This is a genomic window from Planctomycetota bacterium (genome assembly GCA_018242585.1).
Classification (GTDB): Bacteria; Planctomycetota; Planctomycetia; order Pirellulales; family PNKZ01; genus JAFEBQ01.
In genome coordinates this window covers 57,672-115,342 of record JAFEBQ010000020.1, presented here as the reverse complement: position 1 = coordinate 115,342, position 57,671 = coordinate 57,672, and the positions used below count along the sequence as shown (strand labels likewise).

The 57,671-nt window shown below is 62.9% G+C and carries 46 protein-coding genes (2 of these 46 cut by a window edge); 16 read left to right on the top strand and 30 right to left on the bottom strand.

The window, feature by feature from the left end; all coding sequences use genetic code 11:
• The 6 genes from JSS27_10940 to JSS27_10915 form a co-directional block, all read right to left on the bottom strand.
• On the bottom strand, positions 1–118 hold the 5' portion of the coding sequence (locus tag JSS27_10940; protein ID MBS0209463.1) for a hypothetical protein. It extends 1,586 nt beyond the left edge of the window; the window shows 118 of its 1,704 coding nt (coding positions 1–118); the start codon lies at positions 116–118; its stop codon lies off the left edge, out of view.
• A gap of 305 nt (positions 119–423) precedes the next feature.
• A complete protein-coding gene (locus JSS27_10935) occupies positions 424–1,482 on the bottom strand; it encodes a sulfate/molybdate ABC transporter ATP-binding protein (protein ID MBS0209462.1) in 1,059 nt (352 codons plus the stop codon).
• A complete protein-coding gene (gene cysW / locus JSS27_10930; GenBank protein ID MBS0209461.1) occupies positions 1,479–2,393 on the bottom strand; it encodes a sulfate ABC transporter permease subunit CysW in 915 nt (304 codons plus the stop codon). The genes JSS27_10935 and cysW overlap by 4 nt, the downstream gene beginning before the upstream one ends.
• Positions 2,383–3,198, bottom strand: a complete 816-nt coding sequence (gene cysT, locus JSS27_10925) for a sulfate ABC transporter permease subunit CysT (GenBank protein MBS0209460.1) — start codon at positions 3,196–3,198, stop codon at positions 2,383–2,385. Before cysT ends, cysW begins: the two co-directional genes overlap by 11 nt.
• 101 nt (positions 3,199–3,299) lie before the next feature.
• Complete coding sequence (locus tag JSS27_10920) at positions 3,300–4,370, bottom strand: sulfate ABC transporter substrate-binding protein (GenBank protein MBS0209459.1); 1,071 nt, start codon at positions 4,368–4,370, stop codon at positions 3,300–3,302.
• A 614-nt stretch (positions 4,371–4,984) separates the two neighbouring features.
• Complete coding sequence (locus JSS27_10915) at positions 4,985–8,044, bottom strand: vitamin B12-dependent ribonucleotide reductase (protein MBS0209458.1); 3,060 nt, start codon at positions 8,042–8,044, stop codon at positions 4,985–4,987.
• Between the two features lie 650 nt (positions 8,045–8,694).
• Between JSS27_10915 and JSS27_10910 the strand changes: the two genes are divergently transcribed.
• Positions 8,695–10,893, top strand: a complete 2,199-nt coding sequence (locus JSS27_10910) for an acetylxylan esterase (GenBank protein ID MBS0209457.1) — start codon at positions 8,695–8,697, stop codon at positions 10,891–10,893.
• 192 nt (positions 10,894–11,085) lie between these two features.
• On the opposite strand, the gene JSS27_10905 is transcribed toward JSS27_10910, so the two are convergent.
• The 8 genes from JSS27_10905 to JSS27_10870 form a co-directional block, all read right to left on the bottom strand.
• Positions 11,086–12,228: a sulfotransferase gene (locus JSS27_10905; protein MBS0209456.1), complete on the bottom strand. Its 1,143-nt coding sequence runs from the start codon at positions 12,226–12,228 to the stop codon at positions 11,086–11,088.
• Positions 12,229–12,371: 143 nt separating this feature from the next.
• Positions 12,372–12,893, bottom strand: a complete 522-nt coding sequence (locus tag JSS27_10900) for a thioredoxin family protein (protein ID MBS0209455.1) — start codon at positions 12,891–12,893, stop codon at positions 12,372–12,374.
• Positions 12,894–13,227: 334 nt separating this feature from the next.
• Complete coding sequence (gene mqnE, locus JSS27_10895) at positions 13,228–14,358, bottom strand: aminofutalosine synthase MqnE (GenBank protein ID MBS0209454.1); 1,131 nt, start codon at positions 14,356–14,358, stop codon at positions 13,228–13,230.
• Positions 14,359–14,547: 189 nt separating this feature from the next.
• The gene (locus JSS27_10890; protein MBS0209453.1) at positions 14,548–15,567 is read right to left on the bottom strand and encodes a UbiA family prenyltransferase; all 1,020 of its coding nucleotides are present in this window, start codon (positions 15,565–15,567) and stop codon (positions 14,548–14,550) included.
• A gap of 106 nt (positions 15,568–15,673) precedes the next feature.
• The gene (locus JSS27_10885; protein MBS0209452.1) at positions 15,674–16,357 is read right to left on the bottom strand and encodes a UbiX family flavin prenyltransferase; all 684 of its coding nucleotides are present in this window, start codon (positions 16,355–16,357) and stop codon (positions 15,674–15,676) included.
• A complete protein-coding gene (gene ubiE / locus JSS27_10880) occupies positions 16,354–17,079 on the bottom strand; it encodes a bifunctional demethylmenaquinone methyltransferase/2-methoxy-6-polyprenyl-1,4-benzoquinol methylase UbiE (protein ID MBS0209451.1) in 726 nt (241 codons plus the stop codon). The genes JSS27_10885 and ubiE overlap by 4 nt, the downstream gene beginning before the upstream one ends.
• Before the next feature lie 345 nt (positions 17,080–17,424).
• Positions 17,425–18,459 carry a hypothetical protein gene (locus JSS27_10875; GenBank protein MBS0209450.1) on the bottom strand — a complete coding sequence of 345 codons (1,035 nt, stop codon included), beginning with the start codon at positions 18,457–18,459 and terminating at the stop codon, positions 17,425–17,427.
• A 194-nt stretch (positions 18,460–18,653) separates the two neighbouring features.
• A complete protein-coding gene (locus tag JSS27_10870; protein MBS0209449.1) occupies positions 18,654–19,475 on the bottom strand; it encodes a sugar phosphate isomerase/epimerase in 822 nt (273 codons plus the stop codon).
• A gap of 110 nt (positions 19,476–19,585) precedes the next feature.
• Here JSS27_10870 and JSS27_10865 point away from each other — a divergent pair, with 110 nt between their 5' ends.
• Together JSS27_10865 and JSS27_10860 are read left to right on the top strand one after the other, a co-directional pair.
• Positions 19,586–20,965 carry an MFS transporter gene (locus JSS27_10865; protein ID MBS0209448.1) on the top strand — a complete coding sequence of 460 codons (1,380 nt, stop codon included), beginning with the start codon at positions 19,586–19,588 and terminating at the stop codon, positions 20,963–20,965.
• Between the two features lie 46 nt (positions 20,966–21,011).
• Positions 21,012–22,403: a PhoPQ-activated pathogenicity protein gene (locus tag JSS27_10860; GenBank protein MBS0209447.1), complete on the top strand. Its 1,392-nt coding sequence runs from the start codon at positions 21,012–21,014 to the stop codon at positions 22,401–22,403.
• Positions 22,404–22,539: 136 nt separating this feature from the next.
• Here JSS27_10860 and JSS27_10855 read toward each other — a convergent pair whose 3' ends face one another.
• The 3 genes from JSS27_10855 to JSS27_10845 all read right to left on the bottom strand — a co-directional run bounded on the left by JSS27_10855 (position 22,540) and on the right by JSS27_10845 (position 25,413).
• Positions 22,540–23,922 carry a carbon-nitrogen hydrolase family protein gene (locus JSS27_10855; protein MBS0209446.1) on the bottom strand — a complete coding sequence of 461 codons (1,383 nt, stop codon included), beginning with the start codon at positions 23,920–23,922 and terminating at the stop codon, positions 22,540–22,542.
• A gap of 106 nt (positions 23,923–24,028) precedes the next feature.
• Entirely contained in the window at positions 24,029–24,454 is a 426-nt protein-coding gene (locus JSS27_10850) for an Rrf2 family transcriptional regulator (GenBank protein MBS0209445.1), read from the bottom strand.
• Positions 24,455–24,570: 116 nt separating this feature from the next.
• Positions 24,571–25,413, bottom strand: a complete 843-nt coding sequence (locus JSS27_10845) for a phosphoadenylyl-sulfate reductase (GenBank protein MBS0209444.1) — start codon at positions 25,411–25,413, stop codon at positions 24,571–24,573.
• A 407-nt stretch (positions 25,414–25,820) separates the two neighbouring features.
• Here JSS27_10845 and JSS27_10840 point away from each other — a divergent pair, with 407 nt between their 5' ends.
• The 3 genes from JSS27_10840 to JSS27_10830 all read left to right on the top strand — a co-directional run bounded on the left by JSS27_10840 (position 25,821) and on the right by JSS27_10830 (position 29,111).
• Positions 25,821–27,044 (top strand): hypothetical protein, encoded by a 1,224-nt coding sequence (locus JSS27_10840; GenBank protein ID MBS0209443.1) that lies wholly within the window; start codon positions 25,821–25,823, stop codon positions 27,042–27,044.
• Between the two features lie 215 nt (positions 27,045–27,259).
• Entirely contained in the window at positions 27,260–28,753 is a 1,494-nt protein-coding gene (locus tag JSS27_10835) for a rhamnulokinase (GenBank protein ID MBS0209442.1), read from the top strand.
• A gap of 28 nt (positions 28,754–28,781) precedes the next feature.
• Entirely contained in the window at positions 28,782–29,111 is a 330-nt protein-coding gene (locus JSS27_10830; GenBank protein ID MBS0209441.1) for a TfoX/Sxy family protein, read from the top strand.
• A gap of 112 nt (positions 29,112–29,223) precedes the next feature.
• On the opposite strand, the gene JSS27_10825 is transcribed toward JSS27_10830, so the two are convergent.
• Genes JSS27_10825 through JSS27_10815 form a run of 3 tightly spaced genes read right to left on the bottom strand, consistent with a single transcriptional unit; the run spans position 29,224 to position 32,070 of the window.
• A complete protein-coding gene (locus tag JSS27_10825) occupies positions 29,224–29,424 on the bottom strand; it encodes a DUF542 domain-containing protein (GenBank protein ID MBS0209440.1) in 201 nt (66 codons plus the stop codon).
• On the bottom strand, positions 29,421–31,649 hold the full coding sequence (locus JSS27_10820) for a nitric-oxide reductase large subunit (protein ID MBS0209439.1): 2,229 nt from the start codon (positions 31,647–31,649) through the stop codon (positions 29,421–29,423). Before JSS27_10820 ends, JSS27_10825 begins: the two co-directional genes overlap by 4 nt.
• 13 nt (positions 31,650–31,662) lie before the next feature.
• Entirely contained in the window at positions 31,663–32,070 is a 408-nt protein-coding gene (locus tag JSS27_10815) for a MerR family transcriptional regulator (GenBank protein ID MBS0209438.1), read from the bottom strand.
• Between the two features lie 382 nt (positions 32,071–32,452).
• Between JSS27_10815 and JSS27_10810 the strand changes: the two genes are divergently transcribed.
• Both JSS27_10810 and JSS27_10805 read left to right on the top strand, forming a co-directional pair.
• Positions 32,453–33,481, top strand: coding sequence for a Gfo/Idh/MocA family oxidoreductase (locus JSS27_10810; GenBank protein ID MBS0209437.1), 1,029 nt, complete (start codon positions 32,453–32,455; stop codon positions 33,479–33,481).
• A gap of 27 nt (positions 33,482–33,508) precedes the next feature.
• Entirely contained in the window at positions 33,509–34,519 is a 1,011-nt protein-coding gene (locus JSS27_10805; GenBank protein ID MBS0209436.1) for a YhdH/YhfP family quinone oxidoreductase, read from the top strand.
• Positions 34,520–34,769: 250 nt separating this feature from the next.
• Here JSS27_10805 and JSS27_10800 read toward each other — a convergent pair whose 3' ends face one another.
• Entirely contained in the window at positions 34,770–37,727 is a 2,958-nt protein-coding gene (locus tag JSS27_10800) for a helix-hairpin-helix domain-containing protein (protein MBS0209435.1), read from the bottom strand.
• Positions 37,728–38,327: 600 nt separating this feature from the next.
• On the opposite strand from JSS27_10800, the gene JSS27_10795 reads away from it, so the two are divergent.
• Positions 38,328–38,516: a hypothetical protein gene (locus JSS27_10795; GenBank protein MBS0209434.1), complete on the top strand. Its 189-nt coding sequence runs from the start codon at positions 38,328–38,330 to the stop codon at positions 38,514–38,516.
• Positions 38,517–38,732: 216 nt separating this feature from the next.
• Here JSS27_10795 and JSS27_10790 read toward each other — a convergent pair whose 3' ends face one another.
• Genes JSS27_10790 through JSS27_10780 form a run of 3 tightly spaced genes read right to left on the bottom strand, consistent with a single transcriptional unit; the run spans position 38,733 to position 40,390 of the window.
• Positions 38,733–39,593 carry a thiazole synthase gene (locus JSS27_10790; protein ID MBS0209433.1) on the bottom strand — a complete coding sequence of 287 codons (861 nt, stop codon included), beginning with the start codon at positions 39,591–39,593 and terminating at the stop codon, positions 38,733–38,735.
• Between the two features lie 57 nt (positions 39,594–39,650).
• Entirely contained in the window at positions 39,651–39,851 is a 201-nt protein-coding gene (gene thiS / locus JSS27_10785) for a sulfur carrier protein ThiS (GenBank protein MBS0209432.1), read from the bottom strand.
• A gap of 17 nt (positions 39,852–39,868) precedes the next feature.
• Entirely contained in the window at positions 39,869–40,390 is a 522-nt protein-coding gene (locus tag JSS27_10780) for a hypothetical protein (protein MBS0209431.1), read from the bottom strand.
• 404 nt (positions 40,391–40,794) lie between these two features.
• Between JSS27_10780 and JSS27_10775 the strand changes: the two genes are divergently transcribed.
• Positions 40,795–41,955, top strand: a complete 1,161-nt coding sequence (locus tag JSS27_10775; GenBank protein MBS0209430.1) for a Gfo/Idh/MocA family oxidoreductase — start codon at positions 40,795–40,797, stop codon at positions 41,953–41,955.
• Between the two features lie 236 nt (positions 41,956–42,191).
• Here the strand turns inward: JSS27_10775 and JSS27_10770 are convergent, their stop codons facing one another.
• Entirely contained in the window at positions 42,192–42,893 is a 702-nt protein-coding gene (locus tag JSS27_10770; GenBank protein ID MBS0209429.1) for a zinc metallopeptidase, read from the bottom strand.
• Between the two features lie 350 nt (positions 42,894–43,243).
• Between JSS27_10770 and JSS27_10765 the strand changes: the two genes are divergently transcribed.
• Together JSS27_10765 and JSS27_10760 are read left to right on the top strand one after the other, a co-directional pair.
• Positions 43,244–44,392, top strand: coding sequence for an ADP-ribosylation factor-directed GTPase activating protein isoform b (locus tag JSS27_10765; protein ID MBS0209428.1), 1,149 nt, complete (start codon positions 43,244–43,246; stop codon positions 44,390–44,392).
• 260 nt (positions 44,393–44,652) lie between these two features.
• Positions 44,653–46,056, top strand: coding sequence for a neutral/alkaline non-lysosomal ceramidase N-terminal domain-containing protein (locus tag JSS27_10760; protein ID MBS0209427.1), 1,404 nt, complete (start codon positions 44,653–44,655; stop codon positions 46,054–46,056).
• 82 nt (positions 46,057–46,138) lie between these two features.
• Here the strand turns inward: JSS27_10760 and JSS27_10755 are convergent, their stop codons facing one another.
• The gene (locus JSS27_10755; protein MBS0209426.1) at positions 46,139–46,771 is read right to left on the bottom strand and encodes a hypothetical protein; all 633 of its coding nucleotides are present in this window, start codon (positions 46,769–46,771) and stop codon (positions 46,139–46,141) included.
• A 105-nt stretch (positions 46,772–46,876) separates the two neighbouring features.
• The gene (locus JSS27_10750; protein MBS0209425.1) at positions 46,877–50,404 is read right to left on the bottom strand and encodes an MFS transporter; all 3,528 of its coding nucleotides are present in this window, start codon (positions 50,402–50,404) and stop codon (positions 46,877–46,879) included.
• A gap of 253 nt (positions 50,405–50,657) precedes the next feature.
• Here JSS27_10750 and JSS27_10745 point away from each other — a divergent pair, with 253 nt between their 5' ends.
• Positions 50,658–51,122: a hypothetical protein gene (locus JSS27_10745; GenBank protein ID MBS0209424.1), complete on the top strand. Its 465-nt coding sequence runs from the start codon at positions 50,658–50,660 to the stop codon at positions 51,120–51,122.
• A gap of 279 nt (positions 51,123–51,401) precedes the next feature.
• Here the strand turns inward: JSS27_10745 and JSS27_10740 are convergent, their stop codons facing one another.
• Together JSS27_10740 and JSS27_10735 are read right to left on the bottom strand one after the other, a co-directional pair.
• The gene (locus JSS27_10740) at positions 51,402–52,565 is read right to left on the bottom strand and encodes a protein kinase (protein ID MBS0209423.1); all 1,164 of its coding nucleotides are present in this window, start codon (positions 52,563–52,565) and stop codon (positions 51,402–51,404) included.
• Between the two features lie 529 nt (positions 52,566–53,094).
• A complete protein-coding gene (locus JSS27_10735) occupies positions 53,095–53,784 on the bottom strand; it encodes an RNA pseudouridine synthase (GenBank protein MBS0209422.1) in 690 nt (229 codons plus the stop codon).
• A 161-nt stretch (positions 53,785–53,945) separates the two neighbouring features.
• On the opposite strand from JSS27_10735, the gene maf reads away from it, so the two are divergent.
• Complete coding sequence (gene maf / locus JSS27_10730; protein MBS0209421.1) at positions 53,946–54,554, top strand: septum formation protein Maf; 609 nt, start codon at positions 53,946–53,948, stop codon at positions 54,552–54,554.
• A gap of 251 nt (positions 54,555–54,805) precedes the next feature.
• On the opposite strand, the gene JSS27_10725 is transcribed toward maf, so the two are convergent.
• Positions 54,806–55,603, bottom strand: coding sequence for an inositol monophosphatase (locus JSS27_10725; protein ID MBS0209420.1), 798 nt, complete (start codon positions 55,601–55,603; stop codon positions 54,806–54,808).
• 303 nt (positions 55,604–55,906) lie between these two features.
• On the opposite strand from JSS27_10725, the gene JSS27_10720 reads away from it, so the two are divergent.
• Together JSS27_10720 and JSS27_10715 are read left to right on the top strand one after the other, a co-directional pair.
• A complete protein-coding gene (locus tag JSS27_10720) occupies positions 55,907–56,980 on the top strand; it encodes a mannose-1-phosphate guanylyltransferase (GenBank protein ID MBS0209419.1) in 1,074 nt (357 codons plus the stop codon).
• A gap of 147 nt (positions 56,981–57,127) precedes the next feature.
• A protein-coding gene (locus JSS27_10715) for a hypothetical protein (GenBank protein ID MBS0209418.1) crosses the window boundary here: on the top strand, positions 57,128–57,671 show its 5' portion. The gene runs 110 nt beyond the window's last position; only the first 544 of its 654 coding nucleotides appear in the window; it begins with the start codon at positions 57,128–57,130; its stop codon lies off the right edge, out of view.

The window sequence follows — 57,671 nt, the reverse complement described above, 5'->3', positions numbered from 1 at the left end:
TGAGAGCCTGCGTTTGGGCTTGGCTCGTAGCGGCCGGCGAAAACGCCGCGAAAAGAAATATGAACAGAAGACCTCGGCTTCGTAGCCGTCGGTGGAAAGTACTCAGGCTTCGTCTCACAGCGATCCTATCGCCGCGAGGGCACTGGCCTTCCATTGCCGTTTCCTCCAGTTATTGAAAGTGATTGCCGGACCGTCGGAAAGAGTCCCCCTGCTGTGTCGTGGTGTCGGGGATGATCCATCGATGGAATCGACATTTTCCGCATCAGAAGCGGTGGAAAAATCGCTGCAAATGCGCGAAAAGTTAAAATCGATCCAATCCGAATTTGCATACGTAAGTTTTTCCGCCGCATCGCTTTAAAGCGGCGTCGAGAATCGTGACGAGGTGTGTTCCGTCAAGCATTGAAACGCCGAATGCCGGCAGCGCTAGATGCTGTACTCCGGCAAGAAAACCCGCACGCGTCGCGGGGCGACGAACACGGTTTCCCCTTCTTGCAGGTTCAGCTCGGCGTAACGATCCGGCGTGAGCTCGACATGGATCGCCGAGCCGAAGTCGAGCGAGGTGCCGTAGATCTTCGCCACCGAACCGGTCGGATTCACGCGCTCGACGGTGATCCGGATCGCCTGTTCGCTCACGGCATAGCGCTCGATGTCGAGCTCGTGCGGACGAACATAAACTTTCGCGTCGCGCGATTCGCCGTGCGGGTAGTCGGGATACTCGACTTCCATTCCGCCCCACGACGCCTTGCCGTTCTGGACGCGGCCGCTGAAGACATTCACGTTCCCCAGGAAGTCCATCACGAACGGATTGGCCGGCTGCTCGAACACTTGCTGCGGCGTGCCGACTTGCTCGATCGTGCCGTGGTTCATCACCACCACGCGGTCGGCGACCTCGAACGCCTCTTCCTGGTCGTGGGTGACAAAGACCGTGGTCATGCCGATTTCGTCGTGCAGCCGGCGGAGCCACTGGCGCAGTTCTTGCCGCACCTTGGCGTCGAGCGCGCCGAACGGCTCGTCCAACAGCAGCACCGATGGCTGGATGGCCAAGGCCCGGGCCAGCGCCACGCGCTGGCGCTGGCCGCCGGAAAGCTGTGACGGGACGCGCTGCTCGAAACCTGCTAGGCGGATCAGGTGCAACAAAGTCTCGACGCGGCGACGGATTTCGGCTTTGGCGATCTTGCGCACGCGCAGGCCGAAGGCGATGTTCTCGAACACCGTCATGTGCCGGAACAGGGCGTAGTGCTGGAACACGAACCCCACGTTCCGGTCGCGCGCCGACCGACGGGTGACGTCTTGGTCTTGATAGAGCACGGTCCCCGCGTCGGCCGTCTCGAGCCCGGCGATGATCCGCAGCAAGGTCGTCTTACCCGAGCCCGACGGTCCCAGCAGCGCGGTCAGCGACCCGTGCGGGATTTCCAGGCTCACGTTGTCCAAGGCCGTGAATTTGCTGAAGCGCTTGGTGAGTTGTGTGACGCGGATACTCATGCTTCGCTCTCGATTCCTTTCAGGCTGGCCGACTCGGCCAGTTCGCGACGTGTCTGACGTTCGAGTCCCAACTTGATCACCAGCGTGACCAACGCCAGCAGCGTCAGCACCGACGCCACGGCGAACGAGCCGGGATTGTTGTATTCCTGGAACAGCTTCTCGACCCGCAGGGGCATGGTGTCGGTTCGGCCGGCGATGTGTCCCGAGACGACGTACACCGCGCCAAACTCACCCATCGCCCGGGCGTTGCACAGAATCAGCCCGTACAGCAGCCCCCAGCGAATGTTGGGCAACGTAACCATGCGGAACAGTTGCCAGGCGTTGGCCCCCAGGCTGACCGCGGCCACTTCTTCCTCATCGCCGATCGCTTCCATCACCGGGATCAACTCGCGCGCCACGAACGGCAAGGTGACGAACATAGTGGCCAAGATCAGGCCCGGCAGCGCGAAGACGACCTTGATGTCATGCTCGCGCAGCCACGCGCCCAGGTAACCTTGCAGGCCAAAGATCAACAACAGCATCAGCCCCGCCACGACCGGCGAGACCGAGAAGGGCAAGTCGATGAGCGCCGTCAGGAATGTCCGGCCGGGGAAGCGAAACCGGGCGATGGCCCAAGCCGCCGCCACGCCAAACACCGTGTTGGCCACCACCGCCACCGGAGCGACGATCAGCGTCAGCAGGATGGCGTGCCGGGTATCGCGAGCTTGCTGGCTGCTGCCGAACAGATTGTCGGCGTACGTGTGCCAGCCGTCGCTGAGTGCCTGGTAAAAGACGTGAACAACCGGAACGACGATCAGCACGCCGACGACGCCGAGCGCGAGCGCGATCAGCGCGTAACGCACCCACCAGGGGTCGTTACGCGCGGCCGAGCCGCGCCCGCCGGTGTACGCCAGGCTTTTGCTAGGTTGCATGGCCAAGGCTCCAGCGTTCCAGCAGGTTGATGATCACCAGCATCGTGAACGACGCGGCCAGTAGCACCACGGCGATGGCCGTGGCTTCGCTGTAGGCGAACTCTTCCAAGCGGGCGACGATCAGCACCGAGGCGATCTCGGTCTTGAACGGCATGTTCCCCGAGACGAACACCACCGAGCCGTACTCGCCCAGCGCGCGAGCGAACGACAGGGCAAAGCCGGTGACCGCGGCCGGCATGATGTGGGGCAGGATCACCTTGAAGAAAGTGTGCCAGCGATTGGCCCCCAACAGGTGGGCCGCCTCTTCGGCGTCGGGATCGAGCGTCTCGAGCACCGGCTGCAACGCCCGGACCACGAACGGCAGGCCCAGAAACGTCAGCACCAACACCACGGCGAACCGCGAGTAGGCGCCGTGGACGCCCAGCGGCACGAGGAAGCGGCCCAGCCAGCCGTTCTCGACATACAGGCTCGAATAAACCAGGCCCGCTACGGCCGTCGGCAGGGCGAAGGGCAAATCGATCAGCGAGTCGACCAGACTTTTGCCCCAGAAGTCGTAGCGGACCAAGACCCAGGCCACCAGCACGCCAAACAGCGTGCTGGCCAAAGCCGAGGCCAGCGACGCGCCGAACGTGAAGGCGTACGCGGCGCGCACGCGCTCGGTCCACACCGCCCCCCAAAACTGCGACGACGTCAGCGTGGCCGCACGAAAGACGCACGCCAACAGCGGCAGCACGACCAGCACGCCGAGGTAGCCGAGCGTCGCGCCCAGGCTAAGACGGAATCCAGGTAGTACGTGATGAGCCATGATCGTGAGTCCAATGCGACAGTGACTGGGGCGTGGCAGTTAAGGGGGCGCTTGGCGGTCAGTGGAGTCGCGTCGGTCGGTGGTGTTACGCCGGGCGGCGGTTACTTCTTGGCGTAAATCTGGTCGAAGGCTGCCCCTTCGGCGAAGAACTTCTTGTTGATCTCGTCCCACGATCCCCCCAGCGAGTTGATCGGGAACAGCTTGATTGTCGGGAAGTCGGCCGCGTGGCGCGAAGCGACCGATTCGCTGATCGGCCGGTAGAAGTTCTTGGCGATGATCTCTTGGCCTTCGTCGGTGTAGGTGAACTTCAGGTACGCCTCGGCGGCGGCGCGAGTCCCCTTCTTGTCGACGTTCTTGTCGACGACGGCCACCGACGGCTCGGCGCGGACGCTGACCGGCGGATAGACGATTTCGAGTTCACCTTTCGATTCCTTGATCTCCAGATAGGCTTCGTTTTCCCAGGTTAGATGGACGTCGCCGATTTTCTTCTGGGCAAAGGTGACCGTGGCACCGCGAGCTGCCGAGTCGAGGACCGGCGTGTGCTCATAAAGCTGACGCACCAGCTTCAGCGAGTCTTCTTCGCTGCCGCCGCGCGACGTGACCGAACCCCAGGCGGCCAGGAAGCTGAGCTTGCCGTTGCCCGAGGTCTTGGGGCTGGGGGTGATGACTTGCACGCCGTCGCGGGTCAGGTCGGTCCAATCCTTGATCTGCTTCGGGTTCCCCTTGCGGACGACGAAGACGATGGTCGAGTAATACGGCGACGAGTGATTCGGCAGCCGTTCTTCCCAGCCCGAGCTGATCAGGCCCGTTTTGCGGATCGCGTCGGTGTCGGACCAAAGGGCCAGCGTCACCACGTCGGCTTCCAGGCCGTCGGCCACGGCTCGGGCCTGGCTGCCCGAGCCGCCGTGCGATTGGGCGATGTCGACCGCGACGTTGTCGCTCTTCTGATAGCTGGCGATGAAGGCCGCGTTCAGGTCGCGCCACAATTCGCGCGTGGGGTCGTACGAGGCGTTAAGCAGCTCGACCTTCTTGGCGGCCACGGCTGGCTTGGCTTCGCCGCCGGCGACGGCAGGCGAGTTGGCGCTCGACGACGAGTTGCAGCCCGCCAGGGTTCCTACCCCCAGGGCGACGGCAGCCACGGCGAGCCAGGACCAAAGACGATGGTAAATCATGGCAACAACTCCCAATTGCGGTTGAAGGGCGAATCGCCCGACGGGCGAACACTCGGAATGGGACAAGTTTATTATGTTTACCATTATCGTCAACTATATAATGTATCGTTAGATTTTGGTATCAGTTGTGGCGGTGTAATGCTGTTAATACGTCCTAAGTCATTATTTAAGTTTATATTACGTTGTTTATCGATGCGTCGGTTGAGCGATCGCAAGTCATGGAGGATCGAAAATGCCGCAGAGAAAACGAGTAAATATTTACTAAAATAGTCGTCAATCGGCAGTACGCATGGACGGCTACTGTCAGTCAGCACGTTTAGTCGCCATTCCATAGGAATGCGCGCACGCCGTTGGCGTAGCGGCTAAACGGGAGGGGCGCGACGAAGAACTTCACGCTACGACGTTAACGTCAAGCGAGCGGCGGGAAGGAAGACGCGCAAAGAAAAAGGGCGGGTCGCCTCGGCCACGTGGCGACCCGCCCGACTTGAGGAACAAGAGAATGTAACCACAAAACGATGAACGACCGAAATCAGAACTGCAACGACGCCGATTGATTCAATCCCGCGGCGCCGCGAATCCTCATTTAGCGTTTATCGTTTCCACTTCATCGTTTCCTACGAGCATCCCATCGAGTTGCCACAGTTGTGGCACAGGTAGCAATTGCCGGCCCGCACGGTGATCGAGCCGCAACCGTCACACACCGGCGCGTCGACCTGGAAGCTGGCAAACTGCTCGGTTCGGTTGGCCGTGTTCGCGTTCGGGGTGAACGTGAACTTCGGCGCAACGCCGGCCCGTTCGAGCAGCGACGCCGTCGGAGCCGCCTTGGCCGAGGCCTTGGCATGTCCCTTCGAGGCAGCGCCACTGGTGCCAGTGCCATTAGCGTGCGAACCATGACCGTTCGCGCCGCTCGCGTGCCCGTTGGCTCCTTGCCCACTGGTCAGCCCGCCGGCCTTCTTGGCGACGGGCTTGCTCTGGGTTTCCGAGTCCTCCTCGGTCGAGGGCGCCGCCTTGGCGGCCGGCGATTCGGCCACGACACCCGTGTTGGCTTCGCGGTAGCCGGGCAGGAACTCGATGCCCATCCAGCGGAAGATGTAATCGACAATACTCTTGGCGATTCGGATGTCCGGGTTCTTGGTATGGCCCATCGGCTCGAAGCGGGTGTGCGAGAATTTGCCCACGTACACCTCGAGCGGCACGCCATACTGCAAGCTCATCGACACCGCGGTGCCAAAGCAGTCCATCAGGCCGCCGATCGTGCTCCCCTCCTTGGCCATCGTGACGAACATCTCGCCCGGGCGGCCATCCTCGTAGAGACCGACCGTGATGTACCCTTCGTGGCCCGCCACGTTGAACTTGTGGGTGACCGACTTGCGGGTGTCGGGCAATCGTTCGCGTCGCGGCGCGGCCTTGAGCTTGCCGGCCGCCTTATCCCCTTCGGTCGAAGTGTTGAGCGGCTGGCTCTCCTTCGAACCGTCGCGGTAAACGGCGATCGCCTTCAGGCCCAAACGCCAACCTTCGAGGTAAGCGCTGGCAATGTCGTCGGGCGTGGTGTCCCGCGGCATGTTGACCGTCTTGCTGATGGCGCCGGACAGGAACGGTTGGGCCGCGGCCATCATGTGGACGTGCGCCCGCCAGGCAATGCTCCGCTTGCCATTGCGCGGCTGGAAGGCACAGTCAAACACCGGCAGGTGCTCGTCCCGCAGGTCCGGAGCGCCTTCGACGGTGTCGTTTTCGTTGATGTAGCCGACGATCGACTGAACCTGCGGCTCGTCGTAGCCCAAGTTCTTGAGCGCCAGCGGGACCGTGTTGTTGACGATCTTCAGCATGCCGCCGCCGGCCAACTGCTTGTACTTGACCAGGGCGATGTCCGGCTCGATGCCGGTCGTGTCGCAATCCATCAGGAAGCTGATCGTCCCGGTCGGGGCGAGCACCGTGGCCTGGGCATTGCGGAAGCCATGACGCGCGCCCGAACCGAGAACCTCGTCCCACACGTTGCGGGCCGCGTCCTTCAGATAGCTGGGGCAGGCGTCGTTGATCTGGTCGACCGCGTCGCGATGCATCTGCATGACGTGCAGCATCGGCTCGCGATTTTCCTCGAAGCCGTCGAACGTCCCGACGGCGCTGGCCAGTTCCGAACTGGTCAGGTTAGCCGCCCCGTGCAACAGCGCGGTCATCGCGCCGCACAGTCCGTACGCTGAATCCGAGTCGTAGGCCAGGCCGCTCGACATGATCAAGCTGCCCAGGTTCGAGTAGCCCAGCCCCAGCGGACGGAAGCGGTGGCTGTTGCCGGCGATCCTCTTTGTCGGATAGCTGGCGTGATCGACCAGGATTTCCTGGGCGATGAAGAAGATGCGGCAAGCGGCCTGGAACCGCTCGACGTCGAACGTGCCGTCTTCGTGGCGGAACTTCATCAGGTTGATGCTCGCCAGATTGCAGGCCGTGTCGTCCAGGAACATGTATTCCGAGCACGGATTGCTGGCGTTGATCCGGCCCGAGTTCGGGCAGGTGTGCCAGTTGTTGATCGTCGTGTCGTACTGCACGCCCGGATCGCCGCAGCCCCAAGCGCACTCGGCCATCTTGGCCAGCACGTCGCGGGCCGGGAACGTCGGGCCTTCGCGATTGGCGTCGGTGACCCAACGTGTGGTCCAAGGCTTGTCCTCGACGACGGCTTGCATGAACTCGTCCGTCACGCGAACCGACAGGTTCGCGTTCTGATACATGATCGAACTGTACGCTTCGCCGTTGAAGTTCGAGTCGTAGCCGTTCTGAATCAGAATCCTGGCCTTGCGCTCTTCCTTGGACTTGCATTCGATGAAGTCCATGATGTCCGGGTGCCAGACCTTGAGCGACTGCATCTTGGCGGCGCGGCGCGTCTTGCCACCGCTCTTGACCACCGCGGCAATCTGATCGTACACGCGCATGAACGACAGCGGGCCCGACGGCTTGCCACCGCCCGACAGCTTCTCGCGATGCGAACGCAGGGTCGACAAGTCGGTCCCCGTGCCCGAGCCGAACTTGAACAACATGGCCTCGCTGCGGGCGAGCTCCATGATGTCTTCCATGTCGTCGCGCACCGCTTGGATAAAGCAGGCCGAGCCTTGCGGGTACTCGTACGGGTTCTCGGGCTGGGTCACCGTGGCGGTTTCGTTGTCCCAGTGCCAGTTGCACTGGGCGCCCTTGATGCCGTACTGGTGATACAGGCCGACGTTGAACCAGACCGGCGAGTTGAACGCGCCGTGCTGGTGCAAGCAGAGCCACGACAGCTCGCGATAAAACGTCTCGCCGTCGGCGCGGCCGTGGAAGTAGCCGTCGGCAATGCCCCAGTCGGCAATGGTGCGGGCCACGCGGTGGATCAACTGCTTGACGCTGTATTCGCGTTCGGGCGTGTTGACCTCGCCATAGAAATACTTGCTGCAGACCACGTTGGTGGCCAGTTGGCTCCACGTCGTGGGAACCTCGCAGTTGTTCTGCTCGAACAGCACTTCGCCGCTTTCGCCCTTGATGGCGGCCGAGCGGACTTCCCATTCGACCGTGCCGTAGACGTCCTCGACATCGGGCGAACAGAAGATTGGATCAATCAACAGACCCTTGTTGAAACGACGAGCAGGTTTGCGGCGAGTGTTCTCAGCCACGGCGGCGTTACCTTTGGCAGTAGTGGAGCCCAAGTTCGACATGGGTTTCCTTCCCCCGATTCAAGAAATGGAAATGAATGCACACCGGCCCAAAACGTCACGTGAACGCACGTACACTTATCGACAAGCATACCGTAGGTAGATCACAGATTCCATTCCGTAACACACGAGACCAGCAGCAGCCCTATCCAGTTGAGCGACGTAAGATGGCCGCTGGTCGAGCAATACGAACGGCACCTATATATTGTAGTGGGCGGTGGCGCTAGCTACAACATACGGCGTAAGGGGGTGATCTTACCGCGATTTCAGCAGGCGTCAACAAGATTGGCCCAAGCCACTTATTTGTATTGAGTTACAGCTACATTCGGCCTACCGCACAAACAGGGGGTGCGCGATAGCGCTATCAGTAAGTGCTTAGATGACAGCCACTTAATGCGATAGCGCCAGCGCCTTGCCGCTCGTCGACAATTTGGTCGTACTCGAAAAAATTTTGGCGTGGGAAGTTGGTCGATGAAACACCGCGAAAAGCCGCAATTCGTGCGATGTGCTAGCGATAAAAAGCGAAATGCTAGCGGCAAAAGTGGATGCGGTGTCGGTCGGACTTTATGCTCATGCCTCGAGGTGGCATCGTCCGGCTTGGTGTTTTTGCGTCTTCCCCGTTCCTGCTCTCCCGTGCCTTGCGAGGATATTCCGTGTCGAACACTTGGCATCGCGCTGTTTGCGGCGTTTTCGTCGTTTCGGTTGTCGGTCTGATGGCGTCGCGTGTCGCTGCCGAGTCGGGGCGCGTGTTGCCCGCCGGAAAACTGCCGGCGGATCGTCGGCTCGAACCGCTTAAAACGCTGGACGGTTACTTTCCGTTCGAGGTGCCCAAGTCGGTCGCCGAGTGGCAGGATCGCGCCGACGTTGTCCGACGCCAGGTTCTCGTCTCGCAAGGCCTCTGGCCCATGCCTACGCGCACTCCGGCCCGCGCCGTCGTTCACGGCCGCGTAGCGGAGGACGGCTATACCGTCGAGCGCGTCTATCTGCAAAGCTATCCTGGTCACTTCGTCACCGGCAGCTTGTATCGCCCGGCGAAAGGTGAAGGACCGTTCCCGGCCGTGCTCTGTCCGCACGGACACTGGCCCAACGGTCGATTTATGGACGTCGAGCGGGCCAAGGTCGAGAAAGACGTCGAGGCCGGCGCCGAGAAGTATGTTGATAACGGCCGCAACGTGCTGCAGTCGCGCTCGAAGCAATTGGCGCGAATGGGCTGCATTGTGTTCCTGTACGACATGGTCGGCTATGCCGACAGTCAGCAGATCACCCACCGCCCCGGCGTGCGCGCGGCGATGAGCACCGAGACCAATTGGGGCTACTTCAGTCCCCAGGCGGAATTGCGCATGCAGAACATGATGGGGCTGCAGACGTACAACTCGCTTTGTGCCCTCGATTGGATCTGCTCGCTGCCCGAAGTCGACACCGATCGAATCGGCGTGACCGGCGCCAGTGGCGGCGGCACCCAGACGTTTATCCTCTGTGCGATCGACTCGCGCATTACGGTCGCGCATCCAGCCGTGATGGTCTCGACCGCCATGCAAGGGGGCTGCACCTGCGAGAACGCGCCTCACTTGCGTGTCGGGTCGGGCAATATCGAACTGGCCGCGCTGTTCGCCCCCAAGCCGCTCAGCATGACCGCGGCCAATGATTGGACCAAGGAGATCGCGACCAAGGGGCTGCCCGAGTTGCAGCAGCTCTACGGCCTGCTCGGCGCGCGCGAGAACGTCCAGGGGGTGCCCTACTTGCAGTTTCCGCACAACTACAACGCGCCAAGCCGACTGGTGATGTACGGCTGGTTCAACAAGCACCTGCGGTTGGGACAGTCCGAGCCGATCGAGGAGCCCGAGTTCCGGCACCTGACCGAGGCCGAGACCACGGTCTGGAACGAGTCGCATCCCAAGCCCCCCAGTGGCGACGATTACGAGCGTAGCCTGCTGCGATGGTTGACGGCCGACGGCGAGGCGCAACTGGCCCGCTTGGCGCCATACAGCCCTGACGACCTGCCTCATTGGCGCAACGTGGTCGGCGAGGGCTGGGCCACGCTGATTGGTCGCGAGCTGCCCGCTGCCGCCGAAGTCGAGCACGAAAAACTCGCTCAGCATGACCGAGGAACGTACCAGGAAATTGCGTCGCTGTTGCGAGTGCGCAAACACGGCGAAGAGATTCCAGTGATGTTTATGCTGCCGGCCAACTGGAACAAGCAGGTCGTGCTGTGGATCGATGGCCAAGGGAAGCGGGCGCTGTACGCGGCAGATGGCGCGCCGACGGCCGAGGTGAAGCAGTTGCTCGACGCCGGCACGGCGGTGGCTGGCATCGATGTTTTTGGCCAGGGCGAGTTCACCGCCGATGGCCAGCCGGTCACGAAACAGCGACTGGTGGTCGGCCCCAAAGTGAGCGACATTTCAAAATATGCTGGCTACACGTATGGCTATAACCACTCGTTGCTGGCCCAGCGGGCGCACGATCTGCTGGCCCTGATCACCTATGTGCGTAACCGCAAGTTGCAGCCCCAGCGGGTGACGATGGTCGCTCGCAACGGCGCGGCCCCCTACGTGGCGGCGGCGTGTGCCGTGGCCGGCTCGGCGGTCGACGCCCTGGCCATCGACACGCATGGATTCCGCTTTGCGCGGTTGACCGAGTTCGACGATGTGAACTTCGTGCCCGGAGCGGTCAAATACGGCGATTTGCCAGGCTTGCTGACCTTGGCCGCGCCGGCCGAGATGTGGGTCACTGGCGAGACGAGCTATTCGATCTTGCCGGTCGCCAACGTCTATAACGGGCCAGGTCAACGCGAACGCTTCCAGTTTGCCCCCGAAGCCGACAAGGCAGCGCTGATGAAGTGGCTGCTGAAGTAAGCGGTCAACATCGGGTGGCCCGGCCGCTACTCGGCCGGGTTGCGTTAGCAACAAGCAATTCGCTGTGGGACGCGACTCGTTCTTCCTGTCGCTTGCGCGACCCAGCCGGCAAGCGGCTGGGCCAACCGAGCTTGAATGCTCACCGACGCACGTAACCGCCGACTTACGTCGGCGGCTGCTGTGGCGCGACCCCTACCCCTCGTAGCCGTAGCGCTGCATCAACGGCTGCCAGCGCTCGGCGACCAGCTTGCGGTGCTCGGGTCGGGCGTCGTAGCGGTTCGTCTGATAGCCGTCGAGCGACTGGACGTACGCTTCGAGCCGCGGCCGCAACTCGTCGAAGCCGCCGAGTTGCATCTGTTCGTAGATCGCCTCCATCTCGCCGATCGGATTGGCCACCAGGTCTTCGTACCGCACTTCGACCAGTTGGTCGGGGCGCAGCAGCGCACGATCGCGCTCGTACTTGCGATACATCCGCTCGAACGTCGACAGGACGTACTCCTCGAGCCCCTCGTAGTTCGGCCGCTGCAGCCCATGACGCGTGTAGAGCGTCCGCCACAAGTTGTAGGTCGATGTGAACACCGCGTTCGGGTCGCGGATCACGTGGACGAACTTGGCCTCGGGGAACATCTCGACCAGCGTGCTCACCCGGGCCGTGTGAGGCGGGCTTTTCAGCACCAACCGCTTGGGATTTTGCAGCGTGATCTGTTTCAAGAACCGCAGCAGCGTTTGCTTCCAGGCGTTCACCACCTTGGGGGGCACGTTTTCGAGCGTCAGGTAATCGTCGTACTTGTGGCGATGGTTCGGAAAGGCGATCTGCAAGTACGGCGACGGCACTCCCAGGTTACACAGCGCGAACTCTTCTTCTTGCGGGCGGTCCCAACCGGCCGACATGTTGTCGATTTGCCTGCGGGCTGGCAGCAAGGAATGGAACCACTGGGTGATCAGCTTCTCACTGGACAGAAAATGATTCGGCGCCAGGCACTCGTACGTGTTGGGAAACGAATGCCGCGGATCGAGCACCATCAACTCGTGCAACAGGGTCGTCCCCGAGCGCCAATGCCCCAGCACGATGATCGGCGGAGCGACGAGTTCGATCCGGTCGACCTTGCCGCCGAAGGCGAGTTGTTGCGCCGTCCCCCAAACCGAGTTAAGCGCGCTCCAACCGCTGATGGCGGCCGCGACATGCCAGTACTGCCAACCGATGTCGAAGCGGTTCTCGGCCAGCAGCTTCCACCAGCCGCGCGCGTTCATGCCGACCCAGAATCGCGGCGCAAAAATATGCTCGCGCAACGTGGGTTGATTCTTCGTTTTAGCAGGTGCCGTGGCCACAGACATGCAAACTTCGCCGGTCACACGCGGGTAAAACAACTGTCGCAAGTCTAGCCGTCAATTCTCGGGCGAACAAGCGACCCGAACGGGCGATGACAATGCGTAAAGACAGACTGTCATGTGAAAAACGGCGCAAAACCTGTGAGCGCCTAGCGCAGCGTCGGCTCTTGCGGCCGTCGCGCCAACGCTTGCAGCGTGGTCTGCATTTCGATCATCAGCCGACTACTCGATTGTCGACCGACCAGATGCGCGACCGGCGCTCCTTGCGGCGACACGAATTGCACCGCGGGGAACGCCTGCACTTTGAACCGCTCGCACACCTCGGGCTCGGCGTCGGCATTGACCAGCACGCAGACAAACCGATCGCTCAGCCGCGCCAGCGACGTTTCGGCAAACGTCTCGTCAGCCATGGCCGTCGAGAAGGGGCACTCGTCGAGCGTAAAGAAGACCAGCATCGGCTTTCCCTGGCTGCGGGCCAGCGCTTGGCCACGCTCGAAACCGACCGTGAACGCCACTTGCCCGCACACCTTGGTATGAGCGTTGGCAGCCCGCGGGAGCGAGGCCGGCGGGCTGGTGGCGTCGGTACAGCCGGCGATCCACGCCAGGCCTGCGAACAGGCCTGCGCTAAACGACAGCCACAACTTGGCGCGAGGAGCGAGACGGCGAATCATCCGTGATTCCGCGGCAACCGACAACGGCCGAATGGTGAAACGAGAAGGGGCAAGAGTCTCGCAGGCCCGCCGAATAAGTCAATTGCGAAAAGCGGGGCGGACGCCAGCAGTGCTGGCGTCCGCGTGGGTTGTCTGTTTTCCCGCGCAGGCGGGAATCCAGTTTTGTAGGGTGCATTCCATGCACCTTATCTGTGGCCGATTCCCACCAACGAGATGGGGGAGGAGCCGGTGTTGGGCGAGATCAATCCGCCAAGCCTCTTGGCAACGAACGTCGAAATAAGGTGCATAGAATGCACCCTACAAGAGCCGGTTTGCGCAAACACCGATCGAGCAATTACGCCGAAGCGATGGCCGCGCCGGTTTCCCACTTGGAACCGTCGCGGTGGACGCGATGGTACAGCGTGTCGCGCTCGACCGGCTCGCAACCGGCCTCGACGATCAACTGCTTCAATTGATCGACCGACAGAATCTCCGGGGTCTCGGCGCCGGCGTCGTGATAGATCAGCTCGTGACGGACGGTGCCGTCGATATCGTCGGCGCCAAAGCGCAGCGCCGCCTGGGCCGTCCCCAGCCCGAGCATGATCCAATAGGCCTTGATGTGCGGGATGTTGTCCAACATCAACCGGCTGACCGCCATCGTCCTCAGGTCCATCAGGCTCGACGGCTTCTTGATGTGGTTCAGCCCCGTGTTATCCGGGTGGAACGCCAGCGGGATAAACGTCTGGAACCCGCTGGTTTCGTCCTGCAACTCGCGCAGCCGGATCAGGTGGTCGACCCGGTGCATCGCGTTCTCGATGTGGCCGTAGAGCATCGTGCAGTTGGTGCGCAGGCCAAGTTGGTGCGCTTGCCGATGCACATCGAGCCAGGCTTCGGCGTCGGCCTTGTGCTCGCAAATCTTGTCCCGCACCTCGGGATGAAAAATCTCCGCGCCGCCGCCGGGCATGCTTCCCAGCCCGGCATCAATCAGCTCTTGCAAAATGTCGCGCGCACTTCGACCGGTCAGGTGCTGGAACCAGTTGATTTCGACGCCGGTCCAGGCCTTCAAGTGAAGTTGCGGATACGCCTGGTGCAGAATGCGCACGATGTTGACGTACCACTCCATCTTCTTCTGGTGGTGCAGGCCGCCGACGATGTGCATTTCGGTACAGCCGTTCTCGAGCGCTTCGCGCCCGCGGGCCAAAATCTCCTCGTCGGTCATCACGTACCCCTTCGGGTCGCGCAGGTCCGACCGGAAGGCGCAGAAGATGCACCGATAGATGCAGACGTTCGTTGGGTTCAGGTGCGTGTTGATGTTGTAATAAGCGCGGAGGCCGTGCTTCCGCTGCCGCACATAGTCGGCCAGCGCGCCGACCTCGTACAGCGGCGTATTGGGATCCGATAGCAGCAAGCCGTCGTCCATCGTCAGCCGCTCGCCGGCCAACACCTTTTCGCGAATGTTCTTCAAGCTGGTTTCGCTGGCAATCACAGGAAAGTCTCTGGGCGATTCGTTGAGAAAACCGTGGACGTGGGGCGGCGGTTCTGGGGTACTTTGTCGAACCTGTAGGGTACGCACTCCGTGCGTACCGAATTGTTCTGTCGGTTAACTGCGGAATGGTACGCACGGGGTGCGTACCCTACGGTTGTCGTCGCGGCACTCCAACAGTTGCTTGGCCCCTTATGTTATCAAGCGAGGGACGATCAGCAAATCGAGAATGGTTACTGCCAGCAGCCCCAAACCGATCACGGCGTTTACATGAAAGAACGCGGTATTCACCCGCGATAGGTCATCGGGGCGGACTAGCCAATGCTCGTAAACCAGCAGCACCGTCGTCGCCGCCAGGCCGACCCAATAGGCCGCGCCAAACGCCGGGTAGACCAGCGGCAACAAGGCCAGCAGTCCAATCATCGCCGCATGACATAAGGCCGCGACACGGAGCGAGCCCTTGATGCCCAGCCGGGCCGGCACGCTGTGCAGGCCGCGACGCTGATCGAAATCGAAATCCTGGCAAGCGTAAATGATGTCAAACCCCATGACCCACAACGCGACCGCGCCGGCCAGCACCACGGGTGGCCACTCGACCGTGCCGCGCAGAGCGATCCACACCGCGATCGGGGCCAGACTGAGCGCCACGCCCAGCCACAAGTGAGCCAGCGCCGTGAACCGCTTGGCGAAGCTATAGCCACAGACAAACGCCAGGACCGGCGCGCTTAGATACAACGGCAAACGGTTGGGCAGAAACAACGCCGTACTGGCGATGAACAACAGCCCACACGCAACCGCAAACGCGGTGACGGCCGCCACGCTCAGCGTTCCCGCTGGCAGGTGACGCATGGCCGTGCGCGGATTCTCGGCGTCAATTCTGCGGTCGACCAGGCGATTGAACGCCATCGCCGCGCTGCGGGCAAAGACCATGCAGAGCAGGATGGCCAGCGCCTGCAGCCAACGTGACGGAGAGTACGGCCCGGGATCGAGAACGATTTCGCCCACGAGTCCGCTATTCTCTATGCCTAAGGCATTCTTGGCGTAGCGATCGACTGCCGATGGAATGACACGTCCATTCTGTTCTGGCACTTGAGCCGCCATTGCGCTGTCATAATTCCAAGCCATCAGCGCCGCCATCAGCGCGAACGGCAGCGCGAACAGCGTGTGGCTGAAGCGAATCATTTCCAGGATTAAACGGACTTGGCGGAGCATGCTCTACCTGCAAATCCCAATGTCCAAATCTCAATGACCAAGGGGACAGGGCACGCCCTGTCTGGCAAGTACGGCTGCACTTTGGTCATTGGTCATTGCGGCTTGGTCATTCCTTCTCTCCCCATCGCTTCATCAACTGGTGTTCCACGTCGAACTGGTCCAGAATCCGCGCCACGACAAAGTCGACCAGCTCGCCCAGCGTTGACGGCCGCTGATAAAACCCTGGCATGGCCGGCAGGACGACCGCCCCGTACTCGGCGCACCGAGTCATGTTTTCGAGTTGCGGCACCGACATGGGCGTCTCGCGCGGCACCAGGACCAGCATCCGGCGTTCCTTCAGGTGAACATCGGCCGCTCGTTGAATCAGGTTGTCGCTCGCCGCGTTGGCCACGGCGCTCAGTGTGCCGCCGGAGCACGGACAGATCACCATGCCGGCCGACCGGGCCGAGCCGCTGGCCATTGGCGCAAAGAAGTTCTGATGATGAAAGTATTCGGTCGTGCCGCACAGGCTGGCTTCGTGGCTGGCCAGGCGCGGAAAGATGCCCCGCAACGTGGCAAAACGCGCCGAGTCGGCAAACGCGTCGCGCGATGGCAGCAAGCTATCGAGCGTGAACTTCTCGACATCGATCTTTTGCCCCAGTTCTTGCGCGATGACGGCTGCGCCCGAGGGGCTGATCGACAACTGTACGCGCCGGCCCAGGCTGGACAACACGTCCAGCAAGCGCACGGCGTAAATCGCGCCGCTGGCCCCGGTGATTCCGACCACGATCGGCAAATCAGCGCGACTCATGATGCCACCACCGGCTTGGTGCCTACATAAAGCGTCGCCACGCCGAGCGTCAGCGCTCGGTACCAGACGTCGGTCAGCCCCGCCGCGCGCATCCGCTCGGCCAAGGCTTCGCCCGAGGGGAACTCGCCGACGCTTTGGGGCAGATAGGCGTACGCCTCGTCGGCGTTCCGCGCGAGTGCTTGTCCGATCCGCGGCAACACGTTGCGGAAGTACCAGCCATAGATGGCCGCGAACGGCTGCCAGCGCGGCTGGGAGAATTCGAGCACGACCACCCGGCCGCCGGGCCGACAGACGCGCGTCATCTCGCCCAGTCCGCGATCGGTGTCGGTGACGTTCCTCAGACCGAACGCCACGCTAACGATCTGGAACAGGTTGTCGGTGAAGGGCAAGTGCTGAGCGTCGGCCTCGACGAAGGTGAGCTCGCCGTTCGCCCCGGCGGCGTGTCCTTTCTGGCGACCGATCGTGAGCATGGGGTGGCAGAAGTCAGCGCCGACGATCGGCGTGCGCCCCGCCGTCGCGCAACGCCAGGCCAACGCCAAATCGCCCGTCCCGGTACACAGATCCAGAATCGGCGCGTCCCCCGCCGGCGGTACCAGACGAATCGTCCGCCAGCGCCAGTACTTGTCGATGTTCATCGACAGCAGATGGTTCAGCAGGTCGTAGCGCGGGGCGATCTGCTCGAACATCCGCCGCACGCGAGTTTCTGACTTATCGACCGGCATGGGAGGTGGCTAGTTCCAAAAGCAGAGACTGAATTGATCAGCAGGCCCGGCGGCGGTAACACGCAAACACCCCTCCCTTTCAGGGAGGGGCTGGGGGAGGGTAAACGCGTTACTCGCTCGCGACATCACTACCAGCCTGACTCGTGACCCTCATCCGGTTCGCTGCGCTCACCACCTTCTCCCCGGGGGAGAAGGATTTTGCGCTATGTCGCTCACGCTTCGGGCGCAGTAGCACTAAAGCATCAACCGCACGACAACCGCTCATCATAACCGCGGAAACCCCCGCTTGGCATGGGGGGAGCGGGGCGAAGGACGAGCAAAAAGGCCCCGCAATGGCGATTGAAATCAGATCGCGCGCGGGCCGGCGGGCGGGTTGGCCGCCTGGCCACGGTTGATTTCCTGCAGGAACCGCAGCGCAGACCCCGCCTCGGGCGGGTTCAAAGCCGCGGCGCGCGAGAAGAACGTCTGTGAACGTTCGCGCTGGCCGTCGAAATAGAGATGCACGCCCAACAGGAACAGCACGGCGTCATCCTCGGGGCGTTGCAGCGCCGCCTCGGCCATCGCCTCGCGCATAGCGACCTTGGCCATGCGGTTCCCTTGCCAGAGTTCGTCCAGATTGAACTGACTGGCGGCCCATTGCGGCTCGAGTTCAAGCCCGCGACGAATCACGCGCGCTGCGTTCGAGTATTGCCCCAGCGCCGACAGCGCGAGCCCTTGACGGAAATAAATGCCTGGCATGTCCGGCGCATTGGATGCGGCGTCTTTGTAACGCTGATACGCTTCGTTGAACCGTTGATGGTGAAAGCGCTCGTCGCCGGCGTGCAGCTGTTCGCGAGCGCGGGCCAGGGCCGCTTCGTTGCTGTGCCGTGGTCGCGCCGGCGGGACCGCGCCGTTGCCGGCGTTGCCAAAACCATTTTGTGGATTGTTCGCCGCGGCCGGTGGATTGGCTGCGCCGGCCCCCTGTCCTGCAGCGTTGGCGCCGAACGGGAAGTTGCCTCCGGCAAAACCTCCACCCCCGGCCATCTGTCCGCCGAAGACCTGGTTGAATTGCGCCTGGGGGCCAAACAGCGCGCCAGCCGGCGCGAAAACCGGCCCGCCGGTGGTGATGGGCGCCGACCAGTACGGCGAAGCAAGCCACGACATGTACACATACGGCCCGCCGGCGATCACGCCCGTGGCGTTGTAGCCGCTGATGAACGAGTTGCCTCCATAGTAGGTGTTCCAGCCGCCGCCGCCCGCTGAACCGTGGTGGTGGAAGCCGTGGGAATGGTTGAACGTCTGAGCGTTCACCAGCGACGCGAACGGGTCACCGGCGATCAGGCCTCCCGCGGCACACCACAGCACGAAGGCACAGGCCCGATACATGCTCATCACCCGCATTGTTGCCCCCTTCCTTGGAACGTCCCGCGGCCCCTGAGTTCCCCACTTTTAAGTGTAGGAGCGTCGCGCCGCCGGTCAATCAATCGTGCCGCGCAAATCCTCGGCCGAATCGTAGCCGACCCGGTGTGAAACCGAGACAAAGATGGCAACTACGCAATCTTGCCGGGCAAATCGGCCAGCAGCCAGCGACTCGGCTAATTCATGCTTGCCAGGCCCAGCACTTTGCGGAGGGCCGTCATGGCAATCTCGCCAAATTGTCGTGGTGGCACCGACCAGATTTCTGGATTCATCAATTCGACCGACACCGGGCCGGCGTAGCTGATCTCTCGCAGGTACGCCACGATCGGTTCGAGTGGCAGATCGCCGTCGCCGGGCAGGATTCGATCGGCGTCATTGGCCAGTTCGCGCGGCACTCCGGCCAGGTCGCACAACTGGACATGAAACAAGTTGGCCGGGGTCAGATAGCCCAGGTCTTCGGTCTTGCTGGGGCCATTCGCGAAGTGGAAGACGTCGAGGCAAAGCCCCAGGTGAGGCGAGTCGCACTCGCCGACCAACGCTGCGGCCGTCTGCAGATTGTTGCCGAACGACGCCCCTGATTGAAACTCAAGGGCCAACCGCACTCCGGCCGCTCCGGCCAACCGGGCCGCCTCGGCAAGCGAAGCCTGAGCGCGATCGATGTCCTGCTGGGCCAGCGGCCCGACGATATCACCGGCCACGACTAACGTACCGACACCGAGTGTGCGACAGAGTTCAAGACGCCGCTCGAAATGGGCCCAGTGCTCCCGACGCGCGTCCCCTTGGCTGATTAAAAGGCCCCCTTGGTAGCTGGCCACCGGGGCGGACATCTCTTGCTCGGCCAACAGCCGGCGCAGGTCGCCGACCGAGCGTTGCTGCAGCCAGCCTTCGACCTTGCCCAGCCAAAGCTCGATCGAGCGACATTTGCCGGCGGCGTAGTCGGCGATGTCGTCCTCAAGTGCGCTTGGCAGCGAACAGACCTGGCTGAGTGTCGGAATCATCGCAAGCTGCTATCCTGGGCCAGCGTGGGAGATCGGCGTGCCGCGGGACGCCGGACTGGGAATCCAAACGCACGATCGGAATCGATTTGACCGCCAGCATATCAAACGCATTGCCGACTCGCGACTCGCTCCGTCGTGCGCTCGGCCTGGGGCATTGGAACGGCGTGCTGTGGGCCGCGGGGAACGCGCTCACCAGCGGGTCGCTGGTCACGTATCTGTCGCTCGATCTGGGAGCCCAGGCGGGCGAACTGAGCTGGTTGCTGGCCAGCCAGGCCTTGGCTGGCATGCTCCGCTTTGCCGCGCCGGCGTTGATTACGAGCTTTGGTTCGGCGCGCCGAGCGTGCCTCTGGCTGACGTTATCGAGCTACGCGCTGATCGCCCTGTTGCCGGTGGCCACGGTGGTGGACTCGCCGCTGCGGTATTTGCCACACGTCCAGACCATCATCGTCCTGTTGTGCGTTCACCAGGCGTTGGAAGCTTTGGGAACGGTTGCGCTGTGGGACTGGTGGTCGAGGATCGTGCCGGCGCGCGTGCGGGGACGATACTTCTCGCGGCGCAATGTCTGGCAACTGCTGGCCATCATTCCGCTGGCCTGGGCGAGCGGCTACTTCGTCGACACTTGGCGGGAGCGATACCCCGAGGCGATGGTTTGGGCCTACGGGCTGGTGACGGCCGTGGGGGTACTGTTGCTGCTGGCCTCGCTGGTCCCTTTATGGTTCATGCCCGAGGCGACGGCGTACGCCGAGCGGCGTCGTCAGGAGTTGGCGCCCGCCGAGCGCGGAAACATTTGGCGCGCGCTTACGTCGTCGGTCTTTTGGCCGTTGTTGGCGTTTGGCTGCACCTGCTCGCTGGTCAATGGACTGACGCAAGCGGCGCAAGGCGTCTATCCCAAGGAAGTTCTCAAGGTGTCGCTGGCTCAGCAGACGTTGTTTGTCGCGTTGATGCGGTTTGGCCAAATGGGTTATAGCATCTGGTTCGGTTCGTTCAGTGATCGGTTCGGACTCCGGCCTGGCCTGATCGCCAGCCAAGTCGCGCAAGCCGCCGGGCTGTTGTTTTTTGTCCTCTCGCGGCCGGGGGATACGGTGTGGCTATACGGCGCTTGGCTGGCCTGGTCGGCGTTTGCTGGCATCAACATCGGCGTGCCGGTGTTGATGTTGAAACTGGCCCCGCGCGGACAGGCGGCCGCCTGGTTCGGCGTCTACCACGGACTGGCCGGCGTCTGTTACGCCTCGGCGACGATCGCTGGCGGGAAAATAGTTGACGCGCTGCGGGACCGCTTCGGAGTAGAACCGTGCGGCCCCCTGCCGTTGACGTTTTTTGGATACCTGTTCCTGGCCGGCTGGATTGCGCGTACCATGACCGCGGGCTGGCTGGCGCTGGTGCGCGAGCCGGAGGCTTGGACCTGGAGGCAAATCGTCCGAACTTATGACTCTCGATCAGGGCCACGAGACATCTCGCTGAAAGGCCAGAACGTCGACGAGTCCGCTTAGCTAATCAAACATCTCGTTCGCTGCCATCACTCAAAAGGCCATTCGCATGACGCGCACGCTGCCGTGGAGCTTGACCGGAGTTGTTTTCACGCTGTTGATCGCGGCTTCCGCGCGGGCCAAAGAGCCCGGCGCCGTCGATTCAGCGCTCGCTAACTACGTCGGCCAGGCCGACAGTTCGTTCGGCTGGAAAGAGCGCCGCCGTGGCGACGCCCCCAACGGCGAATGGGTCGAGCTGACGCTCACGTCGCAGACCTGGCGTGAGATTCCCTGGAAGCACCAGCTCTTTATCCTGAAGCCCAAGCAATTGCGCGACAGTTCGCGGGCGCTGCTGGTGATTGCCGGCGGCAACTGGAAGGCTGAACTCGAACAGGCCGCGCGGGCCGATGACAAGCTGCCCGGCCAGGCCATGATGTTCATGGGAGCGGCCGAACAACTGGGCTCGGCCGTGGCGGTGCTGTTGCAGGTGCCGCAGCAACCGTTGTTCGAAGGCAAACGCGAAGACCAGTTGATCTCGTACACTTTCGAGCAGTATTACCGCACCCAGGATGACACCTGGCCGCTGCTGTTGCCGATGGTCAAAAGCGCCACGGCCGGCATGACCGCCATCGAGCAATTCGGTAAGCGCGAGTGGTCGCTCGACGTCAAGAACTTCACGGTCATCGGCGGTTCGAAGCGCGGCTGGACCACGTGGTTGACTGCGGCGGTCGATCCGCGCGTCAAGGCGCTCGCGCCGGCCGTGATCGACATGCTGAACATGCCCAAGCAGATGGAGCACCAGGTCGCCACCTGGGGCAAACCTTCCGAGCAGATTCGCGACTACACCGACCGCGGGCTCGACAAGGTCGTGCGCACGCCGGCGGGGAAACTGTTGACCCAGATCGTCGACCCGTACAGCTATCGCGACGATTTGAAGCAGCCCAAGCTGATCATCCTGGGGACCAATGACCGGTACTGGCCGCTCGACGCCTTGAACATCTACTGGCACGAACTGCTCGGGCCAAAGTACATCCTCTACGTGCCAAATCACGGTCACGGCGTGAGCGACGTCGAGCGACTGGTCGGCTCGATCACGGCGCTGCATCGGCAAAGCGCGGGCGAGTTGAAATTGGCCGACCTGAGCTGGCAGTACAAAGACGCCGACGGTCAGCTTCATCTGCATGTGAAGAGCAACGTGCCGCCCAAGAGCGTCGTGGCCTGGACCTCGTCGGCAGCGACACGCGATTTCCGTGACGCACGCTGGTCGAGCACACCCATGCAGCCGGCCGCCAAGACGGCCACCGGAGAAGCGGCCGGTTACGAGTTCACCCTGCCACAGCCAAAGGACGGCTTTCAAGCGATCTTTGGCGAGGCGGTGTTCGAGACCGATCGCTTGCCGTATTACCTGTCGACGAACGTGAGGATCGTCGATAGCGCGAAGGCGACGGCGGCGGGCGAATAGAGCGTCGCCACCGCGGTAAGGATAGCGGTCGTAATACCACGGTAAAGCATCGTGATGGGCGCGGCGCCGCGCGAGGTTCCAACTGGTGACTCACGTCACCGGTTCTGGTCCCGTCGGCCATTTCCGGGCGTAGCTGTCAATCCTCGGCGCGTTCGCGTGGCAGGCGCGAGCGGAAGTCACCCAGGCTGGGCCAATAGGTCCGCTCGTCGAGATCGACTTCGGCCAACACGACCGAGCCCCCTTGGTTGCCTTCGGCGAGCAATCGGCCGCAATGGTCCCAGATGCCCGAGCGCATCCAGTTGTCGGTCGGCTGCATGTACGTGCTGCTCACCAGATAGATGTGATTCTCGATGGCCCGGGCGGCCGCCAACGTCGGGTTGCAGCCCCAGACCGGCAAGGCGATGACTTCGGCGCCGCGATTGCTCAAATGCCGCGCCACCTCGGGAAAGAACGCGTCGTAGCAGACCATCATTCCCAGCTTGCCGAACCGCGTGTCGAACACCGGATACTCGTGTCCTGGCGCGATCCCCTTTTCGACTTCCTCGCGCGGGAGCATCACCTTGCGGTACTTGCCGACGATCCCGCCGTCGGGCCCCAGCAGGACCGCGACGTTGTAGATCAAATGATCGGCCCGTTCGTACAAGCCGACGACGATGTACAAGTTGTGCCGCTTGGCCAACTGGCCGAAATAATCGGTCGTTGGCCCCGGGACCGGCTCGGCGGCGTCGGCGATACGGTCCTTGTAGCCGTTGTTGACGATCGTGATCGTTTCGCCCAACACGACCAGGTCGGCGCGCTGTTGGGCGGCTTGTTCTACAAGCGGAACAAACTGCCGGCAGTTGTCGGCGGGTGATTGCCCATCGCGGGGCATGTAATGGATCGACGCCAGCCGGACTTTGCGCCCGGCCGGAGCGCTCGACGGCGCGAGGTTCGCTTCACGCCAGGTGATCGAACCACTGGGCGCCCAGCGCAGGTGCAGTTCGACGATTGCCTGCGTCGCCTTCGGCGGGGCCAGATAAGTTCCGGCCACTTCGGTCCAGCCGTCCTTGGTCGCGCCATCGGTCGGGTGTTCGGCAAAGGCGGTCGGGTGCGTGTGAGGCTGAAATGTCGTATTCGATTCCGGGCCAATGGGGACGAGCTTATCGTTGGCGTCGCGCCAGATAACGCGGACCATGGCGCTGCGCCGTGGCGATTCAACCTCGGCTACTTGTCGCCAGGTCGAGAAGCGGTGCCACTGCCCGCCGGTCACCTGGAAGCGGCGCGTCCAATAACCGTCGAGCCCTTCGCGCGCGTCGCTTTTGATCGACAGGGCAAGTTGCTCGCCGTTACGGGCGCTACTGAACTGCGGCGCTAGCTCGCGGCGCGGCGTCATGGCTTGCCAGCCATCGACCGCGGCCACTTCGCTTAGCAGTTCATCGGCCGCGCGTGTCGAGGTCGCCAGCACGCCGAGAGCCAAAGGAACAATCGCCGCGCACCAGACAGCAAGGTGCGCACGCCGACCGACAAGCGTGCAGCGCATCGGCAACATCTCCGGTGGAGAGTGGAACTGACGGGGAGGAATCGCTCGACTCGAACAACAAACGTCGCGTAGGATCGCTTGTCGTTTTTCGTTCAGTGTTTCGCGTTCAGATATAATACATCGGTTCCGCCTGACGGCGAACCCTTTCGGCTAGATCCGAAAGCGAGATGTCGGCCAGCATGCGTTTTTCAGCGGCCGTCACTTCCTGCCAACAATTCCGCAGCACCCGGGCGGCAGCGGCGTCGGAATTGACGGCCGACGACGATTCGTCGGGGCCTTCGATGGCGCTAACGACGTCGGCCAAGGTGATTTGCCGCGGCGAGCGGACCAGCTCGTAACCGCCAGCGGCGCCGCGCGTGCTGTTGACGAAGCCCGACCCCTTGAGTTGCAGCAGAATCTGCACCAGAAACCGGGACGGGATGCCATGCCGATCGGCAATGCGACGAATCTGCACCGGCTGGCCCGAGCCATAGCTGGCCGCCAATTCGAGCATCGCCAGACAAGCGTATTCGGTTTTGGCGGAGACTTTCATGGGGTGGGGAAGTTGCTAGTTGCGAGTTGCTGGTTGCTAGTGAAAAGAACGCTACGTGGCGGTCGGCCGATTGCCTCTGCCTAGCAACTAGGAACTAGCCGCTAGCAACTTTTTCCTCATCCTTGCACATGCAGGCCGCATTCGGTCTTGGCGCTGCCGCTCCAGCGGCCGGCGCGTTCGTCTTCGCCGAACATCACGGCCCGAGTGCAGGGCCAGCAGCCAATGCTGGTGTAGCCCTGGTCGTGCAGCGCGTTGTACGGAATGTCTTCCTTGGTGATCAGCCGCCAAACGTCCTGCTTGGTCCAGTTAGCTAGCGGGCTGATTTTGACCAGACCGAATTTCTTGTCCCAGCCGACAATCGGCGCCACGGCTCGGTCGTTGCTCTGGTCGCGGCGGATGCCACTCATCCAGGCTTTCTGGCCGGCGGCCGCCTGATACAAAACGCGAATCTTGCGGTCGAAGCAGCATTGGTCCGGATTCGACTTGTACAGCGGCCCGCCGTTCGCCGCTTCGTACTCGGTCACGGTCGACTCGGGCTGCTTCAGTTCGACATCAATGCCGTACCGCTGGGCGACGCGGTCGCGGAGTTCGAGCGTTTCCTTGAATTGATAACCGGTGTCCAGGTTAAAGACCGGCACGGTGCGATCGATCTCGGCCAGGTAATGGATGATGACCATTCCCTCGGGGCCAAAGGCCGTGGCCATCGTCAGGCCCGGGTGGAAGTGCTTCACCGCCCAGGCGACGATGTCACGCGGGGTGGCCCCTTCGAGCAGGGCGCTTTCGGCCGCCAGCCAGCCCAAATCAACCCCAGCCGAAGCGGGCGTCGGCACGGTGGGAACCACCCGGCCGTCATTGGTTGGGGGGGCTTTCGCGGCGGTCTCGTTGGTGGCAGGGGGAGGAAACACAGTCAGTTTTACGAGTGGTTGGATTGACGTAAGGTGAAACGCCGCTTGACTCATGGAACACTCACCGCTTCATGGCCATAGGCCAATGCTAGGAATGATGCGTATTAAAGTCAACTATCTTACGTATCATCCTTCTTATCGGTTTGCCGGGCGTTAGGACTTCAATCTGTAGGGGTTATGCCAGCGGCAAACCGGCCCGCGATATTTGGCCCCCCCGGCCAGGTCGCAAAAGTCCGCGGGCTACCAGGCGTTAACGCTGGCCCGCGAACCGGTTGCTGCGTCACGCTAGGCCAAAGACGCACGCCGACTGGCGCTGCCCCCGGCTTTCGTCGCGTGGCATAATGCGCCCCTCGCCGTGGGGCGAACTGAGCCGAAGAGGTTGATGTTCGGGGGGGAATGGTATGGACGGGCTGTTGCAATCGTTGCGCACGAAGCGCACTTTTTTTCCTAGGGCGGTCTGCTTGGGGCTGCTGGTCACCAGCGCTGTGGCCTGGGCACTGGTTGCCGCGCGTCCGGCGCTGGCTGCCGACGATGCGGCCAATCCGCTGGCGGAATTGGTTGGCAAGACAGTGCAAATCGTCCTCAAGGCTGGCAAGACAATCGATGACGCCGAGGTGACCAAAGTAGTCGCCGCGCCGAATAAGCCCAGCGCGATCAAGGCGATCACCGTCAAGGTGCCCCCCTCGGGCAAGGTGCAAACCGTGGCGGCGGCGATGATCGACGAAATGAACATCGGCGACGAACCAGCCGACGTGACGTTCGATCGCAAGCTGGCTGCGATTGTTCATTCGCCGGAGAAGCGCTCGAAGCGCTTGGAGCACGAAGCGGCGGTGAAGTCGCGCCTCGAAGGCAAGCGGGCCCAGTTCTGGCCCGAACTGTCGACCGACGAGCAGGCCAAGCTTGTCAGCGAGTTGAAAAGCGAGACCGAAGCATCGTTCAAAAAGCACAACGCGCCGCCGATGACGCTGTACGAGACCAAGTATTATCTGTTCTACACCAACATGCCCCAGGAGCAAATCGCCGAGTACATCACGAAACTCGACCTCATGTATACCGAGCTGTGCAAGGTGTTCAGCATTCCGCCGGGCAAGAACATCTGGCACGGCAAGTGCGTGGTCGTCTGCTTCATCGAACAGGCCGCGTTCCAGGCGTACGAGCGGCTGGAGTTCAACAAGACCGACACCGATACCTATTACGGCCTGTGCCATTCCTACAGCGACGGCAAAACGATCGTCACGTGCTTCCGCGGCAGCGACCCGGCCGCGTTCGGCAACTTGCTGGTTCATGAGACCTCGCACGGGTTTTTGCACCGCTACCGGACGTCGATCCACATTATCTCGTGGGTCAACGAAGGGGTGGCCGACTGGGTGGCCGGCGCGGCGGTCAAAGGGACCATCCTGGCGCGCAAGCAACAAGCCGGCGCCGATCGGGCTCGGCAGCAAGGGAACCTGGGGGGCAACTTCTTCGACCAGGGGATCAACATCGAAGGCTGGCAGTACGGCGTGGCCGCCTCGATGGTCGACATCTTGCTGAAAATCGACGGCCGCAAATACAAGCAGTTCATCGACGGCATCAAGGAAGGGCTCGACTGGCCCGACGCCTTGCAAGCGGCATACGGCATGTCCCCCGAGGAATTGGTGCAGCGGTACGGCTACTCGATCGGCGTGCCACAGTTGCGCCCCTAAGTCAGGCATGTCTTGTCCGGGTGGCACGCCCGTTCTCGGGTGTGGGGAAGCTGGTACAGGCTGCCCAGCTAGATGGCGCTTCACCACGCCCTGCGCTGCGCTTGGGACGTGCCACCCATGAGGCGCATTGCCGCTCGTTTTCGGGTATCTTGCTCCTCGCCGGCGCGCCGTGTTCGGCGCTCTCTTCGCTTCACCTCTGGCAGGCGCATGCAATCATGGCAGAGCAAGTTTATCTGGCGATTGATCTCGGAGCCTCGGGGGGGCGCGTCTTCGCCGGGCGGTTCGATGGCAGCCGGCTGGCGCTCGACGAGTTGCACCGCTTCGAGCACGGGGGCATTCAAGCCGGCGGCGGGCTTTACTGGAACAGCCTCGGGCTGTGGCAGCAGATTGTCGAAGGCCTGCGCGCGGCTCACGCCCGCTATGGCGCCGCCATTCGCAGTATTGGCGTCGACACCTGGGGAGTCGACTACGGGCTGCTCGACGCCCGCGACGAGCTGCTGGGCCAGCCGCGCTGTTACCGTGACCGGCGCACGACGGGGGTGATGCAGCGCGTGTTGGAACAGGTGCCGCGCGAGGAAGTCTTTCGCCAGACCGGCGTCCAGTTCATGGGCATCAACACGCTGTATCAACTGGTCGCCATGCGCCAGCAGCGCTCGCCCCAATTGGATATGGCCAAGACGTTCTTGATGATGCCTGACCTGATCAACTGGCTGTTGACGGGTGTGAAGTCGTGCGAAGCGACGAATGCTTCGACGACACAGTGCTTCAATCCGACGACGCACGATTGGGCCCGCGACCTGCTGGGCAAGCTCGACATCCCGACCGAGATGTTTCTGCCCGTGACCGAACCAGGAAGCCGGCTGGGCAAGCTCCGCCCCGAAGTGGCCGATGAAACCGGCTTGGCCGATGTCGAGGTGGTGGCCCCCGGTACGCACGACACCGCCAGCGCTGTCGTGGCGGTGCCGGCGGCCTCGAAGCCCGGCGCGCGACCTGACTGGTGTTACATCAGTTCGGGAACCTGGTCCTTGATGGGGGTCGAAACGCCGGGGCCGGTGCTGACCGACGCTTGCTTGCGCTGGAACTTCACGAACGAAGGGGGCGTCGGCCGCACGATCCGGCTCTTGAAGAACATCACGGGGCTGTGGCTGGCCCAGGAGTGTCGCCGCGTCTGGCGGCAAAAGGGAAAAAACCTGTCGTGGGACGAGCTGACGCGACTGGCCGAAGCCGCGCCGGCGCTGGCCAGTGTGATCGATCCCGACGCCGCCGAGTTTCAGGCTCCCGGCGACATGCCCGAGGCGGTGCGGGCCTATTGCCGCCGCACCGGCCAGGCAGTTCCAACGGACGAAGGGGGCGTCTTCCGGGCGTGCCTGGAAGGGATCGCCCATCGCTACCGATATGTCTTGGGAGCGCTCGAAAGCCTGACCGAAGGACGGATCGAAACGATTCACGTCGTCGGTGGCGGAACGCAGAACAAACAGCTTTGCCAGGCCACGGCCGACGCCTGCCAGCGCCCCGTCGTGGCCGGGCCGGTCGAAGCGACGGTGATCGGCAACGTGATGGTCCAAGCCATGTCGGCAGGCGCGGTCGGCTCGGTGGCCGAGGCCCGCGAGGTGGTGGGCCGGAGCTTCGCGCTGGAACACTACGCGCCGCGCGCCAGCGCCCCATGGGACGCCGCGTACGAGCGGTTCCTGAAAGTCGCCGTGCGGTAACCGTTCTCGTTTCCTGGCGGTCCAGCCGATGCCGTTCAGCGAATCACTTGCCGAGCGCGTGCGACAGCAGTTGCGAGCCACGCGCGGCGTGGTCGAAAAGCGCATGTTCGGCGGGCTGGTGTTCCTGCTCAACGGCAACATGCTGGTGTGCGTTTGGCACGTGTCGCTGATCGCGCGCGTGGGGCCCGGCGAGCACGCGGCCGCGCTCGCCGAGCCGCACGTCAAACCATTCGACGTGGGGGGCCGGACGATGCGCGGCTGGGCGCTGGTCGAGCCCGAGGGCGTCGACACCGATCGGCAATTGCGCGCCTGGCTCGATCGCGCGCTGGCGTTCGTCGAAGCATTGCCTGCCAAGTAATCGCTGATCGAGGAAGAATGTGATGACCGAACAGGCTGCGAACGTCGATGACCTGGCCGGGCCGTGCGTGAGGATTTAACCGGCGCTTGCTTCCTTGGTTGAAATTGTCTCGTCAGGTGTGCCCCGGGTTGTTCAGGCAACGAAGCAGTTCTTGCAGCACCATCGCGGCATCCAAGCCTCGCTCTCGACACGCATACGCCAATGACTTACCACCGCAAGAGTAGTCGATGCCCAGTCGCTGAAAGCACGGCCATGTCTCGGGATGCTCGATCACCCAATCGGGGACCGACGTATCCAGGTCGCACGTGGTCATCGCGTCTCCGTCTTGCGAAACGAATGCCCTGTTTTCAACCCCACCACGAACCAAACCAGGGCGACGGCGCCGAGAAAAAACACGGTATCGCCCGGCACTCGTAGCCAGCGGAGGTTTTGCATTACGGGCGTCTGCATGAACTCGGGGCTCCGCGCGTACCAGTAGCCGTGCTCCACCGAAGCCCAGGTCTGCATCAGACCGACCGGCAACAGGCTCAGGAGACACATCGCCATCAATCCCCCGTTGAGCGCCCAAAACGAAAACCTTAACCCCCCATCTTTCCACTCTTGTCCCGGAATCAACGCGCGGAGGCAGACGAGCATCAGCCCGATGCCGAGCATGCCATAGACACCGAACAGGGCGGCGTGACCGTGCAACGGCGTCGTGTTGAGGCCCTGCATGTAGTACAGGGCGATGGGCGGGTTAATCATGAAGCCGAACAGCCCGGCCCCGATCATGTTCCAAAACGCCACGGAGACGAAGAAGTAGATCGGCCACTTGTACCGCCGCACCCAGGGCGTGAGCCGAGACCGCCGCAGGTCTTCCATCGCGTCGAAACCCACGAGCGTCAGTGGCACGACTTCGAGGGCGCTGAACACCGATCCCCAAGCCAGGGCGACCGTGGGCGTGCCAGAGAAATACAGGTGGTGACACGTTCCGATGATGCCCCCCGACAGGAAGATCGTCGCCGAGAGCAATGCCGCCGCCGCCGCGATGCCGGGTCCGATCAGTCCCAATCGCATGAAGAAGAAGGCGATGACCGTCGTGGCGAAGACCTCGAAGAAGCCCTCCACCCACAGGTGGACGACCCACCAGCGCCAGTATTCAACGATCGACAGGTGGGAGTGTTGGCCCCAAGTCAGACCGGCGCCGTAGAACAGGGCGATGGCGGCGCTCGCCACGGCCAGGAGCGTTACCAGTTGCTTCTGCTCGCCAGTCCGCCGCAGAGCGGGGAGTAATACTCGAACCATCAAGGCGAACCAGAGCAACAAGCCAGCGAACAGAGCGAGTTGCCACACCCGCCCCAGATCGACGTACTCGTATCCCTGGTGGCCGAAGTAGAACGACACGTTGTCCGACAGCTTGTTTTGCACACTCAACCATTGCCCGGTCAGCGATCCCGCGACGACAATCAGAAGTGCCAGAAAGAGGATGTTGACGCCAAGCCGTTGGCCCTTCGGCTCGTGTTCGCTCACGAGTGGGCCGATGAACAAGCCCGCCGCCAGCCACGCGGTCGCAATCCAGAACAGACCGATCTGAACGTGCCACGTCCGACTGACGCTGTAGGGCAGCCACTTCGAGAGCGGGATGCCGTAGAACCCGTCTCCCTCGACGCCATAGTGGGCCGTCACGACGCCGAGCAACATCTGCAACAAAATGAGTGCCGCCACGACCCAGAAATACTTGATGGTTGCCCGCTGCGATGGCGTGGCAACCCATTGGCCCAATGGATCGGCTTCGGGGAGCGCCGCCGTTTCCTCTTCGCTTTTGCGGGCGGCGTGCCACCACACCATTGCCGAGATGCCCGCCAAGAGCATGATGATGCTCATGCCGGTCCAGACGACCGTTTCGCCCGTGGCCCGGTTCCCGACCAGCGGCTCATACGGCCAGTTGTGCGTATAGCTAATCTCGGCATTGGCGCGGTTGGTGGATGCCGCCCACGAAGTCCAAAAGAAGAAGGCGGACAGCTTCTTTAGCCGGTCGGGATCGGAGACGGCATCCTTGGGGATCGCGTACTCGGCTTTGCCGTTGGCGAACACGTCCGAGTAGTGTTTGAGATTCGCCTGAAACGCCTCGGCGCGAATCGGCGGCAGAGTGATCGTCTTCGTGCCCGGATCGTAGGTGTTCGTCCTCATTACTTTCGCCAAGCGGCCTTGAAGCTGGGCCTGCCGTTCGCCGTCGAGCTTGGCGTATTCCGCGCCAAACTCCGTCGTCGCCCAGTGGTCGAGAATGAAAGTCGCTTCCCGGTGTAGCCAATCCGCCGTCCAGTCCGGGGCAACATAGCTGCCGTGGCCCCACACCGAGCCGACTTCCATCCCGCCGAGCGACTGCCAGACGTTTTGCCCCGCTTGGATTTCGCCGTCGTCAATCAGCACCGCACCATCGCTGGACACGACCTTAGCGGGCAGTGGCGGCATCTCCTGATAGATGCGAGTGCCGATCCAGCCGAGGATCAGAAAGGAAACGACCATCACAAGGGTAAAGGCGATCCAGAGTCGTCGCATGGCATCCTCTCTGTTATTCCGCCGGCCACTTCTTCACCTGGTGAACCAGCGGGCAATCCTCAGTTGCGCCCTTCGTTCGGCAATGTTCCACGATCTTGCCGAGCGACCGTTTCATTTGTCGCAGGCTGCGTATCTTCTGTTCGATGTCGGTGATCTTTGTCTCGGCCCGCTGGCGAATGTGTTCGCAGTGCGAGGCGACGAACGACAACTGCAGAAGCTCCCGGATCTCGGCCAGCGTGAAGCCGAGTTCCTTGGCCCGTCTGATGTAGTTCAATCGTTCGACGCTCGCCTCGTCGTACTGCCGGTAGCCGGACGGGCGGCGTTCCGGCTCCAGCAGCAGTCCTTCCCGCTCATAGAATCGGATCGTCTCGATCCCGGTTCCCGAGAGTTTGGCGACCTCGCCGATTCTCATGGTCTTCATCCCATGTCCCTTCGCAAGCCGCGATGGTGAGCCTGTTTTACAGCCTGGAGTATACTACAGAGTCAAGGGCCAAGCCGAAGCGGTGGGCATTTGTCAGAATGAAGCCGGACACCAAGTCGGGCCGGAGGATGGGAACTCCATAAACCCCGCGACGTTATCCTTTCGTTGCTTTTCCCGAGGCTGTGACCGCTATTGCCTTGATCGCCTATTCGTCGTTGGCGTATCGTAATAAGCGCATCGCCAGAATCTCCTGGTGACTGGTCTGGGCAAGTGCTTTGGCCAAATGAAAATGCGCCAGGAATTCAATGGAACTTGTAAAAACCGCCCAATTTGTGGAAGTCGAGCAAAGTCGTAAGTCACGTATCAGATCGGAGTTGTGCAAATGCTGCGAGTCGGAATAGTTGGCATCGGCTTCATGGGGATGATTCATTACCTCGCCTACGAGAAGGTGCGCGGGGCGCGGGTTGCCGCCATTGCCACGCGCGACAAGAAGAAACTGGCCGGCGATTGGCGCTCGATCAAGGGGAACTTCGGCCCGCCGGGCCAGATGATGGATTTGTCGGCGCTCGATTGCTACGAAGATTGGCGGATGCTGCTGGACGATTCGAAGATCGACCTGATCGATGTCTGTCTGCCGCCTTCGCTGCACGCCGAGGTAACCAAGGCCGCCTTGGCCGCGGGCAAGCACGTGCTGGTCGAAAAGCCGATCGCCCTGCACGTCAAGGAAGGCAAGCAGATGGTCGACGCCGCCCGCCGCGCCAACCGGCAATTGCTCATCGGCCAGGTGCTGCCGTTCTTTCCCGAGTATGCCCACGCTTACCAGTTGATCAAAAGCGGTAAGTATGGCCGGCTGCTCGGCGGACATTTCAAGCGGGTAATTGCCGAGCCGCACTGGTTGAAAGACTTTTTCAATCCCGATCAGGTCGGCGGGCCGCTGGTCGATCTGCACATTCACGACGCCCACTTCATTCGCCTGTTGTGCGGCATGCCCCAGTCCCTGTTCAGCACCGGTCGGCTGCGCGACGACGTGGTCGAGTTCTTCGAGACGCAGTTCCTCTATCCCGATCTGGCCGTCACGGCCAGCGGCGGCGTGATCGGGCCGCAGGGGCGCTCGTTCACGCACGGCTTTGAGATCCACTTGGAAGGGGCCACGCTGGTCTATGACTTTGCCGTGGTTTCGGACAAGCCGACGATGAACATCCCGTTCACCATCCTCGGTCCCAAGGGGCAAGTCATTCAACCCAAGCTGCCGGCGGTCGATGCGTTCGTGGCCGAGTTGACCGAGGCCGTGAAGTCGGCCAAGCAGAACAAGCCGTCGGAGCTGCTGTCCGGGGCGCTGGCGCTCGATGCGCTCGAACTGTGTCAGAAGCAGACCCAATCGGTGCGAACTGGCAAAATGGTTCGCGTGTAGTCAATCGTTCATGGCGGAGATCATCGCATGGCTGCCGATTCGTTTCGTTGTTTGCTCGTGACCAAGGAAGCCGATGGCAAGTTCAAACTGGCCGTCACCGAGCGGTCCCTTGGCGACCTGCCCGCCGGCGACGTGTTGATCGACGTTCGCTATTCCTCGCTCAACTACAAAGACGCCCTTTCGGCGGCCGGGCACCCCGGCGTGACCCGCAAGTTCCCGCACGTGCTGGGGATCGACGCCTCGGGCGTGGTGCTCGAAAGCAAGAGCCCGGACCTTCGCCCCGGCGACGAGGTGCTGGTCACCGGGTTTGATCAGGGACAGAACACCTGGGGTGGTTTTGCCGAGCGGATTCGTGTGCCGGCCGGCTGGGTCGTGAAGCTGCCGCGCGGCATGAGTCTGCGCGACGCGATGATCTACGGCACGGCGGGCTTCACGGCCGCGCTTTGCGTGGCCGCGCTTGAATGCGCCGAAGTCCCGCCGACCAGCGGGCCGGTGCTGGTCACCGGCGCCAGTGGCGGCGTCGGCTGTGTGGCGGTCGCCATCCTGGCCAAGCTGGGCTATCACGTCACGGCCGTCTCGGGCAAGCCGGCCTCGCGCGACTGGTTGAAGAAGCTGGGCGCGGCCGAAGTCATCGACCGTGCCGAGGTGACCGACGCCAGCAACAAGCCAATGCTGGCCGAGCGTTGGGCCGGCGCGGTCGACACCGTCGGCGGGTCGATGCTCTCGACCGTCGTTCGCACGTTGAAGCGGAACGGCTGCGCGGCGGCGTGCGGACTGGTCGGCGGCACTGACTTGCCGCTGACGGTTTACCCCTTCATCTTGCGGAACGTCACACTGGCCGGCATCGATTCGGTCGAATGCGCGATGCCGCTGCGCTTGGCCACGTGGGAAAAACTGGCCGGCCCCTGGCGACCGGCGAAGCTCGACGAGCTGGTCGCGGCGACGGCCAGCCTGGATGAGATGCCCGAGTGGATCGAAAAGATTCGCGGCGGCCACGTCGCCGGCCGGTTGCTGGTCGAACCAGGCTTGCGCCGCTGAAGGATCGCTTGATGGCAACCGTATGCGACTTCTTTGGCGTCGCAGGCCAAGTGGTGAACATCCCTCCCTTTCAGGGAGGGTAAACGCATTACCCGCCAGAACGCTGACGATTTGGCAAACCGCCAGTTGTTGAAGCGTGTCAGGCCGAGAGCGCCTTGACCCTCCCCCCTGCCCCTCCCTGAAAGGGAGGGGTGTTTGTCGCGCGCGACGCATGACATGGACGCAGGGCGACCATTGACCGAAGCGCGGTCTATTCCGCAGGCTTTTCGGATTCCGGCGGCTTGGGTTCGGCTTCGGTTGGCTGCTGGGTGAAGAACTGCTTCAGATCGCCGAACGTCCGCAGCGGGGCTTTCCCTTTTTTCATCGCCTCGGTCAGCGGCACGATCTCTTTGGGCTGCGGCTTTGACGTGAACTGGGCCGGCGCGCGCGACTTTTCCGGACGCCCCTTGGCGTATTCATGGCGCTGCTGCGGCGGTCGACCGCCAGCCGCGTGGGAACGCTGCGGTTGTTGTTGCGCCGAGCGTGGCGGACGTTGTTGGCCCGAAGAGCCCTGCTGAGCAGATGATCGCTGTTGTTGCGGTGGGCGCTGCTGCCCGCCCCCCTGTTCGCCTGCTTGTTGCTCGCCGGACTGTTCGTCGCGGCCGCGGCGTTGTGGCGGTGGGCGGCGCGTGCCGGGCTCGATCATTGTCAACGACACGCGGCGGCGCTGCTTGTCGACTTCGATCACCCAGACCTTCACCATATCGCCGACCGAGACGACTTCGTGCGGATCCTTGACGTACCGATCGGCCAACTGGCTGATGTGGACGAGCCCGCTGTCCTTCAGCCCGATGTCGACGAACGCGCCGAAGTCGACCACGTTCAGCACCGTGCCGGCCAACTCCATGCCCGGCGTCAGATCGTCAACCTTGATAATCCCCTGCTTGAACATCGGCGGCGGCAGCGATTCGCGCGGGTCGCGGCCGGGGCGGCCAAGCTGGGCAATGATGTCCCGCAGCGTGAGCGCGCCCAGGCTCAATTCCCCAGCCAATGGGTCGACCTGCAATTGACCGGTGCGCTGGGCCAGCGACGCGGCCCGCTCTTTGTCGAGCAGGTCGGTCGGCGCGGCCTCGACCTTGGACAGCACGGCCGTGGCCGCCGTGTAGCTTTCGGGATGAATCCAGGTCGTGTCCAGCGGGTTGTCGCCGCCGGCAATTTTCAAAAAGCCCGCCGCCTGGACAAAAGTGCCGTCGCCGATGCCGTTGACTTCCTTGAGTTGCTCGCGATTGCGGAACGGGCCGTTCGCGGTGCGGTGCTCGACCAGCCGCTGGGCCGTCAGTTGATTCAGCCCAGACACATAGCGCAATAGCGACGCGCTGGCCGTGTTCAGATCGACGCCGACAAAGTTCACCGCCGATTCGACGACCGCGTCGAGCGAATCCTTGAGGTGCTTGGCCTTCATGTCGTGCTGATACATGCCCACGCCGATGTTGGCCGGGTCGATCTTGACCAGCTCGCTCAGCGGATCCTGCAAGCGACGACCAATCGAAATGGCCCCGCGCAGCGTGGCGTCGTAATTGGGAAACTCGGCGCGGCCGACCTGGCTGGTCGAATAGACGCTGGCCCCCGCTTCGTTGACGATCGTGTAGCTGATGCTTCGTCCCGTCAGTTCGCCGGCCAGCAGCCCAGCCACAAATTGCTCGGTCGCCCGGCAAGCCGTGCCGTTGCCGATGACAATCGTGTTCAGTTGATGCTTGTCGATCAGTTCGACAGCTTTCTGGCGAGCTTCGGCCTGGCGCTCTTCCTTGCCAATGATGTTGATCAGGCCGTGATCCAGCAGGTTGCCGAACTCGTCGAGCGCGGCCAGCTTGCAACCGCTCTTGAAGCCCGGGTCGATCGCCAGCAAACGGCGCTCGTGGACCGGCGCTTGCAACAACAACTTGCGCAGGTTCTGGATGAACACCTCGACCGCGTGCTCTTCGGCCAGATCAGTCAACTCGCGGCGGACTTCACGTTCCAGGCTCGGCAACACCAGCCGCGTCAGCGCGTCACGGACGCAGCCGCGCAGAAACTCGGCGTGCGGATGCACGGCCGGCACGAGCAAGTCCTCGGCGGCCTGTTGCATACCGGCGACGTCGAACTCAATCTTGATGCGCAGGATCCGCGCCCGCTCGCCCCGGTTGATGGCCAGAATGCGGTGGGGCGGAATCTTCCCCAGCTCGTCGCTGAAGTTGAAATAGTCGCGGAACGCGCGCTGCAGCCAGGCCTGACGCTCTTTCTGGCGATCGAGCTTCCGCTGCTTGCGCAGATCGGTGGCCTTTTTCTTCTTGCCCGCTTCCCCCTTGGCCGGCTTGGCCATGGCCGGGGCAGGAGCCGCACTGTCTGTCGGCGCGGGAGCCTCGGCCACGGCGGCACTGGTCTCCGAGGTGGTTTCGACAGCCGTGCTCGCCAGTTCGGCAGCTACGGATGGTTCCGAGGGGGCGGGTTCGGGGTCGGTTGGCGCTTCGGCCTCGGGTTCAACAGTCGTCGAGGCCACGGCCGGCGCGGGAATCGACTCGTCCGCGGACGCCTCCTGGGTTTCAGCTTCCTTGGCTGGCGCCGCTGGCTCGGAAGTCTTCTTGGACTCTTGCTCGATGGCGCTAGTGATGATTCGTCCCGAGCGGTCGAAGATCGGCCGCAGACGTTCGCGCAGATCGGCCCGCTCGCTGAACATCTCGGCCAGGATGTGACCCGCCCCCAGCAGCGCGTCGGCCGCCGAGCCGACGTGCTTGTCCGGGTTGACGAAATCGCGCGCTCGCGCGTCGAGGTCGGCGCAGGCCGAGTCGGCGTTCAGGATTTCCAGCGCCAACGGTTCCAGTTCGCGCTGCCGGGCCGTGGTGGCGAGGGTTTGTTTCTTGGGCTTGTACGGCAGGTACAAGTCTTCGAGTCGCTTGGTGGTGTCGGCCTTGGCGATGGCCGCCGACAACTCGGGGGTCAGCCGGCCTTGCGACTCGATCGAGCGGAGAATCGTCTGCTTGCGCTCGGCCAGCAGGCGTTCTTTGATTACGCGCTCTTGCACGGCGCGGATTTGCTCTTCGTCGAGCCCGCCCGTCTGGTCCTTGCGGTAGCGCGTGATGAACGGCACCGTATTGCCAGCGTCGAGCAGGCCGACGACGGCTTCGACGCGCGCCAGCGGTAACCGCACGGCGGCGGCAATCTGACCCAGATCGATAACCGGCAAATTGGGCATACGCTCCCGTTCCGTCGAACCGCGATTTCCGCCCACCCAGCAGCAATGCTTGCGATGGCGGGCGGCAGTGGCGATCCCGTGATTCGCGCTCTTGACCCGAGCGCCCCGAGCCGACAGGCACGATCGGCCTGCTAGCAAATCATTCCCCACCACCGTTCGAGCCGCGGGGCGGCCGATCACCAAGACGCTCCTCTCACTCGGAGCGTCTCGCATGTCGATCGATCGAACCGGAGACAGTCAAGTTCGCGCAACCACAACAGATCAACCGGTTTAATCGATTTGGCAATCTATGGATTGCCTGGGCGACTGTCAAGCTTCAGACCGCCGGCGCTAGGGGTGGAAGCAAATACCGTTACCGTCGGTTTAATGCTGTCGCCGTGCCCAGGTCCGCTAGCTTTGCTGCGCCGAAAAAAATGTTTAATCGGCAGAAAAACTCCAAACTTGCGCCATGCGTACAACCGATAAGTAGGACGCAACAGGGCGGGCAAAAAAGTGCCGTCATTTTCGACGGGCTGGAACACCTCACGTCGTAAGGAAGCGTCCCCGATGGCTCGAGCCCAACTGCGTGTCTATTACGGCCCGGATAAACTTCGCACCTCGGTGGCCGCCGCTCCCGAGCAAAACGATACAGTTCGCGTGCGGCTGCGCGACGTCGCCCACTTGCTGGCCGACGCGGTGGAAAGCCGCCGGACCTGGTTGCGTGACTTCGCCGACGACGAGGTGACCTTGTCGAGCGACCTGTACGAAGTGCTGATGGCCTACCAGCACTACCGCCGTCCGTCGGCCTAAGCCGCTCGGTGCGCGACAAATCAATCACTAACACAAGCCCAGGGGTTTCACCTCCTGGGTTTTTTATTGCGCGCTATGACGAAAAATCGCATTCGCGCGGGCCTATGGCCCAGCGACTAGAGCACGAAACGTCGTTCACGCTCCTCCTCATAGTTTTGCTCTCCGTGTCTTCTCTGCGTCCTCTGCGCCTCTGCGGTTCAATTGGCATTTCTTCGGTTATCGCCGCCGAGAGGGGGCGATGGTGCCTTCGTCGGGGCTGCTGGCCGTGGCGTACAATCGCCGCGGAATGCGCCCCGAGCGGTATGCCAACCGGCCGGCCGCGCAGGCCGCTTGCATGGCCCGCGCCATGCGAACCGGATCGGCCGCGTGGGCGATGGCCGTGTTCAGCAGCACGCCGTCGACGCCTAGCTCCATGGCAAAGGCCACGTCGCTGGCCGTCCCCACGCCGGCATCGACGATGACCGGATAGTCCGGGTCGTCTTGCTTCAGGTATTCGAGGCAGATGCGGATGTTGTTCGCGTTCAGAACCCCCTGCCCCGAGCCGATCGGGCTGCCGGCGGGCATCACGCTGGTAGCGCCGGCTTGCTTCAATTGCCGCGCAATCACCGGATCGTCGGTCGTGTAACAAAGCACCTGAAAGCCGTCCGCCACCAGTCGCTTCGTCGCTTCCAAGGTCGCCACGGGGTCAGGCAGCAGCGTCTTGGTATCGGCCAAGACTTCCAGTTTCACCCAGTCGGCGCCGGGGTTGTTCAGGCCGCTGAGGATTTCACGCCCCAACCGCGCCACGCGCACGGCATCGTCCGCGGTGAAGCAGCCAGCCGTGTTCGGCAGCAGGATATAGCGCGACGTGTCCAGGTGATCCAGCAAGTTGCGACCGGCCGAGTCGACCAGCCGTTCACGCCGCACGGCCACCGTTACGCATTCGGTCCCCGAAGCGCGGAGCGATTCCCCCATCAACTCGTAAGACGAGTACTTGCCGGTGCCAACGATCAGCCGACTGGTCAGCCAGTGCCGGCCCAGTTGGAAGCGGTCGTCATCAATCGCGGTATCGTTCGAGGGGGCGACGTCGGTAGCCATAAGAGAAGATCAATTCCAGTCAACCAAGAGAAGACACCTGATGTTGCGCCGCGCCGCCTAGCCGCCGCCAGCTAGCGTGACGACCTCGACCGCGTCGCCGGCGCGCAGCACGTGGCGCGGATGTTCGGCGCGCGGCACCAGGTTCAGGTTCACCTCGACGGCCACGTGGGGCGCCTTGATGCCCAACTCGGCCAGCAACAGCGACACCGTGGCGCCGGCCTCGATGCACCGTGGCTGGCCGTTGAGGGTGATCTGCACCGGTGTGGTGGCCACTGCTACTGTCCACGGACTTGGGTGTTGCGAATGCTGGTCACGAGCAACGGCAGAAACTCCAACTGGGCCGGCGTGCCAGTTCGGCTGTTGGTGACCGCCGGGCTGTAGTGGAAGCCATACAGCGCCATCACGCCACTTCCCAATTCCGTGACGCACAAAATGCTCTGGGCCATCTGGATGCCGCCCATCGAGCGCAAGTCGCACGCGGCGGTCACGATCAGAAACTTGGGCTGCTTGCCGGCTTCGACCTTCAAGTCCTTCAACACGTTGTGTTGCATGACCGCGGCCAAGCCTTTGGTGACTGGGTGGATGACCGCGCCGCGCAGATCGCCGGTCAGGAAGTCAAGCGTAAAGATGGCGTCGGTCGTGCCGTCGCACGAGCCGGTGGCAATGGCGAAGTTTTCACCTCGATCCGTGGCGGTGGCCTGGACCGTTTGCTGGGGGATCAAAGCGCTCACTCCCAGGCCGATGGCAATCCCTGCGATCACCCAAGTCACGCGGCTGAACAGCATGCGTCGAATCATGAAGGACGCTCCTTGAACGGAAGAAGAGTGGTTTAACGATGACGATGGGTTCGCGCCGACCGTCCATTCCAGACGGCCAGGGCAAGCTCGAAAAGCACTACCCCGACTTGCGAACCAGTGGCTGCCATCCTAGCGTTCGGCTCGAAGATATTCCATAGTTTTGCGTCTGGGATCGATGCTCGATCGGCGGCCGGACAATGGGGAGTTGGCGAGAAAATCAAGGGCTGCATCTCGGGGCTTACTCTGGGCCGATGGCGCTGTTATATAGGGTCGAAACCCGAAACCAACGGCGGTGCCACGGAAATCACCCGTTGGTCTTGGGTCGCTAGCCGCCAAACTTATTTCCGGTCGAGCAAGGAGCATCGGTCATGCCCACGAATGGTTCATTGAATCGCAAACTGCGCATGGCGTTGGTCGGGGGCGGCGCGGGCTCCTTTATCGGTCGCGTCCATTGCACGGCCGCCGTGCTCGACAACCGGGCCGCCTTGGTCGCCGGCGCGCTGTCCAGCGATCCGGCCAAGGCCAAGGCCTCGGCTGCCGACTACGATATTCCGGCGGCGCGGGCCTATGGTTCCATCACTGAACTGGTTGCCAGCGAGACCAAGTTGCCGGCCAGCGAGCGCATCGACTTTGTCTCGGTGGCCACGCCGAACCACACCCACTTTGCCATCGCCAAGGCCGCCGTCGACGCCGGCTTCAACGTCATCTGTGACAAGCCGATGACGTTCGATCTGGCCCAGGCCGAAACCTTGGCCGAGACGGTCAAGAAGTCGGGCGTGGTGTTCGCGGTCAGCCACAACTACACCGGCTATCCGCTGGTGCGTCAAGCGCGCGAGATGATCTTGAACGGCGACCTGGGCGAGATCAACGCCATCCGGTCCTGCTACATCCAAGGCTGGCTGCGCACTCGGCTGGAACAAGACTCGCAGAAGCAAGCCGCCTGGCGAACCGATCCGTCCAAGAGCGGCATCGCGGGTTGCTTTGGCGACATCGGCACGCACGCTTACAACTTGGCTCGCTACACGACCGGCTTGCTGCCCGAAACGATCAGTTGCCATCTCAAGATTTTCGTGCCGGGCCGTCAGCTCGACGATTATGGTTGCGCGATGGTCCGGTTCGAGAACGGCGCGCTAGGCACGGTGACCGCTTCGCAGATCAGTCATGGTCGCGAGAACGATTTGTTCATCGAAATCGACGGCACCAAGGGCTCGCTCGAATGGCACCAGGAAGAGCCGAACAAGCTGATCGTGCGTCGCAACGGGCAGCCGATGAACATCTACACGCGCAACCCGAACGCCGATTACATGACCGGTGGCGCCAAGGCGGCGTGCCGCTTGCCGGGCGGGCACCCCGAGGCGTTCTTCGAGGCCTTTGCCAATGTCTATCGCGCGTCCTTCGACGACATGGCGCTGAGGGCCGAGGGAAAACCGTTCGAGAAGACGAACACGGTTTACCCGAATGTGAACGACGGCGTGGAAGGGATGTACTTCATCCAGCAATCGGTGGCCAGCAGCAAGGAAAACGGCGCTTGGCTGCCGATGAAGCACCCCTTGGCCCGCAAGTAAGAAGTAGCCTTTGCGCGCTGGCCGCCGCGCATTGACACCTCTCCCTTTCAGGGAGAGGTCGCGGAGCGAAGCGCAGCGGGTGAGGGTAAAGACGCGAAGGCCAGATGTCTTTGTGCAAAGGTCAAACCTTTGGCGCGAAGCGTTTTGGCTGTGAACGCCTTGGCCCTCCCCCAGCCCCTCCCTGGAAGGGAGGGGTGTTTGCGTGTGATCGGGCTGAGCGTTACCCCGCGTCGTGGCTAACCCTCGTCGTAGTCGCTGCGGCTGCCGCCGCTGAAGCGCATCACGTAGTACAGCAGCGTCATGATCGATTGCAGCGTGCCGGCCACATAGGTCCAGGCCGCCGCGTTCAACACGCCGCGCACGTATTCGAGCCCGTCGCGATCGATCACGCCTAGTTCCACCAGGTGGCGTTTGGCGCGATTGCTGGCGTCGAACTCGACCGGCAGATTCACGACCTGGAAGAAGACCACGCACGAAAAGGCGACGATGCCAATCGTGATCATGGTGTGGCTACGGGCCAGCAGGCCGACCATCAACAGCAGCGAACTAATGCCGCCGCCAAAGTTCGCCAACGGCACGGCCGCGTTGCGCAGCATCATCAGCGCGTAGCTCTCGGCGTCTTGCATGGCGTGGCCGGCTTCGTGCGCGGCAATGCCCACGGCCGCGATCGACTGGTTGTGATAGACCGCGGGGCTAAGCCGCAGAACCTTCTGGCCCGGATCGTAGTGATCGCTCAGCTCGCCGGGCGTGACCTCGATGCTGATGTCATTCAAGCCAGCGTGATTCAGCAACAGGCGCGCGGCCGCGGCTCCCGACAAACTGGCCGGGATTTGCTGGGCGACGGCATAGGCCGACTTCACACGAAATTGCGCCCACATCGCCAGCAACAGCGCCGGCGCCAGGAACACGAAATAGATGGGATCAAACGGCATGTACATGTCTGGAGGCTACTCGTTAGCCCCTTGGGGCCGGGCGACCTTCGGCCGGTTCGCACCCTGCGAGCCAGCGACCGATCGCAAGCATTCTGGAGCTATTTTACGCATTCCCCGCCTGATGGTTGGGCAATCGGGCGCGCATTTGCAGCAAGTGGTTGGCACATCTTGCTTTGTTGCGCGGTTTTCGCGACCTGGAACATCGTCACCACCCGACCTTCGACTGGAAAGATGTACCCTCGGCTGTTAAGGTCCGAAACAGTGGAATATTCGTCGGTCGGGCACGATGCGGGTCGGTGTCTTCTCGGCCGTGGTTAAATCGCGGTCTCTCCCAGTAGTTTACGAGAATTGGCTTTATGTCTTTGTTCGTTCGGTCGTGGCGTGGCGTGGTGCTGTCGAGTGTCGGGTTGCTGGGCGTATACGCCGGGGCCTTGTTTTTGACCGGGTGCAATGACACCTCGGCGACGTCGTCGCCCACCGCACCGGCGCCAGCTGCGTCGACCGCTCTGCCCAGCGACGAGCAATTGAAGGCCCGGCTCGACGCCGTGATCGACGAGGTGAAACGCCGCCGGTTGAATCCCAAGGTGAACAACGCCTGGCAGATCGTTCATGGCGTGTTGTCCTACGGCTATGACCTGCAATTAAGCGTTGACGGTCAGCCCGTCACCAAAGGCCTCGACTGGATTTTGAACGGTGGCGAGTTCAAAGGCTGGGTCTTCACCCCCGGCGAAAAAGGGCTTGAGTCGCCGCTTGATCCCGGCAGCAAGGTCGGTTCGGGGCACGAGGACCAGTGGGTCGGCTACATGTCCCAGTGTGGCGTGCCAATGGACACGCCGCTGATTGTCAACGGCACAACCTACCATGTGCGCGATCTGCTGACGCAAGCCGAGTGGGACACGCGCGACGGCATGGAAGCCACTTGGACGTTGATGGCGCTGTGTACCTATATGCCGCCGGATCATTCTTGGGTGGCGCGCGACGGCAGCAAGTGGAACATCGACCGGCTGGTGGCGATGGAAACGCCGCGTCAAATTTCCAACCTGGGCGAGGCGGCCTGCGGCGGCTCGCACCGGATGTACACCCTGGCCGTGGCGGTCAATCGTCGGCTTCGCGCCGGCGGGCCGTTGGATGGCGGCTGGGCGGCGGCCCAGAAGATGATCGACGAATGCGTACAGGCCGCGCGGATGTACCAGCAGCCCGACGGCTCGTTCTCAACCAACTACTTCCAGCGCTCGGGCACCGCGGGGGACGTGGCGCTGCGGCTTAACAACACAGGCCACACGTTCGAGTTCCTGGCGGTTTGTCTGCCCGACGAGGAGCTGTCGAAACCTTGGATGGTCAGGGCCTGCGTCTCGCTGTTGAAGATGTTCGAGATGACCAAGGATCTCGACCAGGAATGTGGCGGGCTGTATCACGCATCGCACGGGTTGCGCATCTATCGCGCCCGTCGGTTCGGCGAAGATGCCACCATGCACCCGGTGGCCTCGCCCCTGACGGCGAAATAGACCGGGCCGTCGAGGCACGCCTAGTCCGATCCCAAACGAGTGGGTGCCATGCTCAAGCCCCTCAGGCTTGAGCAGGCGAAGCGTGTACAGGCATGCTCAAGGCTTAGGGCCTTGAGCATGGCGCCATTGCGGCGATCGGATAAGTAGTTTGCCCTCACGGCTATTGCTCGGCAGCAATGCGGCAACCGAAGTCATGAAGCGTTGCCCCGCAATGCGCGTCATTCATTCCATCCAACCTCAATGAGCGTAGGATTAGCTCGATGAAACATAAAGCTGCCTCGCTTTCCTCACGCGGAGCCGCGTGCGTCTGCTTTCTCACGACGTGGATGTGTCTGGTTGGCTTTGCTGCCGGAGGGGAGGCGGCGCCAGGTGAATTGAAGGCTGGCTTTGGCCAGGTAGACATCACACCACCGGTGGGAGCCATCATTACGGGTCCGGGAGGACCGACGAGCACTGGCACCGATGATCCGCTACGGGCGCGGGCGATGGTTGTCGAGAGTGGCGGCAAGAAGCTCGTCATCGTGGGCGTGGACCTGGTGAAAATTCGTCACGACTTGGCGGATCGAGCCATCGCGCTCGTGACCCAGCAGACGGACATCACGCGCGATGCGGTGCTGGTTTGCCCGAGCCACAACCATAGCTCCCCGCTGATCCCGGCCGACGGCGACAAGGCCACGGCCAACAAAGCCTACATCGACACCCTGCCCAAGCTGATCGCCGACAGCATCGTCCGGGCGAACCAAGCGCTGCAGCCCGCCCGCATGTCGATCGGGCGCTCGCTGGTCCTGGAGGGGCACATCAACCGCCGGCTGATTTCCAAGTCGGACGGGCTTGTGCTGAACACCTGGCTCAAGAAGTTGAACGATCTCAAGCAGGTGCCGCAGGTGCTCGGCAGCGAAGGGGTCATTGACCCGGAGCTGTGGCTGGTGCGGTTTGATACGCGGGATGGAAAAATGCTCGGGTCGCTGGTGAACTTCACCTGCCACCCCTGCCTGCACGATCGCATCAAGATTCACACCTGGTCGGCGGATTTTCCTGGTGTGATCGCGGAATACGTCACGAAGGAGTTCGGGCCACAAGCGGTGTGTGTCTTTACGCAGGGTGCGTCCGGCAACATTCAGCCCCCCGTGAGTTGGGCGCCAGACTGGAAGGAGCGCTCCGCCGTATTTGCCACAGCGGCCGTGGATGCCGCGAAGGCAGCGATTCCCGTCGAGGGGCCCGTGGTCGTGGACTATGCGCGTCGCGATATCGACGTGCCGCGCTGCAATGCCGAGGCGCAGCGTCCGGGGGCCATCAGTCGACTGGGCTGGCGACCGGAATCATTCGAGGGGGCGAAACGCACCGCTGCGGCGATGCCGCACCTGCTGAATGTGCCGGTGAGCGCTGCGCGGATTGGCCCGTTCGCCATCGCGACGAACGCGGGTGAGCTGTTTGTCGAATGGGGCATCTTGGTGAAGAAACGCTCGCCTTTCCCACACACCATCCTGAGCGAACTGACCAACGACTGGGTCGGCTACGAACCCACGGAATTGGCCTTCCAGCACGAGGGCTACGAGACGCTAGCCGGCGCGAATTTCGTGGCGCTCGAAGGCATTCAAAAGCTTGTGGATACCGCGGTCGAAATGCTTGACGAGCTTTGGAAGAAGGGCAACGGCCCGAATTGAATTGGAGAGCGGCGCTCGATGGGCCTTCTACCTATAGGAACTGAACGCCTCTCTCGTTCTAGCTTCGTCGCACGAAAGACAATCACTTCGCTGGCAAGCGTTTCATCTTGATCGGCTTGTCCAAACTGTCGAAGCACTGCTCGCCGTGCTTGGTCAAATACGCACGCAGCTCGGCCGGTGAGTTCGTGATCTGTCCCAGGGCCGTTCCGACCGCCGTCGCCGGGTTGGCCAGCTTGGCCAGATCGGGAGCCGTCCCTTTTAGCTCACCGCGCTTGATGGCGGCGGCGATCACGTCGGGATCGAGGATGAAGAAATCGACGTTGTCCTTGTCGATGACGCGATACAGAACCAGGTCGTACTTTGTCGGTTCGCTGGGTTCAGAGGTCAGCACGCTGAGGATCGACAGCTTGCCGACCGTGGTGGCATAGACGGGCATCGACTCTTCGTCCCCCGGCTGGGCCTTCTCGCCGGGAATGGGGATCGGAACCATCCGCATGGTCGTCGGCGAGCCGGGCGCGGCGGACAACGTAAACCGGTCAGGCGGCTGATTCTCTTCCCCTTTCTCGGGGATGATCTCCCAGCGACCGAACAGCCGATCGTCGACCTTGGAATCCTTGGCGTCGCTAACCGGATGATCGCAGGGGACGCAGCCCAGCGCGCCGGTCCACAGCGGACTCAACAACATCGCCCACCAGAAGAATGTTCGGCGTGGCATGATCTGCTTCTCCGCTTTGAAAGTTGAACGGCAACCAGCACGAAGCGAACGCCTTGTTCGCAGCGTCAAATAAGCGCGCCCATTATCGCGCGCGGCGCACTTGGCTCAAGCCTTGGCCGCTTCGGGGGCGAAATGCCGCAGGGCCAGCGTCTTGAGCCCCTTCAAGTCGAGCTTGCCGGTCCCCAAGACGGGAATCTGCTCGACCTGAAAGAAGCTGTCAGCCGACGGAATCCACAAATTGGGCAAGCCCAGTTGTCCGAGTTGCTTGACAATCTGATCAGGCGTTTGCGCCAGTTCGGTGTGAATGACCACCAGCCGTTCCCCCTTGCGGGCGTCGGGCACCGCGGTGACGGCGACGCAGATTTTGTCCTGCTCGGCGCCGATCACTTGCTGAATTGCTTCCTCGACGCCGATGTGCGGCACCATCTCGCCGGCAAGTTTTGAGAACCGGCTCTCGCGGCCGGTGATCTTGATGAAGCCATCGGCGTCGATCATCGCCACGTCGCCGGTGTTGTACCAGCCGTCGCGCATCACCTTGGCCGTCAGATCGTCGCGGTTCAGGTAGCCCTGCATCACATTTGGCCCCCGAACCAGCAGCAAGCCCGGCGTGTCAAAGCCCAACTGCTCGCCGGTCTCGGCATTGATCACCTTGGCCGCCACGCCGGGAATGGGCCGGCCGACGGTTCCTTCCTTGGCCACCACTTCATCGGTCGGCGGCGCGCGCCGCGCGGGAATGTTCACCGCCACCAGGGGCGAACACTCGGTCGTGCCGTAACCTTCGACCGGGCGGACGTTGAACTTCTTTTCAAAGGCGTCGCACAAGTCGACCGGCAGCTTCTCGGCCCCGGCCACCACGACTTCGAGCGAGCGCATTTCTTCAACGTCGGCGCGGCGCAGGAACGACCGCAAAAACGTCGGTGCGGTGATAATCACCGTCCCCTTGTGCCGCTGGCACAGCTTGGCGATTTCGTGCGTGTCCAAGGGACTGAAGTGATAGGCCCCCTTGATGTGCATGGTGAGCACGGTCCACATCGTGGTCGTGTAGCCCAACGAGTGAAAGAACGGCACCGCGCCGAGCAGCACGTCCTGCCGCGTCAGTTGCACGATCGAATCGATCGCTTCGACGTTCGAGCCCACGTTGTGGTAGCTGAGGACCACTCCCTTGGGCTCGCCGGTCGAGCCCGACGTGAAGATCACCACCAGCGTATCGTCCGGGCTGACGTGCCGCAGGCCGAGCAGCCGTTCGAGCACCGCCGTCGGCGTGGCAAAAGCCAGCAGGGCGGCGACTGCCTTGTCGGCGGTCTTAACCGTGTTTTTCAAATCGTCCAACACCACGATCTCGGCGTCGAGCTTGACGTTCAGCTTGTCGAGCAGTTTGCGACTGGCCAGCACGTGCTTGATACCACATTGGCGCAGGCACGAGTTCATGACCTCGGCCGAGGCCGTGTAGTTCAGGTTGACGGCAATCCGCCGATCGAGCGCCAAGGCCGCGTTCGTGACGACGGCCGCGGCCGACGTGGGGACCAAGATGGCTACGTACTTCTCATCGGGGGCGAGAATGTCCCGCCGCAAAATACGCCGCAAGGTGAGCGCCCGGGCCAGGAACTGACCGCCGGTCATGTCGGTCCCCAGCGAGTCGGCGACCTTCGAGCGGAACAACTGCCGCTTGCAGGATCGAATCATCCGCCGGGTCAACACCGGCTCGCGGGTCTTACGTTGCGTCACTGCGACGACTCCCAGTTGTTGTACCGCCGAGCGAACCGTTTCGACGTCCTGCACGCCGACCAGCGGCTCGCCAAAATGAATCGAGACCGGATAGCGCCACTGTCGCGGCCACTTCCCGAGGAGCTTGCCGCCGTGGAAGCTGAAGATACTTCCCCAGAGTTCGTCCAGGTAGACCGGCACCACGGGCGCGCCGGTCGACTTGATGACCGACAGAATCCCCGGCTGAAAGGCCTGTAACTGCCCGCTGCGTGAGAGCCGCCCCTCGGGAAAGATGCAGACCACCTCGCCGGCTTCGAGGGCTTCGCGCGCGCGGCGGAGCGCCTCGATCACCGAGCGACGATCGCCGGCGCGAATGGGGATGGCCCCCATCAATTTGGCCAGGCCGCGCAGATACCACCGCTCGGCGTAATCGGCGTACAGCATCATCCGCAGCGGCCGCGACGAGGTGATCATCAGCAGCACGCCGTCGATCCAGCTCACGTGATTCGGCGCCAGGACCGCCGGGCCGGTGGCGGGAATGCGATCGACGTTGAACACGCGGACTTTGTAGATCGTCGTGCTGAACACCCAGACGACAAAGCGAATCGTCGCCTGGGGCAACAGGACGTACGCATAGAGCGCGACGGGCAGGGTGGCGACGCCGGCGATCAGAAAGATCGCCTGGGCCGAAAACAGCGGGTGCTCCGGCTGGCCAACCGGCATGCCCAAGATGGCGAAGATACCCGACGCCGACAACATGCCGGTGTAGGCCAGGAAGTTGTACGCGGCCAGGATGCTGCCGCGGCGTTCCGGCGCGCTGCGATATTGAATGAACGACTGCAGCGGCACATCGTACATGCCGGCGCAGCAGCCCAGCTCGAACAACCAGAACGCGGTCCAATAGTATTCGGGGCTCAAATAGCCCGACTGGACCTCGGGCACCAGAAAGAGCATCACCGCGCCGATGGCAATGCCCGTCGCCGCTAGCGGCACGAGCCCTAGCTCGACATGCCCACGGGACAGAATGCCGGCCATGGCACTGCCGACGCCGACGCCCATCGCCAACAGGGCGAGCAGCAGCGGAATCTGCGTCTCTTGCAAGTTAAGGTGCAACTTGCCGAAGATGTCGATGTTGGCGTTGGCTAACGAGCCGAGCGCCCAGAAGAAGCCGCTTCCCAGCGACACGCGGAACAACGCGCGATCGCTCCATAGCCCGCGCAAGTCGGCCCAAGTCTGGCCGAACAGGTTCCAGGGGAACCTGCACTTGGGGTTCTCGGCCGGCAGCGGAATGATCAACAAGCTGGCCAGCCAGCCGACGACCGCCACGCCACCGAGCGCCACGGCCAAGACCCACCACTGGGCCCGGGCCGCGATCCACCAGAGAACCTGCACGCCATCGGATCCCTTGACGTCGATCAGCGAGTAAAGCCAATAGCCGCCTGCCGTGCCGATAATGATGCCGCCGACCGTCATCATTCCCATCAGCCCGTTGGCGATGGATATCTGGTTGGGCTGGAGCATCTCGGGAATGCTCCCCAGCTTGGCCGGTCCGAACAACGCGGCCTGAGCCCCCGCAGCGGCCAGTAAGACAAACAACAGGAGCGGGTTGCCCCAGACCATGGCCGCGATGGCCAGCGCCATGATCACAATCTCGCCCAGCTTGCAGGCGACGATGACCGTCCGCTTGCTGTAGCGATCGGCCAGATAACCAGCGGGGGCGGCCAGAATTAAGAACGGTAATACTAGGCACGCCAGCCCAGCGGCCAGCACCTGCCGCTCGTAGGTCGGGCCGACGACCTGCATGCCGATTTTGGCGACCAGCCAGCGGAGCAGGTTGTCGTTGACCGTGCCGAGCAGTTGCGCCACCAGCAGGCCGATGAAACTTGGCGAACTGACGCGCAACTGCGATAATTGTCCGTGGTTAGCCATTCGCCCGCCTACCGCCTGTGACCGCCCGGCGGTCCCTTCCCGAGACTCTGCCCCGTGCGATGCATGCCGGGTGACTGTACCGGACCAGCCGCCGTCGGGTCAACCAGCGGCCGCACGTCCGATGTGCAACGAACTACGAGGTTTACGCGGCAATTGAAGCTTTGGCCCACCGCCGACTAACATAGAGCAGAGCGGGAGTGGGCGGACGACGCGATCCCCCCATTGGAACTGAGCGCTGGGCACGGACCTGGGTATGAACACTACGAGCGTCTCGAGCTGGATCGCCTGGGCGATCAATTGGGCCATCTTGATCGGCGTGCCGGCGGCGCTGCTGCTGATGATCTTTTATTTCTGGCGCGACCTTTCCAAGTTCCTGTTCAGCGCCATGCGCTATCTGCCGCGACTGCCTGGATTGCCGGGAAGTTCGGGTCCAAAGGTCGAGCGCGAGCAGGACTTTTACGACGCCTCGTGGGTGTCGGCCGGGGCAGGTGTCGACTTTGACGCCCGGTTGCGCGAGGCCCAGGCGGCCCAGAGTCACGACGCGCCGGCCGCCGAGCCCGACGGGCCATTCAAGGCGCGGCGCCGCGATTCGAGCATCATCTACGAAGTGGTGCCGCTGCCCGACGGCTACCTAGTGCGCCCCATCGCCCGCAAAGCCGGCAAGGAAACGTACCGGGTGAGCAAAAAAGACTTTTGGGCTTCGTTTGAGAAGTTGTGAGTTGGCGCGAGCAATACACGTCAACTCGTGTAACGTGCCGATGCGCGCGCGATGAACACCCCTCCCTTTCAGGGAGGGGCAAGGGGGAGGGTTGAGACGTTCACGGCCAAGCACGTCTCAACCGGAGGAGTTGCCAAATCGAGTACGGTCTGGCCTGTGGCGCGTTTACCCTCCCTCATTCCCTCCCTGGAAGGGAGGGATGTTCACGTTTCGGCGCGCAGGCTCACCGCCTGGCAATTCACTCCGTGCCCAACTCCACGACTCCGTGGCTAGGCTGACCTAGCCGACCAGCAGCGCGCGCAGAACCAGCGCCACGGTGCCGCCGACGAGTGCTGATCCACCCGCCACCAGCGCCATTTGCCACGGCTTGTTGATGAGGATCGCCGGTCGATCGAAAGCGACGATCGAGCCCGCCGAATTGCGAACCGGGATCGGCGAGGGACGCGAATCAAATTGCCGGAAGCCGGGCACCGTCTCTTCGTTGTAGGAACTCGATGGCTGCGTGCCCAGCGATTGCTGGCTGGGACTTTCGGCGTGCGAAGGATCCTCGGCCGGTTGGACCAGGAACGACGGCTCGGTGTCGCTCGCTTCGGACGGGGCGGGGCGCACTCCCCCGGTCATCGGAATCGCCGGGGGCAACCCTGTACCGGCCGGAAGTTCTTGTGCCGTGGCCGGCAGCGGAGCGTCGACCCACGGGGCCAGCCGTGCGACGACTTCTGGCCCGTTCTGCACGCGGTGCTCGGGCTTTTTGGCCATCATGTCGGCGATGACTTCGACAAAGGCGTCGCTCAGGTCCGGGTTCAACCGCCGCGGGTCCAGCGGCGGCACGTTGCAGTGAGCCCGGGCCTTGTCGCGGGCGTTGCCGCCGGGGAACGGCACCTTGCCGGTCACCGCGTAGTAGAGCGTGCAGCCCAGCGAGTAGACGTCGCTGGCCGTGGTCAACCGGTCGGGCGTGGTGATCTGCTCGGGGGCCAGATAGTCCGCCGTGCCGACCACCTTGCCGCCAAACACGTCGGTCTGCTCCGACTCGTTAAAGTAACCAGCCAACCCCAGGTCGGAAACCTTGGTTCGTCCATCGGGCATCACCAACACGTTGCCCGGCTTGACGTCGCGGTGAATCAAGCCGCGGCTGTGAGCGTGATCGAGTCCGCGCGCGGCTTGCGAAACGATCGACGCGGCGGCCGCCATATCCAAGCGGCCTTGCGAGCGAACCAGCCGGCGCAGATCGGTGCCGGGCACATACTCGGTGACCAGAAAGTGGACATTGCCGTCGTGCCCCGCGTCGTAGGCGCGGACCAGGTTCTCGTGATCGAGCTGGGCCTGGGCGCGAATCTCGCGGGCAAAGTTGTTGATCGCCTCGGGGGTCGAACGGCTGCGCGGCAAGACTTTCACCGCGACCACGCGCCCCATGATCGAGTGCTCGGCCTTGAAGACTTGCCCCATGCCTCCCTGACCGATCGAGTCGATAATGTTGTACGGCCCCAGGTTGAACTTGGTGCGACCGGCGCGAAGTTGTTCAGCCTGCCAACGATTCAAGCGGCACAAGTCGACCAGCTTGCCGATCAACTTGTCGTCGGAGATGGGCCCTTTGTTCCCCTCGGCGCGCGCAATCTCCGCCACGGCCTCGTCGATCTCAGCTTGAGTCAACAGGCTGCTAGTCAGCGCGCAGCGAATGAACAGCGACCGCTCCACAAAGTCCTCGATCGTCACCCGATGGACGTAGTGTCAGAAACGCAGCGTGGAACAACGCTGCTGCCGGCGGGGACGAAATAATGCAACCTGACGGTGGGCGTGACCCAATGCTCGCGCGGCGACGCCTTGCCTGGCGCGGACAAAAGGTTTTCCCATTGTCCACTGCCGTTGACAGAATGTCGAGTATTCGCTGACGGCCAAAAATGGCGAGGGCTAACGCCAAATTAACCCAGTCGGAACCACTGCGGCGAGCCGGGCCGACTGTCGATCTAATAGCCCGTTAGCCGCCGATTTGCCCCTGTTCCGTGACGCCAAACCGCCGCCACGCCTCAGTGAGCGGGGCCACGACCGCGATGGGCTCGTGCCGCGTGGGGTGATCGAGCACCAGCCGCCGCGAATGCAGGGCAATGCCCGCGGGCCAGGGGCGGCGGCTGTCGTATTTTACGTCCCCCAAAATGGGCCAGCCGCGAGAGCTGAGTTGCAGCCTGATCTGATGTTTGCGGCCGGTTTCGAGTTGCACTTCGAGCAGGGCGCACTTCGGCCCCAATGAACGACGGCTAAATCGCAAGCGGGCTTCCTGTGCGCCGGTGTGCCCGGCTTCGACGACGATCATCCGCTGTTGCCGGTCGTCTTTCCAGATGGGGTCGACGCACGTGCCCTCTTGCGGAGGCGCGCCGGCTACTAGCGCCCAGTAAACCTTCTCGACCGCGCGCGAGCGGAACTGCTCGGTCAGCCGGGCCGCCGCCTTGGACGTGCGGGCAAACACCACCGCTCCGGTGACCGAGGCGTCGACCCGGCTGACCACCCCCAAGTAGACATCCCCAGGCTTCTGATACTTGTGCTTGATGTATCGCCGGGCCTGCTCGCACAAACTGTCGGCCCCGGCGACCGCCCCCATGGTGGCCAGCCCGGCCGGCTTATTCACCACCAGCAAGTGGTTGTCTTCGTAGAGGATGTCGCGAGCGTTCATGCCAGGGAGGCCGGACTGGTTTTGTCAATTTGGCGATGGCCGTTTAGAATCTCGGCGCCGACGCTCCGCACGTTACGAATCGCCACGGTTGACCGATCGTAACAGACCGGCCCGCGTCGAGCGATGCGTGAAACCGTCCCGACACTTGGGTGCCACCCACCATGCCGATGCCCGAGATTGAGATCATCCTGGCCAGCAGTTCTCCCCGCCGTCGCGGTTTGCTGACTGAGAACGGCTATCGGTTTCGCGTGGTCGAGCCCGACCCAAGCGCCGAGGACAACCCCCGTCCGCACGAAGCCGCCGCCGAAATGGTGGCGCGGTTGGCCCTGCAAAAAGGGACCGACGTGGCGCGGCGCGTCGAACGAGGCATCGTCGTGGCCTGTGACACCGCGGTCGAGTGCGGCGGGCAAATCCTGAACAAGCCCGACGACGTGCGTCATGCCGAGCAGATGCTCCGCTGGCTGTCCGGGCGCGAGCATTACGTGTACAGCGGCTTGTGCGTATGGGCCCGGCCGGCCGGCAAGCCGATCGTCCGCGTGGACAAGACCACGCTCAAAATGGCCACGCTCACCGACGACACCATCCGCGAATACCTGGCCAGCGGATTGTGGGAAGGAAAGGCCGGCGCGTTCGGATTTCAGGACCGGCAAGGCTGGCTGACGATTATCGCGGGCAGCGAGTCAAACGTGGTCGGGTTGCCGCTTGAGCTACTGGACCTGATGCTCGACGAAATCGTCCGCCAACGTCCCATGAGCCCGGCGGCGACTTAGCCACGAGTTTCGCGATCGCGCAGCGCGCGACAAACACCCCTCCCTTTCAGGGAGGGGCGGGGGGAGGGTAAAGACGTTCAGAGCCTGGAAGGTCTCAATCACCAGAAGCCACGTTGCCAAATCAACAATCGCTCCACTGGCGGCGCGTTTACCCTCCCTCAATCCCTCCCTTAAAGGGAGGGATGTTCATCGCTTGGACCGCCACGTCGTTTCGCGATGCGTAGCAAGGCGATGCGCGACGCGCCGAACATTCACGCCGTTACCCCGGGGTCATGCCGAGCGATGACTTCGAGCATCGCCTCGTGCAGATGCCCGTTCGAGGCCAGCACGCTGCTCCGCGTCAGCCCCAAGGTGTGCCCGGTGCAAGTCGTGACCAGGCCGCCAGCTTCCTCGACCAGCAACTTGCCGGCGGCGTAGTCCCACGGCGACAGCACATACTCGAAGAACGCGCCGAACAATCCTTCGGCCACGGCGCACAAATCGAGCGAAGCCGCGCCGAACCGACGGACGCCGTGAATCTGTTCCTGGAACAGTGCATGAACCGCAGTCAGCGTCGCTTCCATCAGCGCGCCCCGGTCATAGTAGAAGCCCAGCCCGACCAGGGTCTCGTTCAGATTCTTATGCTCCGACACGCCCAACCGCTGGCCGTTATGAAACGCGCCGGCCCCGCGCTCGGCCGTGTACCAGTCATCGCGCAGCGGGTTGTAGATCACGCCACATTGCGCCACGCCCCGATGCAGATAGGCGATCGAGACGCCGAAGTGCGGAATGTGATGGGCGAAATTCGTCGTCCCGTCCAACGGGTCGATCACCCACAGATGCTCGGCGTCGATCGAATCCTTGTGCTTCTCCTCGGCCAGCACCGCGTGACCGGGGAACGCGGCCCGCACCACGTCGACGATTGCCTGCTCGGCGTTCACGTCGGCGTCCGACACCAGATCGCACGGGTTCTTGAGCCGCATCGTCACCCCTTCGCGGAAGTAACGGGCGATGATTTCGCCGGCGGCCTGGGCGGCGGAACGGGCCACGTCAATCGGAGCAACAGCCATTGGGCACCCAAAGATCAGCTATACTGAAAACCGCCATTATTCCGATTTCCTCGGCAGCGACTAGGAGGGCTGTTACACCGATCAAGGATGGCCCGGCCGCTCGTCGGCCGGGTTGCGCTAGCAACAAGAAGAAGCCTAAGCGCAACCCTTTTCTTGTCGCTGGCGCGACCCGGCCGCAAGCGGCCGGGCCACCCACGTGGAAAGTTCTCAAACCGTTCTGTCGACTAAATCCCCTCGACGCGTTTTGCCCGGCACGTTATGAAAAGCCAATTCGTTTAGCTCGATCCTATAGCGGTAGCACCCATGCTCCACGCAGTCATCATGGCCGGCGGCAGCGGCACCAGGTTCTGGCCTCAAAGCCGCCGCGCGCTACCCAAACAGTTCCTGACGTTTCAAGGTTCGCGTACACTGCTGCAAGAAACCGCCGCACGCTGCCAGCCCGCGATTGACGCCGAGCGAATCTGGATCGTCACCGGAGCCGCCCTCGCTGCCGAAACCCGGCGTCAAGTTCCCGAAGTCGCGCCCGAGCACGTGCTGCTCGAGCCGTGCGGGCGCAACACCGCGCCGTGTGTGGGCCTGGCCGCGATGAGCTTGCTGGCCGCCGATCCGCAGGCCCGCATGGTGGTGATGCCGGCCGATCATGTCATCGCGCCGGCCAGCGCGTTTCAACAAGCGTTCGCGCGCGCGGCGGCGATCCTCGACGAGCATCCGCGCGCGCTGGTCCTGTTCGGGGTCAAGCCGTCGTACCCATCGACAAGTTTCGGCTACATCGAGCGCGGCGCGGCGGTCGACGCCGCGGCCGGGCTGTATCGCGTCGGTTCATTTCGTGAGAAGCCCGACGCTGCCACGGCCGGTCGCTACGTCGAATCGGGCTCGTACTATTGGAACTGCGGCATCTTTGTTTGGGGTGCTCGGACGATTCTCGAACTGCTCGGTCAACACGAGCCCGAGTTGGGCGTCGGCCTGAGCGCGCTGGGCAAGCACCTGAACACGCCGGGCTGGAACGCGGCGCTGGACGAGCAGTTCCCGAAGCTGAAGTCGATCTCGATCGACTATGCCGTCCTCGAGCGGGCGGAAGAGGTCTATGTGCTCGAAGCGCCGTTCGGTTGGGACGACGTCGGCAGTTGGCAGGCCCTGGAACGGTTGAAGCCCGCCGACGCTCAGGGGAACACGGTCGATGGCACCTTCGTCGGCGTCGACACCCGCGGCTGTATCATCCGCGGCCAGGCCGATCACCTGATCGCGACGCTGGGCATGGAGAATTGCATCATCGTCCAGACGCCCCACGCCACGCTGGTGACGCAAAAGGGGAACGAAGAAGCCGTGCGACAGTTAATCAAAGCCATCGAGCAACAGGGGCTGGAACGGTTTCTCTAAGCGATTCTTGGCGATACGCCGCTTGCTTGACTTCCGGACCTTGATTTCTCACCGTGAACTCTGATAATAAGTCCGTGTTGCTGTGGCAGATAGCGCATTTGGCCGCGTGCTGAATACGTCACTTCTCACCTTGCGCAGAAGCAATCGATGTTCGACCAAGTCGAAGCCCTCAAGCGTCAGTACACCGACAAGTACGTTGTCGTCGATGACAGCCGACCCGAGCTGAAGCGGTTTCATGGCATGACCGGCCAGGTCAAGACCGTGAACATGAGCGGCCGGGCGCTGGTTCAGTTCGACGCCAACCTGAACATTGGTTGGTACGACATCGACCCGGACTGGTTGCGGGTGGTCGACGCGCCGCCGCCCAAGCCGGCCGAAAAGGATCACAAGGCCGAGAAGAAGCCCGCCGCCGAGAAGCCCAAGGGGGACGCGCCGGCCGCCGAAGCCAAGAAGCCGTCGGTCGCCGAGATGGCCCGGGCACAAGTGGCCGCCAAGGCCGCCGCTCCGGCGCCCAAGCCAGCGCCGGCCGCGAAACCTGCGGCTCCTGCTGCCAAGAAATCGACCGCCGACGTGCTGGCTGCGGCACGTGGTGGTGCAGCAGCACCCGCCGCCAAGCCCGCCGCTCCGAAGCCAGCGGCCAAGCCAGCCGCGCCGCCGCCAGAGCCCGAAGCGCCGGCTGAAGCCGAAGCGC

Coding starts and splice junctions, on each gene's coding strand:
- JSS27_10935 (MBS0209462.1), bottom strand. CDS start 1,482: ATGAGTATCCGCGTCACACAACTCACCAAGCGCTTCAGCAAATTCACG.
- cysW (MBS0209461.1), bottom strand. CDS start 2,393: ATGCAACCTAGCAAAAGCCTGGCGTACACCGGCGGGCGCGGCTCGGCC.
- cysT (MBS0209460.1), bottom strand. CDS start 3,198: ATGGCTCATCACGTACTACCTGGATTCCGTCTTAGCCTGGGCGCGACG.
- JSS27_10920 (MBS0209459.1), bottom strand. CDS start 4,370: ATGATTTACCATCGTCTTTGGTCCTGGCTCGCCGTGGCTGCCGTCGCC.
- JSS27_10915 (MBS0209458.1), bottom strand. CDS start 8,044: ATGTCGAACTTGGGCTCCACTACTGCCAAAGGTAACGCCGCCGTGGCT.
- JSS27_10905 (MBS0209456.1), bottom strand. CDS start 12,228: ATGTCTGTGGCCACGGCACCTGCTAAAACGAAGAATCAACCCACGTTG.
- JSS27_10900 (MBS0209455.1), bottom strand. CDS start 12,893: ATGATTCGCCGTCTCGCTCCTCGCGCCAAGTTGTGGCTGTCGTTTAGC.
- JSS27_10890 (MBS0209453.1), bottom strand. CDS start 15,567: ATGCTCCGCCAAGTCCGTTTAATCCTGGAAATGATTCGCTTCAGCCAC.
- JSS27_10885 (MBS0209452.1), bottom strand. CDS start 16,357: ATGAGTCGCGCTGATTTGCCGATCGTGGTCGGAATCACCGGGGCCAGC.
- ubiE (MBS0209451.1), bottom strand. CDS start 17,079: ATGCCGGTCGATAAGTCAGAAACTCGCGTGCGGCGGATGTTCGAGCAG.
- JSS27_10875 (MBS0209450.1), bottom strand. CDS start 18,459: ATGCGGGTGATGAGCATGTATCGGGCCTGTGCCTTCGTGCTGTGGTGT.
- JSS27_10870 (MBS0209449.1), bottom strand. CDS start 19,475: ATGATTCCGACACTCAGCCAGGTCTGTTCGCTGCCAAGCGCACTTGAG.
- JSS27_10860 (MBS0209447.1), top strand. CDS start 21,012: ATGACGCGCACGCTGCCGTGGAGCTTGACCGGAGTTGTTTTCACGCTG.
- JSS27_10855 (MBS0209446.1), bottom strand. CDS start 23,922: ATGCGCTGCACGCTTGTCGGTCGGCGTGCGCACCTTGCTGTCTGGTGC.
- JSS27_10850 (MBS0209445.1), bottom strand. CDS start 24,454: ATGAAAGTCTCCGCCAAAACCGAATACGCTTGTCTGGCGATGCTCGAA.
- JSS27_10845 (MBS0209444.1), bottom strand. CDS start 25,413: ATGAGTCAAGCGGCGTTTCACCTTACGTCAATCCAACCACTCGTAAAA.
- JSS27_10835 (MBS0209442.1), top strand. CDS start 27,260: ATGGCAGAGCAAGTTTATCTGGCGATTGATCTCGGAGCCTCGGGGGGG.
- JSS27_10830 (MBS0209441.1), top strand. CDS start 28,782: ATGCCGTTCAGCGAATCACTTGCCGAGCGCGTGCGACAGCAGTTGCGA.
- JSS27_10825 (MBS0209440.1), bottom strand. CDS start 29,424: ATGACCACGTGCGACCTGGATACGTCGGTCCCCGATTGGGTGATCGAG.
- JSS27_10820 (MBS0209439.1), bottom strand. CDS start 31,649: ATGCGACGACTCTGGATCGCCTTTACCCTTGTGATGGTCGTTTCCTTT.
- JSS27_10815 (MBS0209438.1), bottom strand. CDS start 32,070: ATGAAGACCATGAGAATCGGCGAGGTCGCCAAACTCTCGGGAACCGGG.
- JSS27_10810 (MBS0209437.1), top strand. CDS start 32,453: ATGCTGCGAGTCGGAATAGTTGGCATCGGCTTCATGGGGATGATTCAT.
- JSS27_10805 (MBS0209436.1), top strand. CDS start 33,509: ATGGCTGCCGATTCGTTTCGTTGTTTGCTCGTGACCAAGGAAGCCGAT.
- JSS27_10800 (MBS0209435.1), bottom strand. CDS start 37,727: ATGCCCAATTTGCCGGTTATCGATCTGGGTCAGATTGCCGCCGCCGTG.
- JSS27_10790 (MBS0209433.1), bottom strand. CDS start 39,593: ATGGCTACCGACGTCGCCCCCTCGAACGATACCGCGATTGATGACGAC.
- JSS27_10780 (MBS0209431.1), bottom strand. CDS start 40,390: ATGATTCGACGCATGCTGTTCAGCCGCGTGACTTGGGTGATCGCAGGG.
- JSS27_10775 (MBS0209430.1), top strand. CDS start 40,795: ATGGCGTTGGTCGGGGGCGGCGCGGGCTCCTTTATCGGTCGCGTCCAT.
- JSS27_10770 (MBS0209429.1), bottom strand. CDS start 42,893: ATGTACATGCCGTTTGATCCCATCTATTTCGTGTTCCTGGCGCCGGCG.
- JSS27_10765 (MBS0209428.1), top strand. CDS start 43,244: ATGTCTTTGTTCGTTCGGTCGTGGCGTGGCGTGGTGCTGTCGAGTGTC.
- JSS27_10760 (MBS0209427.1), top strand. CDS start 44,653: ATGAAACATAAAGCTGCCTCGCTTTCCTCACGCGGAGCCGCGTGCGTC.
- JSS27_10755 (MBS0209426.1), bottom strand. CDS start 46,771: ATGCCACGCCGAACATTCTTCTGGTGGGCGATGTTGTTGAGTCCGCTG.
- JSS27_10750 (MBS0209425.1), bottom strand. CDS start 50,404: ATGGCTAACCACGGACAATTATCGCAGTTGCGCGTCAGTTCGCCAAGT.
- JSS27_10745 (MBS0209424.1), top strand. CDS start 50,658: ATGAACACTACGAGCGTCTCGAGCTGGATCGCCTGGGCGATCAATTGG.
- JSS27_10740 (MBS0209423.1), bottom strand. CDS start 52,565: ATGGGGCAAGTCTTCAAGGCCGAGCACTCGATCATGGGGCGCGTGGTC.
- JSS27_10735 (MBS0209422.1), bottom strand. CDS start 53,784: ATGAACGCTCGCGACATCCTCTACGAAGACAACCACTTGCTGGTGGTG.
- maf (MBS0209421.1), top strand. CDS start 53,946: ATGCCGATGCCCGAGATTGAGATCATCCTGGCCAGCAGTTCTCCCCGC.
- JSS27_10725 (MBS0209420.1), bottom strand. CDS start 55,603: ATGGCTGTTGCTCCGATTGACGTGGCCCGTTCCGCCGCCCAGGCCGCC.
- JSS27_10720 (MBS0209419.1), top strand. CDS start 55,907: ATGCTCCACGCAGTCATCATGGCCGGCGGCAGCGGCACCAGGTTCTGG.